The organism is Deinococcus murrayi DSM 11303 (assembly GCF_000482805.1).
In the GTDB taxonomy this organism is placed as follows: domain Bacteria; phylum Deinococcota; class Deinococci; order Deinococcales; family Deinococcaceae; genus Deinococcus; species Deinococcus murrayi.
In genome coordinates this window covers 90,827-148,497 of the sequence record NZ_KI519503.1, presented here as the reverse complement: position 1 = coordinate 148,497, position 57,671 = coordinate 90,827, and the positions used below count along the sequence as shown (strand labels likewise).

The following is a 57,671-nucleotide window of genomic DNA, read 5'->3' as shown; positions in this document are numbered from 1 at the left end:
CCGTCCGACAGACTCCGCCCCGGCGGTGTATGGGCACCGACCCTTGGGCCAGGAAGACCCGGACCCGCTCTCGTGCCCCGACCCTACCCCGCCCCGCGGTCAGGAACCTGAGTGGCCCCTAAAGGCCCAGTGGTCGCTTGTCCCGGCCCTGCCTCCTCACCGCCCACCCGCACGAACCCTTCATAGAGCGCGAGCAGCAGCGCCGCGAGGACCGTGACCGACAGCCCGATAACCTCTAGCCCGCCCCAGCGAGAGAGCACCCCCACGAGCGCGGTGAGGGCCGCGCCCCCCAGCCCGGCAGCGGCGACCTGAAACCCGATGGCGCTGTCGGCGTGCGCCCCCCCGACCCGCCCCGGCGTGAGGCTGACCAGCGAGGCGAAGACGGGCGCGAGCGCCCCCCCGATGAGCATCAGTCCGGCCACCGCCAGGCTCGGCGTCGGCTCCAGCCAAAAGAGCAGGGCCCCCACCACGCTGGTCACCAGGCAGGCCCGCAGGGTCGCGACCAGCGGCACCCGGTGGGCGACCGTCCCAAAAAGAATCCGCCCCGCCATCAGGCTGCCCCAGTAGAGGCTCACGGCCAGCCCCGCCTGGGCGGGTGGTACCCCGCGCTCCAGGGTCATGAGCGAGTAGCTCCACTGTGCGGCGACCACCTCGACCCCGGTGTAGACGAAAAAGGTCAGCATCCCCAGCCACACGACCGGGCGGCGCAGCGTGTCGCGGGTGCGAGCGGGGTCAGGGGCCGGGGCCGCACCTGCCGAGGCGGACCCCGCCCAGCGCCGCCGGGTCAGAAAAAAGGTCAGCGCCAAGCCGAGCTGCGCCGTCCCCACCAGGACGTAACTCCAGCGCCAGCCCTGCCCCGCTCCCAGCACTGCCGTGACGATGAGCGGCCCCAAGGTGGTCCCCACCCCGAAACAGGCGTGCAGCCAGTTGAGGGTGCGGGCGCTAAAGTGCCGCGCCCCGTACGCGTTGAGTCCGGCGTCGACCGCGCCGCCCCCCAGCCCCGCCAGCACCGCAAACCCCAGCAGCACGGGCCAGGCAGAGGCCGCCGCAAACCCCAGCAGTGCCCCCGCCGCCGCCAGCGTCGAGAGCGCGAGCACCGTGCCGATGGGCATGACCCGCAGCAGCCGCCCACTCAGGAAGCTGGCGGTGAGATACCCCGCCGTCTGCGTGGCCGCGAGCAGTCCCAGGGCGTCCAGCGGCACCCCGAAGTCGCCCCGCATGGAGGGCCAGGCCACCCCCAACAGGCCATCGGGCAGCCCCAAGCTGACGAAGGCGAGAAAGGCGAGCAGGGCGAGCACGGAGGCGCGGGCAGGGGCGGCAGGCGGCGCGGTCATCGCCCCGCATTACAGCACCCCCGCCGGGGCCGCCCTTAGGCTGCGGGGAGGGTAAAGAAAAAGGTGCTGCCCTCGCCGGGCGTGCTCTGGACCCACAGCTGCCCCCCGTGCCGCTCCACAATCTTTTTGCACACCGCCAGCCCTATCCCCGTCCCCTCGTACGCCTCCCGACCGTGCAGCCGCTGGAAAATCACAAAAATCCGCTCCCAGTACTGCCGCTCTATCCCAATGCCGTTGTCCCGCACCGCAAAGCGCCACATCCCCCCCTCCCGCTGTGCCCACACGTGCACCGACGGCTCTACCCCTTCCCGGCGGTACTTCAGGCCGTTCGTCAGCAGGTTCTGGAACAACTGGTCGAGCTGATACGGGTCGGCCAGCACGCGGGGCAACGCCCCGCGGGTGACCTGCGCCCCCGCCCCTTGCGCCGCCTGGAGGCGGCGGCGCACCGTGTCAAAGACCTCGCTCGCGTCCACCACTTCTGGCTCGCGCTGCGCAGTGTGCACCCGTGAAAAGGCGAGCAGGTCGTCGACGAGGCGCTTCATGTGCTCGCCGCTGGTGATGATTTGGCCGAGGTACATCCGGCCCCGTTCGTCCAGCTGCTCGCCGTAGCGCCGCCCAATCAGCTCGGCAAAGCTGGTCATCGCCCGTATCGGCGCTTGCAGGTCGTGCGACGCCACATACGCAAACTGCTCTAGCTCCGCGTTGCTGCGCTCCAGCTCGGCATTGGCCTGCTCCAGTTCGGCGGTGCGCTCGGCGAGGAGGGCCACGCTCTCGGCCCGCTCCAGGGCAAGACCCAGATGGCTCACGACCGTCTCCAGGATGATGCGGTCGGTGCGGCTCCAGGGCCGTCCCTCGAACATCGCGGCGACGAGGACCCCCACCACCTCCCCCCGGCGCAACACCGGAAGCGAGGCGACGGTGCTCACGTGCTGCACCAGCTCCTGTGGGGTGTCGCTGCCCCGTGCGTAGGCGTCCTGGTAGTAGGGCTGCTGGGTGGCGGCGGGCAAGTCCACGCTGGGGGTCTGGCCCACCCGTGGCCCGGCATCGATAAAGGCTTGCAGGGCGGCATTCCGCACGTCCCCCACCTGCACCCGGTTGCGCCAGCGCTCACCGTCCTGCTCGTAGTACAGGGCGTAGCCGGGGGGCAGCAGCGAGAGCATCACCTCCTGAGCGCGGCGCACGAACACGCGGGGGTCACTCTGGGCGGCCAGGTCGCCCGTGAGGTGCGCGAAGGCTTCCAGGGCGCGGGTGCGGGCCGCAAGTTCGACATTCTGCCGCTCCAGCAGGGCGGTGGCCTCGGCCCGCTCCAGCGCGAGCTGAAAGCTGCGGCCCACCGCCCGCATCACGGTGCGCTCTTGCTCGGTCCAGCACCGAGCGGCGCGGGTGCCCACCGCCAGCAGCGAGCGGACCTCGCCCCCGATGGCGACGGGCACAAAGGCCCCCGCCCCGTAGTGCCGGGTGCTGGGCAGGGCGTGGGCCTCGCCGTCCCAGCCGTCCACAAAGACCGCCTCCCCCGACGCAAGGGCCTGTGCCAGGGGAGGAAGGTCCGCTGGGAGGCCCGCCCGAATCTGCGCGACGAGTTCCGGAGCCAGGTCGTCCGACCAAACCTGCGCCCGCCACAGCCGCCCTTCCGGTTCGTAGTAGCCCGCGCCGACGTGGCCCAGGGTGGTCCGCAGCACCCGAATGGCCTGCTCCGCGAGGACCGTCACGTCCGTCTGGGTGCCCACGGCCTCGCTAAAGGCGACGAAGGCGTCGAGCGCCGCCGCACGGGTTTGCAGTTCGTGGGTGGCGGCCCCGATGCGGCCTTCGAGTTCCATGGCCCGCACATGCCATTGCAGCTCGGCCTGTTCGCGCCGCTGCACCTCGGCCTGCGCCGCTTCCAGCGAGCGGGCCTGTTCGAGGGTCGCGGCGGCCAGCCGCGCGAACGGCGTAAGGAGCCGCTCATCCTCCGGGCTGAACGCGCCCGCCCCCCGGTCCCGCAGACGCAGCAAGCCGAGGGGGGTGCGCCCGTCCCGCCCCAGCAGCGGCACGGTCAAGTCGCCGCCTGTGGGGGTAAGAAGCTCGGCACCGTGCTCGGCGGCTCCCTCATCACGGGGAGAAAGGACCGTGATGGGCGGCGTCCCGTCCTCGCCCGATGTCAGGATGAGGGCCGCCTGCTGCGCCCCGACCAACGTGTGGGCTTCCTCGGCGATGACCTCCAGCGTGGCCCGCAGCCCCGTAGCCTGCCCCAACCGCAGCGCCGCCCGCGCCAGTCCTTCCAGGGCGTCGCGGCGGCCCCCCCGCGCCAGCTGCCCCAACTGCCACGCCGCCTGCGCCGCGAACTGCCGGGCGAGGCAGCGCTCCTCCTCGCCGGGAGGCTGCGGCCAGGCCACCCCCAGCAGCCCCCGGCCACCCCCCTCCCCGGCCCAGAAGGGCAGCAGCGCGACGCCGCCCGCCGGGGACACCTGCCCCGCGCCGCACGGCCAGACGGCCCGCAGCGCCGCCTCGTCCGGCCACGGCGCTCCCTCCCCTACCTGGGCAGTGGGGTGAGCGGGGTACTCTGCTTGTGTCTCCGGCACCCACCACACCGCGACGGGGACCCGCAGGGCCGCGTGCGCCTGGGCCAACAAGGTCTCCAGCACCTCTGCGGGGTGCCGAGCTTCGGCGAAAGCTTCAGCAGCCGCCAGCAAGCGGTCAGAGGGGACAGAGGTGGGCGGGCGGACCATGCGCGCAGCATAAAGGTGTCGCGGCTAAGGGAGCGGCCATGCACTACCCTGGAGGCCTGATGGTCTCCAGACGCGCTCCGGCTGCCCCGCTCTCCACTTCCCTGCCTCGCCAGGGGGTCTCCCCGTGAGTGGCGGCCTCGTCGCTTTGCTCGATGACGTGGCGGCCATCGCCAAGCTCGCGGCGGCTTCGGTCGACGACATCGGCGCGGCAGCGGGCCGCGCCGGGGCCAAGGCGGTGGGGGTTGTCGTAGACGACACGGCGGTCACACCCCGTTATGTCACCGGGTTCACGCCCGACCGCGAGCTGCCCATCATCTGGCGGATTGCGCGGGGGTCGCTGCGCAACAAGGTCGTCTTTATCCTGCCCGCTGCGCTGCTGCTGAGTCAGTTTTTGCCGGGGGCCATCACCCCCATCCTGATGCTGGGCGGGGCTTATCTCTGTTATGAGGGGGCCGAAAAGGTCTACGAAGCCCTCGGCGGCGGCCACCAGGGTCACGGGGACGACGCTCCCGCCGCGGCCTCCGGGCAGGCCCGCGAGGAACAGATGGTCGCCGGAGCCATCCGCACCGACTTCATCCTCTCGGCAGAAATCATGGCCATCTCGCTCGCCGAGGTCGCCGACCAAACCCTGTGGCTGCGGGCCGCCACGCTGCTGGTGGTGGCGTTCGTCATCACCGCGCTCGTGTACGGGGTCGTGGGCCTGATTGTGAAGATGGACGATTTCGGCTTGCGGCTGGCCCAGGGCGAGTCGGGCGCGGGACGTTCGTTCGGGCGCGGGCTGGTGCGCGGGATGCCCAAGGTGCTCGCGGCCCTCGCCGTGGTCGGCACCGCCGCCATGCTGTGGGTGGGCGGGCACATCATCCTCGCTGGGTTGGAGAAGTTCGGCCTGGAGGCTCCCCTGCACGTGATTCACGACCTCGCCGTCGGAATGGGGCGAACCATGCCCTTTGCCGGGGGGGTCGTCACCTGGCTGGTCGAGACGCTGGGGTCGGGCCTGTTTGGCCTGCTGGTGGGGGCCGTCATCGTGGCCGCGCTGCACCTGCGACCGGGAGCGCGAGCGCACGCACACTGAGCCGACCCAGAGCGCTTACCGCTCGCCCCGGCCCAGCTCGCGCAGCCAAGCTTGCACGCGGGCTTCGGCCGCATCCCGGACTTGCCGGAAGACGGCGAGCCGCGCCGCTTCGTCGCCCTGAGCCGCAGCGGGGTCGGGCAAAGCCCAGGAGACGCGATACGACGCGTGCGGAAAGACCGGGCAGTTGGCCTCGGCCCGGTCACAAACGGTGATGACGTAGGTGAAATGCTCGCCCAGCAGGGGCCGCACGCCCTTGGCGAAGAGATGGGCCGTGGAAAACCCGCGCTCTTCGAGCACGCGCCGAGTGAGGGGATGCACCTCGCCCGGCTCTAGACCCGCCGAACTCACCCGGTAGCGGCCCTCTCCATGGTGCTCTAGCAACACTTGGGCCATCTGCGAGCGGGCCGTGTTGCCCGTACAGACAAACAGAACCGAAGGGGGATTCATCGGAACTCCTTGAGGGAAAGTCCCCTGGCAGGGGCAACCGCAGTGACCCGAAGTGCACTCAGAAATAACGGTTGGGTCGCATGGATGACCCCGGCTCTTCCGGTACCTCTCGCGCCCTCTTTCATCAAATGCAGTTTATCAGTGAAGTGGGCGGCTGGGGCCAGGGCCACTACACCGACGCCTGGGTCACCCCGCGGCTCTTGCCCATTCCGGCGACGACCTGGTTGATGATGCGCAACCAGGCGCGGGCGCTGGCCTCCACGACATCGGTCGCCACGCCCGTCCCGTGCAGGCTGGTCTCGCCGTGCCGAGCGGCGATGCTGACCTCACCCACTGCGTCGCCGCCGCCCGTGACGGCCTGGATGCGGTAGCTCTCCAGCACCGGGTGAATGCCGGTGAGGCGTCCGATGGCCTGAAACGCCGCCTCGACCGGGCCGTCGCCGTGCGCGGTGGCCTCGGCAGAGCCGTGCGGGGTCTTCAGGCGCACGAAGGCGACCGGGGTCATGTTCATGCCGGAGGTAATCTGAAAGCCCTCCAGGGCGAAGGTCTGCGGCACGTCGCTGCGGCTGTCGACGAGCGCCCGCAGGTCGTCGGCAGAGACCTGCCCCTTGCGGTCAGCGAGGTCCTTGAAGCGGGCGAACAGCGCCCCGATGCGGTCTTCCTCCAGCGCGTACCCCAGGTCGGCGAGCGCCTTGCGGAAGGCGGCCCGCCCCGAATGCTTGCCCATCACCAGCACGGCGGCCTCGCGGCCCACCTGCTCGGCCCGCATGATTTCGTAGGTCTCGCGGGCCTTGAGGACCCCGTCTTGGTGAATGCCCGACTCGTGGGCAAAGGCGTTGTCGCCCACGACCGCCTTGTTGGGCTGCACCGGCATCCCGCTCAGGCGGCTGACCAGCCGCGAGGCGCGGTACAGCTCGCGGGTGCGGATGCCCGTAGAAAAGCCGTAGGCGTCCGCCCGCGTCTGGAGGGCCATCACGATTTCTTCCAGACTGGCGTTTCCGGCCCGCTCGCCGATGCCGTTCACCGTGCACTCGATTTGCCGCGCTCCCCCCTCGGCGGCGGCGAGCGAGTTGGCGACCGCCAGCCCCAGGTCGTCGTGGCAGTGGGCCGAGAGGACGACGTGCTCCGGCAGCTCGGCCCGCAAGTACGCGAAGAGCGAGCGAATCTCGGCGGGGGTCGCGTAGCCCACCGTGTCGGGGACATTCAGGGTGGTTGCCCCCGCCTCGGCAGCGGCCAAAAAGACCCGCCGCAGGAACTCTGGCTCCGAGCGGGTGGCGTCCTCTGCGCTGAACTCCACGTCGTCCACAAAGGAGCGCGCCAGCCGCACCGCCTCGACCGCCCGCTCCACCACGGCGTCCGGCGTGAGGTTCAACTTGCGGGTCATGTGGATGGGGCTGGTGGCGATAAAGGTGTGGATGCGGGGTTTGTCGGCGGCCTCCACCGCCCGCGCCGCCGCCTCGATGTCGGCACGGTGGGCACGGGCGAGCGCCGCGATGACCGGGCCGCGCACCTCGCGGGCGATGCGCGATACCCCCTCCAGGTCGCCGGGGCTGGCGATGGGAAAGCCCGCCTCGATGACGTCCACCCCCAGCCGGGCGAGCTGGTGGGCGATTTCCAGCTTCTGCCCGTGCTGGAGGGCCACGCCGGGCGACTGCTCGCCGTCGCGCAGGGTAGTGTCGAAGATGCGGATGCGGGCGGGGTCAACCTGGGTCATGGGGCCTCCTGAACGTGAGCGCCAAGAACAAAGAACAAAGAAAAAGCCCCCGGAGGGCACTTCCTCCGGGGGGTGGGCACTTCCTCGCCGCCGCTCACTCCACCGGAGGAACGGGAAGAAGAAGGGCGCGGGGGGCGAACATGAGCTGAGTGTAGGGGGTACGGGGGCGGGGGGGCGGGGGGCTTGTCTGCACGGGTGGCAGCGCTAGACCTCCAGCTCCCGCTTCTCGATAAAGGGCATCTTCGCCCGCAGCTCGGCCCCCACCTGTTCGAGGAGGTGGCCGCGCATCTTCCGGCGCTGCTCCTGCATGAAGGGGAATCCGGCTTCGGCGTCAGCGACGAAGCGCTCGGCGAAGCGGCCCTGCTGGATGTCCGCGAGCACGTCTTTCATGGTCGCCTTGGTCTCGTCCGTGATGATGCGCGGCCCGGTCACGTAGTCACCGAACTCGGCGGTGTTGGAGATGGAGTGGCGCATCCCGGCAAAGCCCTTCTCGTAGATGAGGTCCACGATCAGCTTGACCTCGTGCAGGGTCTCGAAGTAAGCGATTTCGGGTTGGTACCCGGCTTCGACCAGCGTCTCGAAGCCCGCCTGGATAAGGTGGGTGACCCCGCCGCACAGCACCGACTGCTCGCCGAAGAGGTCGGTTTCGGTTTCCTCCCGGAAGGTGGTCTCCAGCACGCCCGCCCGCGTGCAGCCGATGCCGCGGGCATAGGCCAGGGCGAGCGCCCGCGCCCCCCCGGTCGCGTCCTGGGCGACGGCAAAGATGCCGGGCATCCCGCTGCCATCCGCGTACAGGCGGCGCAGCATGTGGCCCGGTCCCTTGGGGGCAACCAGAAACACGTCTATCCCGGCGGGCGGCGTGATGCGCCCGAAGTGAATGTTGAAGCCGTGTCCGAAGGCGAGGGCCTGGCCGGGACGCAGGTGGGGAGCGATGCTGCGGGCGTACACCTCCGGCTGGGCCTCGTCGGGGATGAGGAGCATGACCACGTCGGCCTCGCGGGTGGCCTCCTCGACGGTGGTCACCCGCAGGCCCGCTTGCTCGGCCTTGGGGCGGCTCGCGGACCCCTCGCGCAGCCCGACGACCACGTTCAGGCCGCTGTCGCGCAGGTTCTGGGCGTGGGCATGGGCCTGAGAGCCGTAGCCGATGATGGCCACCAGCCGCTCCTCGATGGGCGAGAGGTCGACGTCACGGTCGTAGTACAGGGTCGCGGGCATGGGGGGATTCTCCTCCAAAACGTGAGGGAAAGCAGGGTTGCGGGCTAGAGGGGCCGGGGGAGGCGCGGGCGGGTCGCCCCTGTCCCGCGCTTCCCCCAGCCCCTCGTGGAAACGGACTCTTCGGCTTACTCGTCCCGCCCGTGCACCTGGGCGGGCGGGTGGGTGGCTTCCACCGCCGTAAACGTGTCGAGGATGCGGTACCGGTGGCTGGCCCCCCGCGGCACCACCCAGGAGTTGCCGGGTTCGAGCAGCAGCATGGAGCCTTCCAGGTGCAGCTCGGCGCGGCCCGCGATGACGTAGCCCACCGTCTCGTAGGGGCGGGTGTGAACCTCGTCCCCCTCGCCGGGCGGCTCGTCCTCCCACAGCCGCATGGAGAGCGTCTTGCCGCTGGCGAGGTACTTCTGGCCGTCCGGTCCCTTGGGCGAGTGGCGGGCATCGACCTTCTGGGCGCTGGTGTCGCTCATAGGAGGCAGTATCGGGGAGGCGGGGACGGGGACGGAAACAGAAAACGGTCATGAACGTAGGGAAGCCTCGCCCTCCGCGAGCGCGGGCGTCAGCGCCCGGCTCTGGCCGCCGTGATAGACGTGGGCCGGAATGTCGGCGTTCGAGCCGCGGGTGAGGGCCACCCGCCCGGTCCGCATCGTCTCGATGATGCCGAAGGGGCGCATCTGTTCGAGAAAGGCGGTGACCTTGCCCTCATCGCCGGTCACCTCGAAGGTGAGCGCCCGGCGGCCCACATCCACGATGCGGGCGCGGAAGTCCTCGGCAATCTGCCGAACCTCCACCCGGCTTTCGGGGGTAATCGCCACCTTGACGAGCAGCAGCTCGCGGTCCACGAACTTCTCCAGGCTGTGGTCTATGACGTGCAGCACGTCATGCAGCTTTTCGAGCTGGCGCATCGCCTGCACGACGACCGCCCGTTCCCCGGTCACCACGCAGGTCAGGCGGCTGACCCCCGGCTGCTCGGTCGTGCCCACCGACAGGCTGCGGATGTTGTATCCCCGGCGGCCAAACAGCGAGGTGATGCGCGTGAGTACCCGCGGTTCGTCGCGCACCAGGACGCTCAGGAGGTGGTCGGCGCTCATGCGGGGCCTCCCGCCACGGGGGACCGGGGGTCGGTTTCCAGCATCTCGCTCAGGGCGGCTCCGGCGGGCACCATCGGGAAGACGCCGTGCTCGTTCGGCACCACGACCTCCAGCAGGGCACTCCCATCGTGGGCGAGCCAGGCGCTGATGGCCTCCTCCAGGTCGGCGGCATTGTCGGCCCGCCAGCCGGGAAGGCCGTAAGCGTCCGCCAGCTTGAGGAAATCGGGGTTGGAATCCCCCAGGTAGACCTCCGAGTAGCGCCGCTCGTGGAAGAGTTCCTGCCACTGCCGGACCATCCCCAGATAAGAGTTGTTCACCACGCAAATCTTGACGTTGCGAATGCCGTACTTCGTCAGGGTGGCGAGTTCCTGGGCGGTCATCTGAAAGCCGCCGTCCCCGGCCACCACCATGCAGGTGACTTCCGGCTCGGCCAGGGCCGCGCCGATGGCCGCCGGAAAGCCGAAGCCCATGGTGCCCAGGCCCCCCGACGTCAGCCAGCGCCGGGGCTTTTGGAAGCGGGCGAGCTGGGCGGCGAGCATCTGGTGCTGGCCCACATCCGTGCTGAGGATGTCGTTCGGCCCCAACCGCGAGACGACCTGCCGCACCGCCTGCGCCGCCCCCCAGTGGTCGGGGTGCCCGCCGCGGGTGCGCCACTCGGCGAGGCGGGCTTCCCAGTCGGGCCGCCGGGGGGGGTCCCCCGCTCCCGCCCGCCCCGCCAGGAGCCGCGCCACCTGTCCCGCGTCGCCCCGGATGGGCAGGTGCGTGGGCACGATTTTGCCGATTTCGGCAGCGTCGAGGTCCACATGGACGATGCGGGCGTGGGGGGCAAAGCCGCTCACCCGCCCGGTGACCCGGTCGTCAAAGCGCAGGCCGAGGCCGACGATGAGGTCGGCTTCGGAGATGGCGCGGTTGGCCGCAACCGAGCCGTGCATCCCCGGCATCCCCAGCCACAGGGGGTCAGAGGCGGGAAAGGCCCCCAGCCCCATCAGGGTGGTAATCGTCGGCAGGCCCCAGGCCCGCGCCAGGGCCGTCACCTCGGCGGCGGCTCCCTGCGCCCCGCCCCCCAGCATGAGCACGGGCCGCGCGGCTCCGCGCAGCAGCTCGGCGGCGGCCTCCACCCGCGCCGGGTCGGGGGTGGGCGCGGGCGGGAGGGGATGCGGGGGGGTCACTGCCCCGGCAAAGGGGGCGAGCTGCACGTCCTTGGGGATGTCGACGAGCACCGGGCCGGGCCGCCCCGACCGGGCGATGCGAATCGCCTCGGCCAGGATGCCCGGCAGGTCTGCGGCGTCCTGCACGACGTAGTTGTGTTTGGTGACCGGAAGGGTGATGCCCGTGATGTCGGCCTCCTGAAAGGCGTCCGTGCCCATCAGGGAGCGGGGCACATTCCCAGTGATGGCGAGCAGGGGCACCGAGTCCATCAGCGCGTCCGCCAGCCCGGTGACCAGGTTGGTGGCCCCCGGCCCGCTCGTCGCCAAGCAGACCCCCAGGCGGCCCGTCGCCCGCGCCCAGCCCTCCGCCGCGTGGATGGCCCCCTGCTCGTGGCGGGCCAGGATATGCCGGATGTCGGGAAACAGCGTCAAGGCGTCGTACACGGGCATAATCGCCCCGCCGGGATAGCCGAAGACGGTCGTGACCCCGTGCGCGGCGAGGCTGTGCCACAGGGCCTGGGCACCGTTGGCCGGAGCGCCGCTGGGGGACGGGGTGGGGGGGGCGTGGCTCATGGGTGGACCTCCTCTGGAAAGGTGGGGTGGGAAAGCGAAGCCCCCCGCGCCCTGGGGAGGGAAGCGGGGGGAGTGCGGGCGGGTACGCGGCGAAAAGCCTCTAGCGTCCGGACTCCCCGGAGCTAAGAAGAATGACCGGCACGCGGCGGGCGGGCATGGGCCGAGGGTACCGGGCGCGGGGGGCCGGGGGGCAGCGGGCGCTCTAGACGAGTCGCCCAGGCCCCCCACTCGTCTGCCCTACCCGTCTGGGCAAGCCCACCCCTCCCCTTCCCCGCGGCGCGTTAGGGTGGCCCATGGGAGAGACGTCCGCGCCGCCGCGCCGCAGCGACACCATCAAGTCGGGCTTCGAGCGTGCCCCCCACCGCAGCCTGTTGCGGGCGACCGGGGTCATCGAGCGCGAGAGCGATTTCGGCAAGCCCTTTATCGCGGTGTGTAACAGCTACATCGACATCATTCCGGGGCACGTGCACCTTCAGGAGTTTGGGCGGGTGGTCAAGGCAGCCATCCGCGAGGCGGGCGGCATCCCCTTCGAGTTCAACACCATCGGGGTCGACGACGGCATCGCGATGGGGCACGCGGGCATGAAGTACAGCTTGCCCAGCCGCGAGTTGATTGCCGACTCGGTCGAAACGGTCGTGCAGGCGCACCAGTTCGACGCGATGGTCTGCATTCCCAACTGCGACAAGATTGTGCCGGGCATGCTGATGGGTGCGATGCGCTGCGACATCCCCACCATCTTCGTGAGCGGCGGGCCGATGCTGCGCGGCCTGAGCAAAAAAGGCGAGCGGCTTGACCTCACCAAGATGTTCGAGGCAGTCGGAGCGTATCAGGCGGGGCGGCTCGACGAGGACACCCTGCGCGACATGGAGCAGCATGCCTGTCCGACCTGCGGAAGCTGCTCCGGCATGTTCACCGCGAACTCCATGAACTGCCTGTGCGAGGCGCTGGGCCTGAGCTTGCCCGGCAACGGGTCCATCCCGGCGACCGACCCCCGGCGACATGAGCTCGCGCGGGCGGCAGCCCGGCAGGTGCTGGTGCTGCTGGAGCGCGGCCTCACCCCCCGGCAAATCGTCACTGCCGAGGCCATCGACAACGCCTTTGCCCTCGACATGGCGATGGGCGGCTCGACGAACACGGTGCTGCACACCCTCGCCATCGCCCACGAAATCGGGGTGGAGTATCCGCTCTCGCGGCTGAATGAGGTCTCCGACCGGGTCGCCAACCTGTGCAAGCTCGCCCCCATGAGCGACTTTCACATGCAGGACCTCGACGAGGTGGGCGGGGTCAGCGTCATCCTGAGGGAGCTGTTCGCCCAGGAAGGGGTGATGCACCGCGGCTGCCTGACAGTGACCGGGCGCACCCTGGAGGAGAACGTCGCGGACGCCCCCGCCCCCGACGGGGAGGTCGTGCGCTCCTGGGAAGGGGCTTACTCGCGCACCGGGGGCCTGCGGCTGCTGTTCGGCAACCTCGCGCCGGAGGGCGGGGTCGTGAAGTACGCGGGGGTGGTGCCCGCCATGCGCCGCTTTGAGGGCGAGGCCATCGTTTACGACTCCATGGAGGCCGCGAACGCGGGCATCCTGGGGGGCGAGGTGCGGGCCGGGCACGTGGTCGTCATCCGCTACGAGGGGCCGCGGGGTGGGCCGGGGATGCAGGAGATGCTCTCGCCGACCGCCAACATCGCCGGGATGGGCCTGGGCGAGAGCGTGCTGCTGCTCACCGACGGGCGCTTCAGCGGGGCGACGCGGGGCGGCTCGGTGGGCCACATCTCCCCGGAGGCGAGCGCAGGCGGCCCCATCGCCCTGGTCGAGAACGGCGACCGCATCCGGGTGGACATGGACGCGGGCACGCTGGACCTGCTCGTCCCCGACGAGGAACTCGCCCGGCGGCGGGAAGGGTGGCAGCCCGTCGTCAAGCCCATTCCGGGCCGCTGGCTGAAGCGCTATGCCCGGCTGGTCACGAGCGGGAGCCGGGGAGCGGTGCTCGACGAGGGCGAACTGACGCGGGAGACCTCCTTGAGCAGACAGGTCCCCGCCACCCCCGCCCCCGCCCGGCTAGGCTAGGCCCCATGTTCAGCGTGCCCACGAGCCAGAAGCGTGCCCTAAAGGGGCTGCTTCTTCGCTGGGGGCGCTGAGCGCGAGGCCCTACGCGTTCTCCTTCGCCCCCCGGAGTCCTAGTCACTCCGGGGGGCTTCGCCTTTTTTCCCCGCAGGAGGTCTTTCCAGATGGGCATGACGATGGCACAGAAGATTCTGGCGGCCCGCAGCGGCCACGCCGAGGTGGTACCGGGGCAACTGATCGAGTGCGCGACCGACCTCGTGCTCTGCCACGAAATCACCACCCCGGCGGCCCTGCGGATGCTGGAGGAGCGGGGGATGAACCGGGTGTTCGACCCCGCGAAAATCGTGGCGATTCCTGACCACTCGGTGCCCGCCATGAACATCAAGGCCGCCAAGATGTACCAGAAGCTCAAGTCCTGGGTGCAGGAACAGGGCATCCACCACTTCTACGACGTGGGACGCGGCGGCATCGCGCACGTGGTGCTGGAGGGCAGCGGCCTGCTGAGGCCCGGCATGACCCTGGTGAGCGGCGACTCGCACACCTGCAACGGGGGGGCGCTGGGGGCCTTTGCGACGGGCGTGGGCAGCACCGACCTCGCCGGGGCCATCTACGCGGGCCGGGTGTGGTTCAAGGTGCCGGAGACGATGCTGATTCGGGTGACCGGAGAGCTGCAACCGGGCGTGACGCCCAAAGACCTCGTGCTGGAGGTCATCCGGCGCATCGGGGCGGACGGGGCGAACTACCTGGTCATGGAGTGGACCGGAGACACCATCGACCGCATGGACATGGAGGGCCGCTTCACCCTGACGAACATGGCGATTGAAGCGGGCGGCAAGACGGGCATCATCGCGGTGGACGACACCACGCGGGCCTACCTCGCGGCGCGGGGCGTCACCCCGGACCTGTACACCGAGTACACCTCCGACCCCGACGCCGAATACCGGGTGGTCATCGAGCTGGACGCTTCCGCAGTCGAGCCGACGGTCGCCTACCCGCACATCCCCAGCAATGGCCGGGTGGCGGGCACGGACGCCGTGCCGATTACCCACGCCTACGTCGGAAGCTGCACGAACGGGCGCATCTCCGACCTGCGCGAGGTGGCCCACATCCTGAGGGGGCGGCGGGTCGCGGACGGCGTGCAGATGATCGTGGTCCCGGCGACCCAGGCCGTCTACCAGCAGGCGGCGCGAGAAGGGCTGCTGGAGGTCTTCGTGGCGGCGGGGGCCAGCGTGAGCTATCCGAGCTGCGGCGCCTGCTTGGGAATGCATTCGGGCGTGCTGGGGCCGGGGGACGTGTGCATTTCCAGTTCCAACCGCAACTTTGTCGGGCGGATGGGCGACCCCTCCGCGCAGATTTACCTCGCCTCGCCCGCGACGGTGGCGGCGAGCGCGGTGGCGGGCGTCATCGCGGACCCGCGCGAGTACGCCCCCCGGCAGGAGGTGGCCTGAATGCCCCGCGTCCACGTGTTCGCCCGCGACCACATCAACACCGACGAAATCATCCCCGCCCGGCACCTCACCACCGACGTGGAGAGCGAACTCGCCCGCTACGCGATGGAGGACTACGACCGCGAGTTCGTGCGGCGGGTGCGCCCCGGCGACCTCATCATTGCCGGGGCCGACTTCGGCTGCGGCTCCAGCCGCGAGCACGCGGTCTGGGCGCTGCGTGGGGCGGGGGTGGGAGCCGTGATCGCCCCCAACTTCGCCCGCATCTTTTACCGCAACGCGATCAACAACGGCTTCCTCGCGCTGGAGTGCGCGGGCATTGTCGAGGCCTTTCAGGACGGCGACGAGGCGGTCCTCGACCTCGCGGGCGGGACGATCACAAATCTCCGCACCGGGCAGACGCTCCGGTTCGTGCCCGTGCCGCCCTTTGCCCTGGCCGTACAGCGGGCGGGCGGCTGGCTGGAGTACATGCGCGAGCAGGATGCGGGGGCCGCCGGAACCCCCACCCCTCCCAGCCTCAACACCCCCAGCACCGAGGCCGGACACGGCCACCCCGGAACCCCCCAGGAGGATGCCCATGCCTAAGATTGTCACCCTGCCCGGAGACGGCATCGGTCCCGAAGTCATCGCTGCCGCCGTTGCCGTGCTGCGGGAGGTCGCCCCCGACCTCACCCTCGAAGAGCACCTCATCGGCGGGGCCGCCATCGAGGAGACGGGCGAGCCGCTGCCCGCAGAGACCAAGAAGGCCGTGCGCGAAGCCGACGCCGTGCTGCTGGGCACCGTGGGCGGCCCGCCGGACTCGCCCTGGAACCGGCTGCCGCGCCCGCAGCGGCCTGAATCCGGGCTGCTCGCGCTGCGGCGGATGATGGGCTGCTACGCCAACCTGCGCCCGGTGCGGGTGCTGCCGGGCCTGGAGCACCTCTCGCCCCTGAAGCCGGAGCGGGCGCGGGGGGTCGACATCCTCATCGTGCGCGAGCTGCTGGGCGGCCTGTACTTTGACGGGGACCGGCGGCTTGACGGCGACGCGGCGCACAACACCATGCGCTACACGCGGGCCGAAATCGAGCGGGTGGCGCGGGTGGCCTTTTGGGCGGCAGAGCAGCGCCGGGGCCGGGTCACCTCGGTGGACAAGGCCAACGTGCTGGAGGTCTCCGAGCTGTGGCGCGGGGCCGTGCAGGACGTGCACGACCGCCAGTACCGCGCCCTGACCCTCAACCACGAATACGTGGACAGCGTGGCGATGCTCCTCGTCAGTGACCCCAGCCGCTATGACGTGGTGCTCACCGAAAACCTCTTCGGAGACATCCTCTCGGACCTCGCGGCGGTCATTCCCGGCAGCCTGGGGCTGATGCCCTCGGCCAGCCTGGGGGACGGGCCGGGCCTCTTTGAACCCGTGCACGGCTCGGCCCCTGACCTCGCCGGGCGGGGGGTCGCCAACCCGGCGGCGGCCATTCTCAGCGCGGCGATGCTCCTGCGGCACGGCCTGAAGCGTCCGGCCCTCGCCAACCACGTCGAGGGGGCGGTCGCGCGGGCGCTGCGGGCCGAACCCACCGCCGACCTGGGCGGACGGGCGAGCACCGAGGCCTTTACGGAGGCGGTGCTGGAAAATGTACAGGTCATGAGCGGGGCGTAAGGGGCGGGTCGGGGCCTACCCACCGCCCGGCACCGCCGCCTCGGCAAAGGTGCGCATCTCGCGCAGGGTGGCGGCGGCGGCGAGCAGCAGGGGCGCGGCCAGCAAGCCGCCCGTGCCCTCCCCCAGCCGCAGGCCCAGCCGGAACAGCGGCTTGAGGCCGAGGTGCGCGAGTTGTGCCGGGTGCCCGGTCTCGGCGCACTCGCCCGCCGGAAAGAGGAAATCGCGCAGAGCTGGCGCGAGCGCGACCCCGACCAGGGCGGCGGCCCCCTCGACAAAGCCGTCGAGGATGACGGCCCGCCGACTCGCCGCCCCCTGAAGCATCATGCCCAGCATGGCCGCCAGCTCGAAGCCGCCCAGGTCCGCGAGGACGCCCAGCGGGTCGGCGGGGTCACTGCCGCGCCGGGCGAGCGCCGTGCGCACGGCGGCGACCTTGCGCCCCAGCGTCTCGTCGTCCACCCCGGTGCCCCGGCCCGTGACGGCGGCGGGGTCCAGCCCCAGCAGGTGGGCGGTCAGCGCGGCGGCGGGCGTCGTGTTGCCGATGCCCATCTCGCCAGGAACCAGCAGGTCAGCCCCCCCCGCGATGGCCCGGCGGGCCAAGGCTGCCCCCGCCAGAATCAGTTGCTCCGTTTCCTCACGGGTCATCGCTGGGCCGTGGCGCAGGTCGCGGGTGCCCCGGCGCACGGCGGCCCGCGTCAGCGCCGGATGCTGCGGCAGCTCGGCGTTGACTCCCGCGTCCATCACGTACACCTGCGCTCCCAGGGTTCGGGCGATGGCGTTGACCGCTGCGCCACCGGGTCCGGCGGGTGTATCGGCCAGAAAGTTGGCGACCATTGCGGGCGTCACGGTGGGGGGGTAGGCGCTCACTCCTGCCGCCGCAACCCCGTGGTCCCCGGCGGCCACCAGAACGGCCACGCCCCGCGGATGGGGCCGCGGGGTGCCGAACCCCCCTGCCAGCCGCACCCCCAGCTCTTCGAGGTCGCCCAGCGCTCCGGCGGGTTTGGTGAGCTGGGCCTGACGCTCGCGGGCGCTTTGCAGGGCACCCGCGTCGGCGGGCTGGATGGAGGCCAGCAGGGCCGCGAGGTCAGGCGTCATCGCCCCTCCTGAGCGGGCTTGAGCCGCAGCGGGAGGCCACTCACCAGCAGCCACGCCTCATCACTCGCGGCGGCAGCGCTTTGGTTGACCCACCCCAACACGTCGCGGTACCGCCGGGCCAACGCTCCGACCGGCACGATGCCCAAGCCCACCTCGTTGGTCACGAGGATGGTCAGGCCAGGGCGGGCGCGGGCGGCGGCGAGCAGGGTGGCGGCGCGGTCAAGCAGCGCCTCATCGGGAAGGCCCGCCAGCATGAGATTGCTCACCCACAGGCTCAGGCAATCGAGGAGCACCGTCGGCGTAGAAGCGCCGCGCAAGGCTCCGGACGCGTCTAAGGGTTCTTCGACTGTCTCCCAAGCAGCTGGACGGTCCGCGCGGTGGCGGGCGATACGGGCCTGCATCTCCGGGTCGAGGGCCTGGGCGGTGGCGAGGTAGGTCACGGCCTCGCCCGACGCGGCGGCGAGACCTGCTGCAAAGGCGCTTTTGCCGCTGCGGGCACCCCCAGTCACGAGGACGATCACCGCCGTCCTCGCTGGGGCCGCTGAGGGGACCCTCACGGGGAGGGCGTTTTCGGAGAGCATTCGGGCAGGGTACCAAAGAGCCGGGCCGCAGACACGGGGCGAGGCCGCATCAGGCGAGCGGCCCGCCCAAGCGGGTCAGCCACCACCCGCCGCTTGCCCGCTTCAGGATGACCACGCCGCCCGGAGGCACCTCTGCCGCCCGCAGCCCAACCGTCAGGCGCAGGGCCGCCAGGATGACCCCCGCGTGGGTGCAGGCGACGACCTCCCCCCCACTGGGCAGCGCCTCCAGCCACCCCTGCACCCGCCCATGAAACGTCCGGCCCGTCTCCCCTCCCGGCGGTCCGTGGTCGGCGGCGGGGTCGGCCAGGGCCTCAATCCAGCTCCGGGGAAGGTCGCCCAACCGAGCCTCCAACTCGGCCCAGGTCTGGCCTGCCATCACCCCGAAACGGGCCTCGGCGAGGGCCGGGGTGGGCGCGGCGTGGGGAAATCCGGCGAGCGCCGCCGTCTCGCGGGTTCGGCGGCTGGGAGAGGTCAGGGCCAGGGCCTGGGGCGGCAGCCGCAGCGAGGCGGCCAGCGCCCGGCCCTCCCCGGAGAGGCCCGCATCCTCGTCCTCGTGGGGATAGCGGCGCTCGGCGTTGGGCAGGGTGGGGGCGTGCCGCACGAGCCAGAGGGTCAGCATCAGGCCCGGCCCCAAGCGTAGGCCCCCAGCGCGAGCAACTCCCCGGTGACGATGAGGAGGCCATACACGTCCCCACTCAGGCCCCCGCCCAGCCGCCGGGCCGCGAAGTGCGCGGCGAGCAGCGTCCCCCCCAACGCGACCAGCGCGGCGGCCCAGGCCCCCGGCAACAGCAGAGCGGGCAGCGCGAGGAGCAGGGCGGGGAGGAAACGGCCCTCGCGCGAGCGGGCCCCCAGCGACTCTGCCCGCGCCGCCGGGTACAGGTTCATGGGCAGCAGTACGCCCAACCGCGCGAGGACCGCCGCGACCAGGGGTGCGTGCGGGGGCAAGGCGGCCCCCAGCAGGCTCCAGAGGGTGACGAGTGCGAGCACCCCGGTCGCCAGCCCAAAGGCCCCCACGTGTACGTCCCGCAGGATAGCGAGCCGCTGTTCCGGAGTCTTCATCGCGAAGAGGGCGTCCGCGCTGTCGACCAAGCCGTCAAAATGCAGCATTCCGGTCGCCGCCAGCCAGACTCCTACACCAAGCGCTGCGCGAACCCCATCCGGCAGGGGCAGCGGCAACCACAGCACCAGCGCGACCGCCCCCCCCATCGCGTATCCGGCGAGCGGATAAAAGGCGCTCGCCCGCCCAAAGTCCCCCTCGCGCACCTCGCGGACATGCGGCAGGGGGAACGTGGTCAGGAAGGTGAGGGCCAGGTGCGCGGCGTCCAGGTGCCGCCGTAGGAATGAACGGGAGTCAGGTGGGGGCCGGGTCACCGGGGCATGCTGGCACAGGCGGGGAGCGGGGCCAACCTGACCCCTACCCGCCTTACCCAGTCTTCCCCCCCAGCGCGGCGCGGGCCTGTTCTTGCAAGAGCCGCCAAGCCACCTTGCCGGTCGCGCCCCGCGGCAGGCTCTCCACGAACTCGTAGTCGCGCGGCACCTTGTAGGTCGCCATCTGGGTTCTGGCCCAGGCTTCAATCTCCTCGGCGGTGATCTGCTGGCCAGGCCGCAAGACAATCAGGGCGCGAGCACGTTCCCCCGTACGCTCGTCGGGCACCGCAATCACGCAAGCTTCCTGAATGGCGGGGTGGCCGTGCAGGACATTTTCGACCTCGGCGGGCCAGACTTTCATGCCCGACACATTGACCATCCGCTTGAGTCGGTCGGTGAAAAAGAAGTACCCCTCCTCGTCCATGTAGCCCAGGTCGCCGGAGCGGAAAAAGCGCTGGCCATCCAGCTCGGTAAAGGCCTCCGAGGTCGCGTCCGGGCGGTTCCAGTAGCCCCGCATGACCTGGTCGCCGCGCAGCACGATTTCGCCCACCCCGCCGGGGGGCAGCTCGCGCCCACTGTCGAGGTCGAGGATGCGGGCGTCTACCCCGAACAGCGGGATGCCCAGGCATTGCAGTTTCTGGCGACCCTTGGGGTTGGAGTGCGTCTGGGCCATCGTCTCGGTCAGGCCGTAGCCCTCGGTGAAGGTGATGCCGGTCAGGTCGAGGAGCCGCTGTCCCACCGCCGCCGGGAGGCTCGCCCCGCCGCCCGTCACGTTCCTCAGGGTGGCGAGGTCAGCGGGGTCAAAGTTCGGGGACGCCATCAGGTCGATCACCATCGTGGCCGTGTTCGTCCAGAGGGTCACCCCCCGGTCACGGATAAGCTGCCGGGCCGCGTCCCGGTCCCAGCGGGCGAGCGCGACGATCGTGCCGCCTCCGCACAGGGGCGCGAGCAGGCTGTTGACAAAGCCCGTCACGTGGAAAAAGGGCAGCGAGGCCAGGAACACGTCCTCGACCGTGCCGTCCACCCAGGCCCCAGCCCCAAAGACGTTCGCCTGCACGCTGCGGTGGGTGTGCATGCAGCCCTTGGGCAGCCCGGTCGTGCCGCTGGTGTACGGGAGAACGGCCAGGTCCTCAGGGCCGACCTCGGCGGCGGGGGCGGGAGCCGCCTTCAGCGCCGCTTCTAGGGTCACGTCGCCGGGGTGCAGCTCCGGGGTCACGTCCAACTCCTGGGGCAGCGGGACCCCCGCCCGGTCCGCGTCGGTGCCGTGCATCACGTTGGCGACGACCGCGTGGGCGAGGCCCCCCGCCTTCGCCTTCTCGTACAGCTCGGCCCCCACCACCCCGGCGCGAATCCCGGCGTCCTGGAGGAAGAAGCCGAACTCGCGGGCCTGGAGCATGGGGGCCAGGGGCACCACCACCGCGCCGAGGTGCCAGGCGGCGTGCGCGGCCATCGCCCAGGCGGGGCTGTTTTGCAGCCACACCGCCACCCGGTCCCCCTTGCCCACCCCCTGCGCGGCGAGGTGCCCGGCGAGGCGCTCGGCCCCGTCGCGTAGCTCGCGGTAACTCACCTCACGGCCATAGAACCACAGCGCCGCCTTGTCGGGGTAGCGCTCGGCAGACACGCGCAGGTTGTGCATCAGTCCGGTGCGCGGCACGGTCAAGGTGCGCGGCTTGCCGGGGGGCCAGTAGCGGCCCGCGGTGGGCGTGGCCGGGGCCACTGGGCGAGGAGTTTCGGTGGGGAGCTGAAGTTCGGGGTCGTGGGACATAGCGCAAAGACCTCCTGGGAGAAAAAACCGCAGAGACCGCCGCCCGCATCGGAAAAGCGGGACAGCCAGACCGCAACGTTGAAGATGGTCCGAGTGTAAGCCATCCGGCCCCGTTGGGGGAGCTGGCCACCTGCTCGTCACGTGACGAGCAGGTGACGGGATAGGCTGGGCAGCAGGAGGCCCGCTATGTCTATCCCTGCCCCCCACTCTGAGGACCAGACGCCCCGCGAAACGCTCTTTAGCGTCGAGGCTACCCCCTTCAAGTTCGGCCCCGGCGCGGCAGCGGAGGCGGGCTGGGAGGCCGCGCGGCTGGGAATGCGCCGGGCCTTTGCCGTAATCGACGCCGCCCTGGCCGGGGGCGAGGCCGCCGAGCGGGTGCTGGCGAGCCTGCGGGAGGCGGGGGTGGAAACCCTGCTCTACACCGACGTGCGGGTCGAACCCGACCGCGAGAGCCTGGAGCGGGCGGGGGCGGCGGCGCGGGCGGCGGGGGCCGACGGCTTCGTCGCGCTGGGGGGCGGGTCCACCATCGATACGGCGAAGGTCGCCAACCTGCTCGCCACCCACGGCGGCACGGTGATGGACTGGGTCAATCCTCCGCTGGGCGGGGGACGCGCCGTGCCGGGACCACTGCGCCCGCTGCTGGCGATTCCCACGACCGCCGGGTCGGGGTCAGAAGCGACGACGGTCGCCATCCTCGACCTGCCGGAGCTGGGGGTCAAAAGCGGCATCAGCCACCGATACTTACGGCCCACGCAGGCGCTGGTCGACCCCGAACTCAGCCGCACGGCCCCGCCGGGGGTCATCGCGGCGGCGGGGCTGGACGTCGTGTGCCACGCCGCCGAAAGCCTGCTCAGCCGCCCCTATACCTCGCGCCCGCGGCCCAGGTCACCCGCCGAACGCCCCCCCTACCAGGGCAGCAACCCGGTTGCCGACCTGTGGTCAGCGCAGGCCCTGCGCTGGGGCGGCGCGTACCTGCGCCGGGCGGTGGCCGACCCGGAGGACCTGGAGGCCAGGGGCTTCATGATGCTCGCGGCGACGATGGCGGGCGCAGGCTTCGGGTCGGCGGGGGTGCATATTCCACATGCCTGCGCGTACCCGGTCGCGGGGCTGCGGCACAGCTACCGGGCCGCCGGGTACCCGCCGGGCCGCGCTTTTATTCCCCACGGCCTGAGCGTGATCGTGACCGCCCCCGCCGCGTTCCGTTTTACCTTCGCGGCGGACCCAGCGGGGCACGTCCGCGCCGCCTCGCTGCTGACGGGCCGCGAGCACGCCCCGGAGGACGAGGACGCCCTGCCGAATGCGCTGCGGGGCCTGATGCGCGACGTGGGTGCCCCCACCAGCCTGACCGAGCTGGGCTACGGCGAGGCCGACCTGCCCGCGCTGGTCGCGGGTGCCCTGAAGCAGCAGCGGTTGCTGGCGGTCGCCCCCCGCACGCCGGACGCGGCGGACCTGGAGGCGATTTTCCGGGCGTCGCTTTAGCCGGAAGCGGCGCGGCGTACACTGCGGCATGACCCCACAAGAGGAAGCCTGGGCGCAGGCGGTCGCCGCACTGCGCCGCCTGGGAGCCACCGGAGACGAGGTCGCGGCGCGGCTGGAGCGCGAGCTGGACGCTTTCGAGCGGGCCGTCGCGGGGGCGCAGGCCCGCTGGCACGTGCCCCTGCCGGGACGCGAGTGGACGGCTGCGCAGGAAGCCGAGCACGTCCTGCTCGTCAACGAGGGCAGCGCCCGCATCGCCGCGCTCCTGGCCTCAGACCGCCCGCTGCGGCCCGTCCCCCGCACCCCCGGCGAGGAAAGGGACGGCAAGCGCCAGGCCCCGGAGGGCACCCGCCCCGGCCCCGGCCAACCCTGGGAGGCCCTCGCGGAGCGGCACCGGGCGGCGCGGGCACAGCTCCTGGCGCTCGCGGCGCAGGCCGGGGACGACCCAGGGCGTACCTTTTTTCACCCTTTCATGGGCGACCTCACCGCGCTCGACTGGCTGCGGATGGCGGCCTACCACATCGGCCACCACCGTCGGCAACTGGAGGGGGCAGGATAGCCCAACCCGTTCCCACTCAGGCACTTTACAAACGCAAATAGCTTGACATTCTTTCAAGCCACTTGTAAACTTCAGCCCATGAATCTCTTCTCCTTCGCCAGCAAAAAATCCACCTCGCCCCCTGGGTGAGGTGAGAGCTGCTGCCGTCGAGAAAAGACGCGCCCCGCCTGACCCCGAAGCCAGGCGGGGCCTTGTTGTGTTCTGCCGCCCCCCTTCCCCCCCCCTTTCTGCCGGAGGCACCATGACCCCAGCCCCAGCTCGCCGCCCCCTTCTGGTCGACACCACCCTGCGCGAGGGAGAACAGTTTGCTGCCGCGCACTTCAGTTCGGAAGACAAGCGCCGCCTCGCCCTGGCGCTCGACGCTTTCGGGGTGGACTACCTCGAACACACCTCGCCGGTGGCCTCGCCGGGCAGCGAGCGCGACCTGCGGATGCTGACCGGGTTGGGCCTGCGGGCACGTGTGGTCACCCACGTCCGCTGCCAGGAGGACGACGTGCGCCGGGCGCTCGGTTGCGGGGTGGACGGGGTGAACCTGCTGTTCGGGACCTCGGCGCTGCTGCGGGCGGCCAGCCACGGGCGCGGGATAGACGAACTGCTCGCCGAGGCGCAGGCGGCCATCCGGCTCGCGCGGGGGGCGGGGGTGGAGGTGCGCTTCTCCTGCGAGGACGCCTTTCGTACCGAGACCGCCGACCTGCTGCGGATTTACACGGCGGTGGACGCCTGGGGGGTGGACCGGGTGGGCGTGGCCGACACGGTGGGCGTGGCCACCCCGCAGGAGGTCGAGCGCTTGGTGAGTACGGTGCGGGCAGCGGTGCGCTGCGACATCGAGTTTCACGGGCACAACGACGGCGGTTGCGCGGTCGCCAACGCCGCCGCCGCGTTCGGGGCGGGTGCCACCCACCTCAATGTGACCGTGCTGGGCCTCGGCGAGCGCAATGGGATTGCGCCCCTTTCCGGGCTGGTGGCCCGGCTGTACCTCACTGACCCCGCGCTGGTGGCCCGCTACGACCTCGCCGCCCTGCCCGCCCTCGACCGGATGGTCGCGGACATGGTGGGCGTGCCGGTCCCCTTCAACGCCTGCATCACCGGCGAGACCGCCTTTACCCACAAAGCGGGACTGCACACCAACGCGGTGCTGCGCGAGCCGCGCTCGTACGAGGCGCTCGACCCCGCCGTCTTCGGGCGCGAGCGGCAGGTGCTCGCGGGCAGCCGCCTGACCGGACGGCACGCTGTCGCCCACCGCGCCGCTCGGCTGGGCGTGCCGCTTTCGCCCGAACAGGTGCGCCGCCTGACCGCCGAGGTCAAGGCTGCCGCTGACGCGGGGGCGCTCACCGACGACGAACTCGACGCCCGCATCTGCGCCTTTGCCCGCTCGCTCCCCGACGCCCCCCCCTCGCTTCCAACGGCTGAAAGGACCTTCCATGACTCTCCCCCCTCAAACCCTCGCTGAACAGATTCTCTCGCACGCCTGCGGGCGGCCCGTCTATGCCGGGGAGGTCGTCACCTGCGCGGTCGACCTGGCGATGGTGCACGACTCCATCGCGCCCGCCGTCATCCGCATCCTGACGGAGGAACTGGGTGCCTCCGGGGTGTGGGACCGCGAGCGGGTGGCGGTCGCCATCGACCACGTGGCCCCCGCCGCCACCATCCAGACCGCGACTGCCCAAGACGGGGTGCGGCGCTGGGCGCTGGAGCAGGAGCTGCCGCACTTTTTCGAGACGGGCCGGGGCATCTGCCACCAGGTCCTCCTGGAAGAGCGGCTCGCGCGGCCTGGCCTCTTGGTCGTCGGCTCGGATTCGCACTCCACGGCCTACGGGGCGGTGGGGGCCTTTGGCACCGGGATGGGAGCGACCGATATCGCCCTCGCCCTGGCGACCGGGCAGACCTGGCTGCGGGTGCCGAGCACCGTACTCGTCCGCGCCCGCGGCGAGCTGCGCCCCGGCGTCTCGGCCAAGGACGTGGCCCTGTTCATCGCCCGCGAGCTGCGGGCGGACGGGGCGACCTACGAAGCCCTGGAGTACCACGGCTTTGACGCCTTTAGCCTGGGCGAGCGCACCACCCTCACCAGCATGGCGGTCGAGGTCGGGGCCAAAGCGGGCATCGTGGCCCCGACGGGCGCGGCCCTGGCCGACGACGAGGTGCCCGAATGGCTGGGGGTGCAGCCCGGCGCGACCTACCGCCGGGTGCTGGACGTGGACCTCACCGCGCTCGAACCGCAGGTGGCGGCCCCCAACTTCGTGGACAACGTGACCGACCTGGGCGAGGTCGCCCCCAGTGAGCGCGTTCCCGTCAATGTCGTCTATCTGGGCACCTGCACGAATGGCCGCCACGAGGACATGGCGGCGGCGGCCCGCATCCTGCGCGGGCGGCGGGTGGCGCGGGGGGTGCGGCTCATCGTGGTGCCCGCGTCCTCGCAGGCCCTCCAGCAGGCCGCCGAGGACGGCACCCTGAGCACCCTGCTCGCGGCGGGCGCGGCCATCGGCACGCCGGGCTGTGGGGCCTGCATCGGGCGGCATATGGGCGTGCTCGCCCCCGGCGACGTGTGCGTCTTTACCGGCAACCGCAACTTCCGCGGACGAATGGGCAGCCCCGACGCCCGGATTTACCTCGCCTCGCCGGAGGTGGCCGCCGCGACCGCCGTCACCGGGTACCTCACCGACCCGCGCACCCTCGCTTCCCTCCCCGCCTGACCCCCTTCCCGGAGGCCCTGCCATGACCCTGACCCCCCCTCCTCCCCGCTCCGTCCCCACCCGCAGCGCCCGCGTCTGGCGCTTTGGGGCCGACGTGAACACCGACCAAATCGTGCCGGGGCGCTTTGCCCCCTACATGACCTCCGAAGCGGAGCTGCGCAAGGCTCCCTTTATCGAGGCGCGGCCAGAGTTCGCCGCCCAGGTGCAACCGGGCGACCTCATCGTCGCCGGGAACAACTTCGGCTGCGGTTCCTCGCGGGAGTACGCCCCCCAGGCGCTGAAGCTCGTGGGGGTGGGGGCCATCATCGCGCCCAGCTTTGCCCGCATCTTTTTCCGCAATGCACTCAATCTGGGCATCCCCGTCTTCGAGGCCGACCTGACGGACCTCGCGGACGGCGAGCGGGTGCACCTCGACCTAGAAGCGGCGCGCATCCACACGGCGGGGGGCGAGCGGCCCCTGCCCCCGCCCCCCGCCTGGATGCGCGAGGTCTGGCGGGCGGGCGGCATCGTGCCGTACTACCGCGCCCACGGGCGGTTTCCGGGGGTACCGGGAAGGTAAGCCGCCCGCCGCCAGTTGTTTGGTCCGTTTCTCGCCCTTTTTTCCCCAAGGAGTCCCCATGAACTGCCCCGAATGTGACGCCCCCCTGGCCCCCTTTGCGCCCGACACCACCGAAGGCGAGCTGCTGCCCTGCCCCGACTGCGGGGCCGAGCTGGAGGTGGTGTCGGTCTCGCCCCCCGCGGTCGCGCTCGCGCCGTCCGTCGAAGAGGACTGGGGCGAGTGATGGCGAGCGCCCCCCACCCCCGCCTCGCCGTCCTCGTCTCGCGGATTCGCACCGAGGAAAAGCTCCTCTTTGCCGAGCTGGAGCGCCGCCGCGTGCCCTACGCCCGGCTTGGTGACGGCGAGCTGGTGCTGGAGCTGCGGGAGCGCGACTTTCCTTACGAGACGGTGCTGGGGCGCTCGGTGTCGTACGGGCGCACCCTCTACACCCTGCGGGCGCTGGAAGCGCGGGGGGTGCGCTGCGTGAACTCCGCAGCGGTCGTCGAAACCTGCGGGGACAAGGCCCGCACCACGCTCGCGCTGGAGGCGGCGGGGGTGCCCACCCCCCGGACCCTGCTCGCCTTTACCCCCGCCGCGGCGCTGGAGGCCACCGAGCGCCTGGGCTACCCGGTGGTCTTCAAGCCCCTGGTGGGGTCGTGGGGGCGGCTGGTCTCGCGGGTGAACGACCGCGACGCGGCAGAAGCCCTGCTGGAGCACCTGGAGGTGCTGGGGTCCTGGCAGCAGCACGTCTATTACGTGCAGGAACACATTCGCAAGCCGGGGCGCGACCTGCGCGTCTTTGTGGTCGGAGACGAACCGGTCGCGGCGATTTACCGCACCTCTGCCCACTGGGTCACGAACACAGCGCGGGGCGCTCAGGCATCGAACTGCCCGCTGACCCACGGGGTGGGTGACCTCGCCGTGCGGGCGGCGCGGGCGGTGGGGGGCGGGGTCCTCGCGGTGGACCTGCTGGAGACGGAGGAAGGCGAGCTGCTGGTCAACGAGGTCAACCACAGCATGGAGTTTCGCAACTCGGTGGACACGACCGGGGTAGACATCCCCGGCGCGGTGGTGGACTACCTGCTCGCCGCAGCGCGGGCGGGGGCGGCCTCGTTCCGGCAGGAGGTGCTCGCTTGACCCGCGTCGCCATCGCGGGCGGCTCCGGGTACGTGGGCGGCGAGCTGCTGCGGCTGCTGCTGGGGCACCCGCAGGCCGAGGTCGTCGCCGTCAGCTCCGAGCGCCGAGCCGGGGGGTACGTGGCGGCCACACACCCCAACCTGCGCGGCTGGACCGACCTGCGCTTCGTGCCGCTGGCGGAGTTGCCGGAATGCGACGTGCTCATCACGGCCCTGCCGCACGGGTACGCGGCGGAGCACATCGGGGACCTCAGCTGCCTCGCTCCCCGCCTCATCGACTGCTCGGCGGACTTTCGGCTGGCTGACCCGGCGACGTACCGGGAGTGGTACGGGCGAGAGCACCCCGCCCCGGCGTGGCTGGAGCGCTTCGCCTACGGGCTGCCGGAGACGAACCGGGCGGCCATCCGGGAGGCGCGATATGTCTCCGGGGTGGGCTGCAACGCGACCGCTGTGAACCTCGCCCTGTGGCCGCTCGTGCGGGCTGGGCTGCTGGACCTCACCCGGCCCATCGTGGCGGACGTCAAGGTCGGCTCCTCGGAGGGCGGCGACCGGGCGAGCGAGTCGAGCCACCACCCGGAGCGCTCCCACGTCGTGCGCTCCTATGCCCCCACCGGACACCGCCATGCGGCGGAGGTGCGGCAGGTGCTGGGGGTGGACGCCGAGCTGTCGGTCACGTCCGTCGAACTCGTGCGCGGGGCGCTGGCCACGGTGCACGCCTGGCTGCGCGAACCGCCCGAAGAGCGCACGCTCTGGCGGGCGTACCGGGCCGCCTACGCCCAGGAACCCTTTGTCCGCATCGTCCACGAAAAGGGCGGCAACTATCGCCACCCCGAACCCAAGATTCTGTGGGGCACCAACCTCGCCGACGTGGGCTGGAGCGCCGACCCCCGCACGGGCCGCATCGTCGCCCTGTGTGCCCTCGACAACCTGATGAAGGGGGCGGCAGGCACGGCGGTGCAGGCCCTCAACCTCATGTGCGGCTGGCCGGAAGACGCCGGGCTGCGGCTGGCCGGGCTGCACCCGGTCTGACCCCCCAAGGAGACCCCTGCTATGACCCCCTTCCTCGCCACGACCTCTCCCCTCGTCATCAAGATTGGCGGTGCTCAGAACATCGACCCGCGGGCGCTGGGCCACGACCTCGCCGCCGAGTGGCACCGGGGGCGTCCGCTTGTCGCCTTGCATGGCGGCTCTGCCGAGACGGACGCCCTCGCCGCCGCCCTGGGCCACCCCCCCCGCTTCCTGACCTCGCCGTCGGGCCACGTCAGCCGCCACACCGACCGCCGGACCCTGGAAATCTTTGCGATGGCGACCGCCCGCGTCAACCGCCTGCTGGTCGAAACCTTGCAGGGCCTGGGGGTGAATGCGCTGGGCCTGTGCGGGGCCGACGGCCAGCTCCTGCGGGCGCGGCGCAAGGCGGCTCAGCGCCACGTGGAGGAGGGGGGCCGGGTGCGCCTGGTGCGGGACGACTGGACGGGCACGGTGACGGGGGCGAGCGGGGACCTCCTGCGCTTGCTGCTGGAGGCGGGATACCTCCCGGTGGTCGCGCCCCTCGCGCTGGGAGAGGGGGGCGAGCTGCTCAATGTGGACGGGGACCGGGCCGCCGCCGCCGTCGCGGGGGCGCTGGGGGCAGGGGCCTTGCTGCTGCTGAGCAATGTGCCCGGCCTGCTGCGGGCGTATCCCGACGAGGCCAGCCTGGTGGGGCACCTTCCCGCCGAGCGGCTGGACGAAGCGGGGCGGTGGGCCCAGGGCCGCATGAAGCGCAAGGTCCTCGCGGCGGGCGAGGCGCTCGCGGCGGGGGTGCCCCGCGTCGTCATCGGGGACGCCCGGCGCGAGCGGCCCGTGCGGGACGCGCTCGCGGGCCGGGGCACCGTGCTGGGGCAGCCCCTTACCCCCCAGCCCTCGCCGGAGGTGCCCGCATGACCGCGGTGCCCCTCGCCCGCACCCTGGAAGCCCGGCACGGCAGCGGGGTCTATGCCAAGCGGCCCCTGACGCTCGTGCGCGGCCAGGGGGCCACCCTCTGGGACGAGGCGGGCCGGGCTTACCTCGACTGCGCCTCCGGGCAGGGGGTGGCGAATGTGGGACATGCCCACCCCCGCGTGGTCGCGGCGGTGCAGGCGCAGGCGGCCACCCTGCTGACCTGTCAGGAGGCGGTGCACAACGACGTGCGGGCGGCCTACCTCGCCGAACTCGCCGGGGTGTTGCCCGCAGGCCTCTCGCGGCTTTTCCTGTGCAACTCCGGCGCGGAGGCGGTCGAGGCGGCCCTCAAGTTCGCCCGCGCCAGCACCGGGCGGCCAGGCGTGGTGGCCCTGCGGCGCGGCTTTCATGGCCGCACCCTGGGGGCACTCAGCGCGACCTGGGAGGCTCACTACCGCGACCCCTTTTTGCCGCTGGTGCCGGAGTTCGGCCACGTAACCCCCGGCGACCGGGCCGGGCTGGACGCCGCCATCACCGAACGGACCGCCGCCGTCCTGCTGGAAATCGTGCAGGGGGAAGGGGGGGTGCGGCCCCTCGCCGACGACTTCCTGCGGGAGGCCGAGCGGCTGTGCCGCGAGCGGGGAGCGCTTCTCCTCGTGGACGAGGTGCAGACCGGCTTTGGGCGCACCGGACGCCTGTTCGCCTGCGAACACAGCGGCCTGGAGCCGGACCTCCTCATCCTGGGCAAGGCCATCGCGGGGGGCGTGCCGATGGGAGCGGTCGCCCTCGGCCCGCGCGTGGGCCAGTTGGGGGTGGGCACCCATGGCTCGACCTTTGGCGGCAATCCCCTCGCGTGCGCGGCGGGGCGAGCGGTGCTCGCGGTGCTGCGCGAGGAAGGCCTGCCCGCCGAGGCCGCCCGCAAGGGCGAATGGCTGCTGGGGGCGCTGCGTGCCCTGCCGGGGCGGCGGGTGCGCGAGGTGCGCGGGCGGGGGCTGATGGTGGGGCTGGAGCTGCGCGAGCGGGTGGCCCCCCACCTGGCCGCCCTGCAAGAACGCGGCGTCCTCGCCCTCCCCGCCGGGCCGAGTGTGCTGCGGCTGCTGCCGCCGCTGGTGATTTCGGACGCCGAGCTGGAAGCGGTCGTGGGGGCACTCGCAGAGGTGCTCGCTTGACGGCCCTCTTTCCCCCCCTGAGCGCCGAAGAAGCGCTGCTGTGCGGCCTGGTCGCCATTCCCAGCGTGTCGGGAAAAGAACGGGAAGCCGCCACCTGGCTGGTCCGGCAGATGCGGGGGCTGGGCCTCGCCGCCCACGTCGACGCGGCGGGCAACGCGGTGGGCGTGCTGGGGACGGGCCGCCCGCAGACCGTCCTCTTGGGGCACCTCGACACCGTGCCCGGCGAGATTCCGGTGCGGGTGGAAGGCGGGGTGCTGTATGGGCGGGGGGCGGTGGACGCCAAGGGGGCGCTCGCCGCCTTTGTGGGCGCGGCGGCCCGACTCGCCCGGCGGGGGGACTGGCGCGGGCAGGTCGTCGTCGTGGGCTGCGTGGAAGAAGAAGCGCCCTCCAGCCGGGGGGCACACCACGCCGCCGGGGAGTATGCCCCCGACTTCTGCATTGTGGGCGAGCCGAGCGACTGGCGGCGGGTCACCCTGGGCTACAAGGGGTCGCTGCGGCTGCGTGCCCGCCTCACGGTGCCCGGCGGCCACTCGGCCCACCCCCGGCAGACTGCCGCCGAAGCGCTGGTAGCTTACTGGGGGCGGGTGGAGGGCTGGGCGGCGCAGCTCACCGGGCACGAGGCCCGCGTCTTCGACCAGCTCCAGCCTACTTTGCTGCACCTCAACTCACAGAGCGACGGCCTGCGCGAGACCGCCGTCGCCGAGCTGCACCTGCGCCTGCCGCCCGCGCATCCGCCCGGCCCGGTCCTGGCGGGGCTGCGGGCGCTGGGGGCTGACTTTCCCAGCCTGAGCCTGGAGGTCCTCGGCGAGTGCCCCGCCTTTCAGACCGGGCGCACCTCCCCCCTGGTGCGGACCTTTGCCCGTGCCATTCGGGCGCAGGGGGAGCAGCCGGGGCTGGTCCTCAAGACGGGGACCGCCGATCTCAACGTCGTCGGCCCGGTGTGGGGCTGCCCGGCGGTCGCCTACGGACCGGGGGACGCGGCCCTCGATCACACCCCGCACGAACGCCTTTCCCTCGCGGAGTTTGGGCGGGCGATAGACGTGCTGGAAGCGGTGCTGGGCGAGCTGCACCGCCCCGGCGAGTGAGGAACTAGGGCCGCTCCTTGGGCGAGAGCGCCGCCGTCGCAAACCAAAAGTTCCCGAAGGACTTGATGACCTCCACGAACTCGCTGATGGTGACGGGCTTGGGGATATAGGCGTTGGCGTGCAGGTTATAAGAGCGCCAGATGTCCGCCTCGGCGCGGGAGGTTGTCAGGACCACGACCGGGATGTTCCGCAGCTCGCCGTCCACCTTCAGCACGTCGAGGACCTCCAGGCCGCCCATGCGCGGCATGTTGAGGTCGAGCAAAATCACGTCGGGGGTCGCGGCCCCGGCGTACGGCCCCTCGCGCCGCAAGTAGGCCAGGGCGTCCACCCCGTCGCGGGCCACCCGCAGCGCGTGGGGAAAGTGGGCTTCCTCAAACGCCTCTTCGGTCAGGAGGATGTCAGCCGGATTGTCCTCGACGAGCAGGATTTCGATGGGTTTAGAGAGGGTCATGGGGCAGCGAGACTCCTGGGGCGGGCGGGAAGAAGGCGGCGGAGCACGGGCTTCCTCTGAACGCCTGAAAATAAGCCAAAGTATCGGGCACCCCTGGGAGAATGGGTGCCCAGCGTATGAAGGAAACCTTTAGGTGTGGGGGGTCAGTCCCCCCCCACGAACACGGGTGCCCCCAGCGAGCCGTCGGCGTCGCGGTACCCCTGCTCCCGGTGGGCGCACAGGTCCATGCCCAGGACCTCTTGCCGGGGCGAGACCCGCAGCGGGGTGACGAGCGAGACCAGCCTCAGCAGCAGCAGGGTACCCAGCCCGGTCAAGGCGACCGTCGCCCCCACGCTCAGGAGTTGCACCAGCAGTTGCCGCCCGACCGCCTCGCCGCTGCCGGTGGTCCAGGCGAGCGCCCCGGTGAGCAGGGCACCCACGATTCCGGCGACCCCGTGGCAGGCGAACACGTCGAGGGCGTCATCGGCCCCCAGCCGGGCTTTGGCCCCGACGACCGCGAAGCTCGCGGCGGCTCCCAGCCCGCCGATGGTCAGCGCGGCCCAGGGGGTGACGAAGGCGCAGGCGGGCGTGATGGCGACCAGGCCCACGACCAGGCCCGTCGCGGCTCCCACAGCGGTGGGTTTTCCGGCGCGGCCCGACTCCAGGGCCAGCCACACCAGCAGGGCGGCGGCGGGGGCCACCAGGGTATTGAGCAGGGCCAGGCCCGCCGTCTCGTTGGCGGCCAGGGCCGACCCCGCGTTGAAGCCCATCCAGCCGAACCACAGCAGCCCCGCCCCCAGCAGCACGAAGGGGACATTGTGCGGCACGTGCGCTGCGTGGGGGTGCCCCAGGCGCGGCCCCAGCACCCGCGCCGCGACGAGCGCCGAGACCCCCGCCGCGATATGGATGACCGTGCCGCCCGCGAAGTCCAGCGCCCCCAGGCCGAACAGCCAGCCGTCCGCGCTCCAGACCCAGTGGGCGAGAGGCGCGTAAATCAGCAGGCTCCACAGCCCCCCGAAGAGGAGAAAGGCCCCGAAGCGCATCCGCTCGACGACGGCCCCGCTCACCAATGCCAGGGCGATGATGGCGAACATCCCCTGAAAGGCCGCGAACACGGTCGCCGGGATGGTGCCGCTGAGCTGTCCGCTCAGGCCCTCCAGCCCCAGGTTCCCCAGGCCGCCCACCAGGGCATTCCCCCCCTCCCCGAAGGCCAGGGTGTAGCCCGCCAGGGTCCACAGAACGCCCACCAGCCCCAGCGAGGCGATACTCATCATCATGGTGTTCAGGACGCTTTGGGCGCGGGTCAGCCCCCCGTAAAAAAAGGCCAGCCCCGGCGTCATCAGCAGCACCATCGCTGCCGCGACGAGCATCCAGGCGGTGTCGCCGCTGCTGAGGGCGGGGGCGGTGGCCCCGGCGCTGCCCCCGCAGGCGAGGAGGCCGAGAGCGAAGCGCCGCCTCATGGCCGCACCCCCAGGGAGGCGGGCACACGCTGGGTCTCGGTGACGGGCGTGAGGGCCGCCACGTCCTGCTCGCCGGTGCGGATGCGAATCACCCGTTCGAGGGGCTGCACGAAAATCTTGCCGTCCCCGACCTCACCCGTGCGGGCCGCCGCGCAAATCGCCTCAATCGCCACCTCCACGAACGGCTCGGACACCGCCATGCGGAACTCCACCTTGTCGCGGAACTCGACCATCACCCGCGTGCCCCGGTACTGCTCGACGACCGCCCGCTCGCCCCCGTGCCCAGACACCCGCGAGAGCGTCAGCCCGCTGATGCCCGCCGCAAAGAGGGCCTCCTTGACCTGCGCCACCCGCTCCGGGCGCACCACCGCTGTAATCAGCTTCATCCGGTTTTCCCTCCCCCGGCCCCAGGTCCAGAGCCGTGTGGCCCCATCTTGAGGCATCCACTGCCCTGGTGTGCAAAATGTCCAGACTTTTGGTGACAAAGAGCAGGAATGGTTCCAAGTCTTTACGGGAGTGTGGGCCTAACGTGCGAAATGCGCCTAGTTTTGGAGACACATTTTTGTCCGTCCTTCGCGCACCTGGCAGGCCCAGACAAGCGCTCCGCAACTCTATACAAGTCGCTGTATATACAGCGCCGAACGGGGGAGGCCATCACCGCTCTCCAGTCGCGGCCCGTTGTCTAGCCACGGCCCTGCGCCGCAGCACGCATGGACAAGCCCACTGCAAGGTTATGCAGGGACGGCTAGGCTGGGGGTCTAGCCTGGCGAAGCGGGCTGGAAGCATGAGAAGGAGGGCCAGATGGACCAGCACGCGCCGCACAGGGCGGGCCAGCGCCCACAGGAAGACGAACGCCGGGACCTCGCCGCGCGGGGGCTGTATGCCGCCGCCCACGAGCACGACGCCTGCGGGGTGGGCTTCGTGGCGCACCTGCGGGGGGAAGCGTCCCACGGCATCATTCGCCAGGCTCTACAGGTGCTCGAAAACCTCGACCACCGCGGGGCGGTCGGGGCCGACGAGCTGATGGGGGACGGGGCGGGGCTGCTGATGCAGATTCCGGACGCCCTCTACCGGGAGGAGATGGCGGCGCAGGGGGTCACCCTGCCACCCCCCGGCGGGTACGGGGTGGGGATGGTCTTTCTGCCCAAGGAACCCGCCTCCCGCCTCGCCTGCGAGCAGGAGCTGGAGCGGGCGGTGCGGGCCGAGGGGCAGGTCGTGCTGGGCTGGCGCGACGTGCCCGTGCGGGAGGACCTGCCGATGTCCCCGGCGGTGCGGGCGACCGAACCCGTCATTCGGCAGCTCTTTATCGGGCACGGGCCGGACGTGCTCGTGCCCGACGCGCTGGAGCGCAAGCTGTACGTGATTCGCAAGCGGGCGTCGCTCGCCATCTTGCGCCTGCGCCTCACCCACGGGCGCGAGTACTACGTGCCCTCGATGTCGTGCCGCACGGTGATTTACAAGGGCCTGCTGCTCGCGCACCAGGTGGGCGAGTACTACCGCGACCTCGCCGACGAGCGGGCCGTGTCCGCCCTCGCGCTGGTGCACCAGCGGTTTTCGACGAACACCTTTCCGGAGTGGTTCCTCGCCCATCCCTACCGGATGGTTGCCCACAACGGTGAAATCAACACCGTGCAGGGCAACTTCAACTGGATGCGGGCGCGCGAAGGAGCGATGCGCTCGCCCGTGCTCGGCGAGGACCTCGCCAAGCTCTACCCGGTCAGCCTGCGCGGGCAGTCGGACACCGCCACCTTTGACAACGCGCTGGAGCTGCTGGTGATGGCGGGGTATCCCCTCGCGCACGCGGTGGCGCTCCTCATCCCCGAAGCGTGGGAGGGCCAGCCGGACATGGACCCGGCGCGGCGGGCCTTTTACGAGTACCACGCGCCCATGCTTGAACCCTGGGACGGCCCCGCCGCGATGGTCTTTACCGACGGGCGCAGCATCGGGGCCACCCTCGACCGCAACGGGCTGCGGCCCGCCCGCTACCTCGTCACCGACGACGACCTGGTCGTGCTCGCCTCCGAGTCGGGGGTGCTCCCCATTCCGGAAGGCCGAGTGGTCTACAAGGGGCGGCTCCAGCCGGGGCGGATGTTCCTGCTCGACCCGGCGGCGGGCCGCATCCTGGACGACGCGGAAATCAAGGGCCAGCTCGCGGGGGCGCGGCCCTACGCGGAGTGGACCCGCAACGTGCGGGTGCGCCTCGCCGAACTGACGCCCGGTGACCCCCCGCCGCCGCCCGCCGCGCCGCTCACCGCGCGGCAGCGGGCCTTTGGCTACACCGCCGAGGACCTCAAGTTCGTGCTCACGCCGCTGGGGGCGGCGGGCGAGGAGGGCGTTGGCTCGATGGGCAACGACTCGCCCCTCGCGGTGCTCTCTGGGCGCGAAAAGCCCCTCAGCCACTACTTCCGCCAGCGCTTCGCCCAGGTCACCAACCCGCCCATCGACCCCATCCGCGAGGCGGTCGTGATGTCGCTGATGACCTACATCGGGCCGCGCCCCAACCTGCTCGACGTGAACGGGGTGAATCCCCCGCTGCGGCTGGAAGCGGCCACCCCCCTGCTGGACGGCACGGACATGGCGCGGCTGCGGGCCATCGCCGCGCAGACCGGAGAGCGCTTCCGACCCCAGGAGCTGAGTATCTGCTATCCCGCCGCCTGGGGCGCAGAGGGCATCGAGGCCAGCCTCGCCTCGCTGCGGGCGGCGGCGAGCGACGCCGTGCGGGGGGGCGCGAGCATCCTCATCCTGACCGACCGCGGGGTCGACGCCTCGCAGGTGGCCATCCCGGCCCCCCTCGCCCTTTCGGCGGTGCACCAGCACCTCATTCGGGAGGGGCTGCGCACCCAGACCGGGCTGGTCGCAGAGACGGGCGCGGCCCGCAGCGTCCACGACTTCGCGGTGCTGGCGGGCTACGGGGCCGAGGCGGTGCACCCTTACCTCGCGCTGGAGACGGTCGCCGCCCTTTTTCCGGAGGACCCCGCCGGGGCGCAGGCCCGGTATCTGAAGGGCGTGGGCAAGGGCCTGGCCAAAATCCTCTCCAAGATGGGCATCAGCACCTACCGCTCGTACTGCGGGGCGCAGATGTTTGAGGCGGTGGGCCTCAGCGAAGCGCTCGTGCAGGCCTACTTCCGGGGAACCCCCACCCAGGTGGGCGGACTGGGTGTTTTCGAGGTCGCCGAAGAAGCGCTGCGGCTGCACCGCGCCGCCTTTGCCGCCCCCCCGCCCGCGCGGGGGCTGGACGTGGGGGGCGAGTACGCCTGGCGGGCCGGAGGCGAGGAGCACGCCTGGACACCCGACGCGGTCGCCAAGCTGCAGCACGCGGTGCGCTCCGGACGAGCAGAGACCTACCGCGAGTACGCCGCCATCATCAATGACGCTTCCCGGCGGCTGATGACCCTGCGCGGGCTGCTGGAGCTGCGCACCCGCCCGGAGCGGGCCGTCCCGCTGGAGGAGGTTGAACCCGCCGCCGAGATTGTCAAGCGCTTTGCGACGGGCGCGATGAGCCTGGGCAGCATCTCCACCGAAGCGCACGTCACCCTCGCGGTCGCCATGAACCGCATCGGCGGCAAGTCCAACACCGGGGAGGGCGGCGAGGACCCCGCCCGCTACCGCCGGGGAGAAGGGGGCGAACGCCTCCCGGCGGGCACCCGCCTAAGCGAGGTGCTGGGGCCGGGGCGGGTGGTCCCCGCCGCTGACTACCCGCTGGAGGAGGGCGACTCGCTGCGCTCCCGGATTAAGCAGGTCGCGTCGGGGCGCTTCGGGGTGACGACCGGGTACCTCGTCTCTGCCGACCAGATTCAAATCAAGATGGCGCAGGGGGCCAAGCCGGGAGAAGGCGGGCAGCTTCCCGGTGGCAAGGTCACTGACTACATCGGCGAGCTGCGCCACTCGGTGCCGGGGGTGGGGCTGATTAGCCCGCCGCCCCACCACGACATCTACTCCATCGAGGACCTCGCCCAGCTCATTCACGACCTCAAAAACGTCAATCCAGCGGCGGACGTGTCCGTCAAGCTGGTGGCCGAGGTGGGGGTGGGCACCGTCGCGGCGGGGGTCGCCAAGGCGCGGGCCGACCACATCGTCATTGCCGGGCACGACGGCGGCACCGGGGCTTCGCCCTGGTCGTCCATCAAGCACGCGGGGTCTCCCTGGGAACTGGGCTTGGCCGAAACCCAGCAGACGCTGGTCCTCAACCGCCTGCGCGGGCGGGTGCGCCTCCAGGTCGATGGCCAAATCAAAACCGGGCGCGACGTGGTCATCGGGGCGCTACTGGGGGCCGACGAGTTCGGCTTTGCGACCGCCCCCCTCGTCGCCCAGGGCTGCATCATGATGCGCAAGTGTCACCTCAACACCTGCCCGGTGGGGGTCGCGACCCAGGACCCGGTGCTGCGGGCCAAGTTCGCCGGAAAGCCGGAGCACGTCATCAACTACCTCTTCTTTGTGGCCGAGGAGGTCCGCGAGCTGATGGCGGCGCTGGGGGTGCGGCGCTTTGAGGACCTGGTGGGGCGGGTAGACCTGCTGGACACGCGGGCCGCCGCCGGCCACTGGAAGGCGCGGGGGCTGGACCTCTCGCGGGTGCTGCACGCCCCCGCCGCGCCGCCCCAGGTGGCCCGCCGCCACACCGAAACTCAGGAGCACGGCCTGGCGCGGGCGCTCGACCGCTGGCTGCTGGAGCAGTGCCGCCCCGCCCTAGAACGCGGCGAGCGGGTCAAGGTGCTGGGCGACGTGCGCAATGTCCACCGCACCGTGGGGGCAATGTTGTCGGGCGAGCTGGTGCGCCGCTGGCCGGACGGCCTCCCCGACGGGACCATCTTCATTCAACTGGAGGGCACCGCCGGGCAGAGCTTCGGGGCCTTTCTCGCGCCGGGGGTGACCCTCTACCTCATCGGGGACGCCAACGACTACGTGGGCAAGGGGCTGTCGGGCGGGCGGGTCGTCGTGCGGCCCTCCATCGACTTCCGGGGCGACCCGGCCCGCAATGTGATTGCCGGCAATACCGTGCTGTACGGGGCGACCGCGGGCGAGGCCTTCTTGCGCGGGGTGGCGGGCGAGCGCTTCGCGGTGCGGCTCTCCGGGGCGACGGCGGTCGTAGAAGGCGTGGGCGACCACGGCTGCGAATACATGACGGGCGGCACGGTCGTGGTGCTGGGAAAGACCGGGCGCAACTTCGCCGCCGGGATGTCGGGCGGGGTGGCCTACGTCTACGACGAGGACGGCGGCTTTGCCGGGCGCTGCAATCCGGCGATGGTGTCGCTCGACCGGGTGCTCCCGCGAGAAGAGCAGGAAGCCATCACCAACCCCGCCTTCTGGCACCGGGGCGAGCCGGACGAGGTGCAACTGCGCCGCCTCCTCGAAGACCACCACCGCTGGACCGGGTCTACCCGTGCCCGCGACCTGCTTGCGGACTGGGACGCCGCCCGCGCCCGCTTCATCAAGGTCTTCCCGCGCGAGTACGAGCGAGCGCTGGGCGACCTCGCCCGCCGCGCTGGGGAAGAGGGGCCGGGCCACACCGGCTCGCTGGCGGGCGAGACACAAACCCCGGAGACGGGCAGCGGCGTGCTGACCCGCTAGGAGCCACCTTTTTCCACCTTCACCGAGGTCCCCATGGGCAAAGTCACCGGATTTCTGGAGCACCGCCGCATTCCCGATACTTACGAGCCGGTCGACGCCCGGCTGCGCCACCACCGCGAGTTCGTCCGCGAACTGCCCGTCGCGCAGGCGCGGGTGCAAGCGGCCCGCTGTATGGACTGCGGGATTCCCTTTTGCCAAAACGGGTGTCCGGTGAACAACCTGATTCCCGACTGGAACGACCTGGTGTACGGGGACGGTTGGCGAGCGGCGCTGGAGGCCCTGCACGCGACGAACAACTTCCCGGAGTTCACCGGGCGGGTGTGCCCGGCCCCCTGCGAGGCGGCCTGCACGCTCAACCTCGTCGACGAGGCGGTCGGCATCAAGTCTATCGAGCGGACCATCATCGACCGCGGCTGGCAGGAGGGCTGGGTCACCCCGCAGCCCCCCGCCGTGCGCACGGACCGCCGGGTGGCGGTGGTCGGGTCGGGGCCAGCGGGCCTGGCGGCGGCGCAGCAGCTCGCGCGGGCGGGGCACGCGGTCACCGTCTTCGAGAAGCACGAGCGGCCCGGCGGCCTGCTGCGCTACGGCATCCCCGACTTTAAGCTGGACAAGGCCCTCATCGACCGCCGCCTCGCGCAACTGGAGGCCGAGGGCGTCACCTTCCGCACCGGGGTCCTGGTGGGCGAGTGGGGAGCGGACCTGCCCGCGGTGCCCGGCGAGCCGCAGCGGGTGAGCGCCGGGGAGCTGCGGGCCGAGTACGACGCTGTGCTGCTCGCGGGAGGGGCCGAGCACCCCCGCGACCTGCCCGTGCCGGGGCGGGAGCTGGCCGGGGTCCATTTCGCAATGGAGTTCCTGACCGGGCAAAACCGGGTCAACGGCGGGCTATGGGACACCCCGCCCATTCATGCGGAGGGCAAACGGGTGGTCGTCATCGGCGGGGGCGACACGGGGTCGGACTGTATGGGCACCTCGCACCGCCAGGGGGCCGTCAGCGTCACCCAACTGGAGCTGCTGTCCATGCCCCCCGCCCAGGAAGACAAGCCGCTGACCTGGCCCTACTGGCCCCACCGCCTGCGGACCTCCTCCAGCCACGAGGAAGGCGGCGAACGCGAGTTCGCGGTGGCCACCAAAGCCTTCCTGGGCGAGGGGGGCCGGGTCACGGGCGTGCAGACCGTGCGCCTCGACTGGGAGGGCGGCCAGATGCGCGAAGTGCCCGGCAGCGAAGCCGTCATTCCCGCCGACCTCGTGCTGCTGGCAATGGGCTTTGTCAGCCCAGTCGGAAGCGTGCTGCAAGCCTTTGGCGTAGAGCGCGACGCCCGCGGCAACGCGAGCGCAGCCACCGCCGGAGAGCGCCGCTATGCGACCAATGTGCCCGGCGTCTTTGCCGCGGGCGACATGCGCCGGGGCCAATCCCTCGTCGTCTGGGCCATCCGCGAGGGCCGCGACGCCGCCCAGGCCGTCCACGAGTTCCTGATGGGCTAATCTGCGTGGGGAAGCACATTCCGGGCCGCATGAAAATGTAAGCTGATTCCAGCCGAGGGCTAGGGCCTTCGGCGGGGGCAAGCGGGGTTTGAGGCCGTGTTGCCAAAGTGTTTTCCCCACGGGTGTGGGGATGGTCCGACCCAGCCCGACACGCCCGCGACGGTGGCGGCGTTTTCCCCACGGGTGTGGGGATGGTCCGTCATGGTGGCGGATGCTCACGGACGGGTCATCGTTTTCCCCACGGGTGTGGGGATGGTCCGCGGGCGGAACTCTCGCCGCTGTCGGCGGTGTCGTTTTCCCCACGGGTGTGGGGATGGTCCGAATCCGGCGACGGCCTGAACGCTCCCGATTGAGTTTTCCCCACGGGTGTGGGGATGGTCCGGGGGCGCGTGTGGCGCATTCCCGCACCTGTCCGTTTTCCCCACGGGTGTGGGGATGGTCCGGCTCCTGGGCGCAGGGGGGGAAATGTGGAAGTGTTTTCCCCACGGGTGTGGGGATGGTCCGGACGCGCCCGGTCTCGCGTAGCTCGTTCTTGGGTTTTCCCCACGGGTGTGGGGATGGTCCGGCTTGTTTCTTGCGGGCTGCCGTAGCGGATGCGTTTTCCCCACGGGTGTGGGGATGGTCCGCTCGGCGGTTTGGATGTACCGCGCCAACGGTTGTTTTCCCCACGGGTGTGGGGATGGTCCGTCCTCTAGCACGCTTTCGGTCACGCTCACGGCGTTTTCCCCACGGGTGTGGGGATGGTCCGGCGGTGCTGGCTGCCGAAACCGCCGCCTACCGGTTTTCCCCACGGGTGTGGGGATGGTCCGTAATACGGCGCGAGTCCAGTTCGCCTGAGCCAGTTTTCCCCACGGGTGTGGGGATGGTCCGCCGCCCCCGGCCTGGAAGCCGCCACTGTCGACGTTTTCCCCACGGGTGTGGGGATGGTCCGCCGTGCCTACTCATGCCCTCGCCGTACCGGGGGTTTTCCCCACGGGTGTGGGGATGGTCCGAACAACGATCACGCGCACATCATGGCCTACAAGTTTTCCCCACGGGTGTGGGGATGGTCGCTGAACTGCGGTTACATCTGGATGGGCCATCCGCTAAGCTGACAGGCGGTTGTCCTCTCTTACGTCCCCACCCACTCTGCTCGCATTTACGGCGGAACACACTCGCCTGGTCCTGCCCTCACCCGGAGCGGGGGCAACCCTTCTCGTGAATGGGCATCCTGTTTCCCAGGCTGCCCTCACGCCCACCACGCCCTTCATCACCGCTCAAGCCGTGGACTGCACCACGGTCGACGTTCACGATTGGGTGGGACGCCTGCACTTTACGAGCACGGACGGTCGGGTAGACGCGACGACCTACGTATTTCCCGCCAAGCTCGCGCCCGCGCCTTGGGAAGCGTTTATGGCGCTCAGCCGGATAGTGGACAGCCTTCCCAACCTCACGGCTTCTCTAGGGTATCCCACCCACCTGGTTCCCAAAACGGAAGGATTGAGCGTGCAGCCCCTCACGCTCGCAGATGTTGAGGGTATTGCTCTGGGTGCCTGGCGGTTGACAGAAGTTTGGCGGCGACTTCCACGCTGGTCGGCTGGGACGCGGCGGCGGGTCACGCGGGGTGGAAGTGTTCCGGACCGAGTGGATTGGCAACTCACCCTGGACCACTGGGGGCGCGGGGGGTTTCCTGACCACATGGCCCGCTACCTTCCATATCCCGCGCAACCTGCGGGCCTCTCGGCCCTCCGGGACCTCTGGCAAGCGCTGGCTATCACAGCCGCAGCGCTCGCGGGGGGCGAGCACTTGCGGGCGCGGGTGCAGGGAGTCCTCAACAGCCTACCGGAGGCAGGGACGACTGAGAAGTCTGGCCAGGATGTGATTTCCCGTGAGGCCCAGAGGCTTCGCGAACGGCTGAGCAACCTGCGCCGCCAGGCCCGCGACCTGCCGTCGGGCCATGTCCGTATGCCGGACCTCTACGAACTCTGGGTACAGGCCAGCCTGCTCCATGCCCTTGATGCTACAGACGGGACCTTCGTCCAAGACGCCCAAGGGTTATATACCGGGACCTTCCGGGGGCCGGGCGTGACAGTCACCCTCAATCCACGCCTGGGCTTCCGGGGCGTTGGCCAAGGCTACCAACAGATGATGCCTGACCTGCTGGCGGTGTTCGACAACGGCGCTGCTTTGGTGGCCGATGTGAAATACCGTGCCCTCGATCGGCTCTCCACCGAGCAGATTCGCGAGGTCAATCGGCAGTTGCTGGGGTACATGGGGCTGACCCATGCGGCGGCAGGCCTGGTGCTATGGCCAGCGGCCAACGGCGAGGTCGTTCGGGAAACTCCGCTTCCTGGGGGACGCGCCAGACTGTTACGACTGCGCTGCCATCCCCTTGACCCGCCAAACGCATTGCTGCAACGGCTGCGCGCCCTCAACCTTCCTGGAGTCCAGTGATGTTTTCCATCCATGTTTTCGCCCAGTACAAGCTGTCGCATGAAGCTCTCGCTGCCCTCACACCTGACCAGCAGGCCGACGTAGACCGCGCACGCCTGGGCAGCCGTTGGAGCCGTGACGCTAGCGGCAACTTGCTCTCTCCGCTCTTGCCCCTCCCTCTGCCCCGGCCAGAGCAACCTCGGCTTACCCATGATTTGGCCTTTGAGTGGCCCGACTCCGCCACCCGCGCCCTGGCCCTAAGCGCCGCGCAGCCACAACTCCTTGTCTGCGAGGTGTTGGGAATCGCGGACCGGAACGACCTGGCGGTCTACTTGCAAGGGGTCGTGAGCGATGAAGACGGCGAACCCTTGGTGATGTACAGCGCGGTCCCCCAGGCCATCACGGCAGAGGCAAAAAGACAGATGCAGACCGTGATTGGCCGCACGGGAGCGTCCGTCACCGCCTACCGTGCAGTGAGCGTGGGTGAAACTGTGCGGACCCTGGAACTTCAGACGACAGTTCGTAAGCGGGACCGCCGCCTGCAAAAGGTGAAGGCTGCGGACGTTTACGACTTCCAGCTCGAACGCCCAGGCACAGATGGGCGCGTCCTTGTAAGTCGGCGCGCGACCCTGCGCGAGACGGGAAGCTCCGCGCCACCCCAGCCCGTGTTGGCAGGAAGTGCCATGCGGCGCTTGATGCTCCATGCCCTCAGTGGAATTTCCGCCGCACCCTACGCCGTCCTTGATGGACAGACCCCCCCCGCCCCAGCCACATTCGCGTCCTCTTTGCTCCGGTCGTTGACGGAAGCCCCGCCGCCACCCCCAGCGCCCCGTCCCAAACCCGCTCCCGTGCCACCGCCGCCCGCGCCGGAGGACGCGGCTCCTGCTCCTGCTGTCCCAGCCCCGCCACCCCCTCCACCACTTTCTCCAGCTCCCGACCCCTGGCTCACCCTGACAGAGCGCATGGCGGTGGACCCTCAGGTCGTTGAGGTGGCCCGCAAGACCCTGGAGCGCTCCCGACCTCTCCTGCTCAGAGGTGCACCGGGGGTGGGCAAAACGCTGCTCGCCACCTTGCTTGCCGAAGCGCTGTGCGGCGAGGGGAACTACACCCTCGTCACTGCCGATGCCCGCTGGACGAGCAGTGAGGTGGTGGGGGGGCTGCGCGTTGCGCCGGGTGACACCTTGCGTTACGCCTTTATGCCGGGGGTGGTGACCCGCGCGGCGCAGCGACACCTCCAGAGCCTCCAGAGCACGGGACGCCCGCACGCCCTGATTATCGATGAATTCAACCGTGCCCACCAGGACGAGGCTTTCGGACGGCTTCTGACCCTGCTTGACCCCCGGTACCGCTCGCAGCTCCCGTTGGTCGGCCCCGATGACGGAGCCGCTGAGGAGGTCTTTCTTCCCCCGGATTTCCTGCTCATCGGCACCCTCAACGACGCGGACACTGCGCGGCTGCACGACTTGAGTGCCGCCCTCCAGCGGCGCTTCACGAGTGTTCAGGTCAGTGTTCCGGTGTCCGAACGAGCGTACCTCCAGCGGAAGTATTCGGGCATTCCGCAGAAGACGTTTGACGCCCTCTACGGCGTGGTGGGAACCGGGGGGCTACAGGACCGCCCGCAGGGACGGTTGCGCGGTGCCGTGATGGTGGGCACCCACTTTATGAGCGAAGTCCTGGAATACGTGCAGACTGGCATGACGCTCGATGCGGCCCTCTCCACCTTGATAAGGGGCTATCTCGCCCATTTGACCCAAGCTGACCTGGAGCAGCTTGCGGCGCATGCGGGGCAGCACGGACTGCGGGAGCTGCAGCTCCAGGTGGAGCAAGCCAGGACTACCGTTGCCTTCTGAGCCGTGACGGGTGCATGCAGCCTGTAAGGGCCGCGGAGAGGCACCAGGAACCCGGTACTCACATGAAGTTAAGGAAGCATGAAGGACGGCCAGCCCGTCTGGCCCCATTTGCGCCCCATGGGCAAGGAAAGGGCCTTACCATTGCTTCATCTTGAAGGGCTGTCAACAATCCCTCGATGAGGTGAGGCTTGTCGATTGAGGACAGGGTCGTAGCGGCCCTCCGTACCCGTGGTCCCAGCACCCCCGAAGAGCTGATACGACTCGGCGTGGCGCGAACGGTGGGTGCCCTGACCAAAGTGGTGCAAACCAGTGAGGGGCGCATCCTGGAGGAGGGAGGGCGACTCATCCTGCCCGAACAGGTGGACGCAGCCGTGTCCGCCGATGACGCCACGCGCCAGTTGTCTGAGTACGTCATCTTCGATCTTGAGGCCACGTCCGCCGACCCCGACGAAGCGCAGATTCTGGAGTTGGCTGCTGTGCGAGTCCGGAACGGCCAGGAGATTGACCATTTCCACCGTTTGATTCGGGGGGTGCTGCTGCCAAAGGAGGTGGCGCAGCTCACCGGCTTGACAGCAGAGGAGTTGCAAGAGGCGGGTGTTCCAGTACAGCAGGCGCTCACCGAGTTTAGGACCTGGTTGGACGACTCGGCTCTGCTGGCCCACAACGGCCAGCGCTATGACGTACCGGTGTTGCGCCGCGCTCTGGAGGCGGCGAAGATCGACTTGGGAGCACGCCCCCTGCTCGATTCTCTCCTTCTCGCGCCGCTTGCCTTTGCCCGCGACCCGGAGCCGCCCGAAGTCTATCAACTGGAATCATTGCACGCCTGGGTCGCGGGCCAGACCCACGCTTCGGCCCACCGCGCTCTGGAAGACTGCCGCGCCACCCTGCGGGTGGTAAATGCCTGCGTCACCCGCTTGCGAGCTTTTCCGGCTCTAGACAGGGAGCTTCTCCAACTTCTGCCTGTCCCAGAGTTTCGCCTCGCGTGGTCGCGTCCGGCAGCGACAGCTTCCGAGGTGCAGCGGCTCGCAGCGACCGCGCTGCGGCGAGAAGCGGAGCGTACTTGGGTATGCCATGAGGCAGGGCAGACCCCCCGCAACTGGCGCGAGATGCTGAGTTCACCGCGTCCGGGACAGGAACGGATGCTGGACGAGGTGACGCGGACCCTCCAGAGGGGCGGGTTCAGTGTGATTGAGGCCCCCACGGGCACCGGGAAGACGCGTGGTTACCTGCTGCCCGCCCTGTTGCAGGGCCGCGCACGCGAACCCATTCTGGTGAGCACGCACACGCGGCAGCTGCAAAACCAAGTGTTGGCCGAGGCCGAGGCCCTGCGGGAGGCAGGGTTCAACCTCAACGTGCTGGCCCTCAAGGGCCAAGCCAACTATCTCTGCCCCGACCGGCTCGCCCACTGGCTCCTGAGCAAGCATGACCCGGACACCGGCCTGCTGTTCATGCCCCCCGGAGAGGCGCGCGCCGCCGCACTTTTCCTCCTGCACGCCGCGCTTGGAGAGTTTGACCACCTTCCTCCCACCCCGCTGCGGTATTCCGCCGATTACCAGCGGTTACGCCAGACGGTGGCGACGGTGCGCGCCCGGTGTTCGGAGGCGTGCACGTTTCATCAGACCTGCGCCTACTCTCCGCTCTTCAGAGCGCGGGAGCAGGCGCAAGTCATCGTGATTAACCACGCCCTGCTCTTCCAAACCTTGATTCAAGGCCAGGACGAGTTAGGGGGACTTCCGCTCACGCGCCTGGTGATTGACGAGGCACACGACCTCAGCGAGGCCGCGCAGAATGCCCTGCGGCGGGAAGTCAGTGTGCAGGGGCTGCGGGCGCTGCTCAATGAGCTGCTGGAGCAGCGGCCACGCCGTCTGGGAGCCGAGGCAGAGCAAGTCGGACGCGACCTGCTCACTCTGCTGGGCACCTCCCCCAACCGCCACAGCAGTGGCCGGGAGTTACTCTCTCAGTTGCAAAGTCTCATCAGCGACGCGCCGCAGTCGCCTGACCGCTTGCTGGACCCCACCCAAGATTGGCTTTCGCGCCAAAGTGACCTGCCAGGCGAGTTGTTGCGGGCCTTTGGCGCGTGGAAGCGCCGGGTGGTCAACGAGCAGGGCTTCCTGAGCGGAGCCGAGCGGCAGGCCACCGAGCACAAAGCCTATGAGGTCGTGGCCCTCGTGCGCCGACTGGTGCCGAAGCTGGACGATGTTCGGGAGGACTTGAGCCTCTGGCACCGGGCACTGCGCACTTTTGCCATGCAGTACGGTCAGGGCAGCACGGGCTTCGGGTTCACGGCGGCCATCACGCCCGCCCAGGCCGACTCGCCGGAGTTCCGGGCCGTTCGGGAAACTGGCCAGCGACTCCTGAGGCGCCTGCCTCTGCTGGCCGGATACCTGCGCGAACTGTCGCAACTGCCCGCTCTACGGGAGGAGGTCGAGATTCTGGCTGGCCGTCTGGACGCGGTCCACGAGGCGCTGAAGGGTTTGTTGGGCCGCGACCCCGGCCACGACGTGTATGCCGTGAGCGCCAATGATGAAGATGGCAGTTTGTGGAGCGTGCCGCTGTGGATCCATGAACGGCTCTCGCCCCTCTGGAAAAGCCTCAAGTCTGTGGTCTTCACGAGCGCCACCCTGCGCATTCCCGGAAGCGAAGCGGCTCAGGGCGAGGGGGAAACCGCAGACTTTGGCCTCTTTCAGGGCGAACTGGGGCTGCCAGCGGCCCGGTTTCTGACTCTTCCCCCTACGCTGCCCTATGCCCTCGGACAAGTCCTGCTCGCCGGGCACCTTCCCCTAACCCGGCAGCCCACCTTTGCCGCCCTGGCCGGGCAAGAACTCTCCTCCCTCGCGCCGCAACTGCCGCACCGTTCCCTCCACATCTTGACAGCCAACGAGCGTCAGCGGGGCGTTTCCAAAGTCCTGCGCGAGGCAGGCGTTCCGCACCTCTCTAGCGTTCATGACGGCTCAGACCGTGTGGTGCGCGAGCTGAGCCGCCAGGAGACGGGAACGGCGCTGGGGTCCGCCGGATTTATGCAGGGCGTAGATATTCGCGACCTCAGCATGGTGAGCCTAGACCGCCTTCCGTTTCCCATCCCTGACGTGGTGCTCAGCCAGCAGCGGGTGGCCCTAGGCAACTTCGAGAAGTTCTGGAACACCATCTACCTACCGCGAGCGGTCCTCAAGTTCGTGCAGGCCTTTGGCCGCCTTGTGCGCGACGACCGGAAGCGCAGTGGGTCAGGTGCTTTTGTGCTGTGGGACAAGCGCCTCCCGGTCAGCCACTATCAGGGCCGCTTCCTGGGTGCGTTGCCCGTGCCACCCGGCAATATTAAACGCCTGGATAGCCGCGAGGCGCTGTACGACGCCCTGGGCAAGCTGTACGGGAAGACGCTGGCCATGCCTCCTCTCCTGTCCGCCAAGGGTCGCTTGCTGGCGGAGCTGCGGGACTTGCTCGCCTCGCATCCCCGCGAGGTCTGGCCCGACATTCTGGAGCGGGGCTTGCGGGAGGCCTTTGAGCTACCCGGCGCGCAGCTCCGCCCAGGGCAGCTCCGCGGGATGTTGGCGGCGCTCAGCGGGCGCGACCTGCTCACCGTGCTGCCCACCGGCTCCGGCAAAAGCGTCATCTTTCAGCTCCCCGCGCTGCTGTCAGAGGGGTACACGCTGGTGGTTTCGCCGTTGGTCGCCCTGATGCAAGACCAAGTGCTGCGGCTGCAGCAGCTCGGCCTTCCTGCGGCGGGGCTGTGGGGGGGAATGTCACGCGGCGAGCAGCTCGCGCAACTGCGGGAAGCAGAACAGGGCGAGGTGAAGCTGCTGTATGCCGCGCCCGAACGGGTCAGCCGCAGCAAAGACCTCCAAGAACTCTTGCGGACCCGTCCTCCGGCACGGGTGGTGTATGACGAGGCGCACTGCCTCACCGAATGGGGCCACGACTTCCGCCCGGACTACCTCAAGGTGCATGAGACGCTGAAGGACTGGGGCCTGCGCCCGCCGATTTCCGCTTTCACCGCGACGGCCACCCCTCAAGTGCAGCACCAACTGATGCAGTTGCTCGGCATGCAGTCCCCCGTTCACGAGACGCGGCCCGTAGAGCGCCCCAACCTGCATTACCGGGTGATTTCTACCACCAAGGGAAACCGAGACCAAATCCTGGTGGATTTGATTCAGGGCCTGCGCCGCACCGACGAGGGCCGAGATGGGCGGGTCATCGTCTATGTCGGCAGCCGCGACGGAACCGAACGGGTCGCGGCCCTGCTGGGCGAGGTGGGCATCCGCGCCGAGGCTTATCACGCGGGCCTCTCCCCCGCCATCCGCGCCGAACTCGTTGAACTCTTCCAGGACCGTGAGCTTCAGGTGATGGTCGCCACGAACGCCTTTGGGATGGGCGTCGATGCGCCAGACATTCGGTTGGTCGTGCACTACGACGCGCCCCTCTCGCTCGAAGCGTATGTCCAGGAGGCGGGCCGTGCGGGGCGGGACGGAAACCCCGCTTATGCCGTGCTGCTGAAGTCCGGCAACCTGCGCCGACGCGCCGCGAACCTGATTGGGAAAACTTATCCCAGCGAAAAGGACGTGGAAGCGCTGCTGACACGCATCAGTGCAGCGACCTATCCCACCGAGCGGGAGCTGGCCGACGAAGACGTGGACATCTCGCGCCTCTCGACCGTGCTGCATCTTCTCCAGGAGGCCGGCGTGGTGGAGGCCAACTTCGTGCCCGGTCCGTACCGGGTCTTTCCGCTCTACGGCGTTGATGTCCCCGATGACCCTCAGGTCAGAGAGCTGCTCAGCGAGAGCGGCGCGGTGCACCTTAGCCGCCGATTCGGCGTCCCCCAGGCGGAGGCTTTGCAGGAAAAACTGCACGCCTATGCCCAGGAGGGACACTTGGGCGTGAATCCTCTGGCTCCGGCCCTGGATGTCCGCATCCGCCGCTGGGACCTCAAAGCGTACGCGGCGAAATGCAGGGAGCTGCGCGAGCAGAAGCTACGGCGCTTCGAGGAGTTTGAGCAGTTCCTCACGGCCCAGGGGTGCCGCGAATACCAGCTTCATGCCTATTTTGACGCCGAGAGGCGCAGTTACCAGCAGTGCGGACGCTGCGACGTCTGCGCCCCTGACCTCAGCCTGCCGTGGAGCGGTCAGCCCTCGCAAAACCTCGCAGACATCTGGAACCCGGAACGCGAGGTGCTGCGCATGATGCACTACTTCCACCAAGCGTCTGGGGGCACGGGCAGGGCGCGGGGTCGCGGCACGCTGATTCAGTTGTTGCGCGGCGAGGAAGGGCAGCAACGCGGGGCCACCTTTAAGCCGTTTTCGATGTTTGAACGCTCCGCTCCCGGTTACCGCCTGCTGCGCTTTGTGGACGACCAAAAGATTGGGGCGGCCATCGACCGCCTCATCCAGGAGGGCAAGGTCATTCCCCGCACCGAGGGCGGTTACGCCGTGCTGGCCCTGACAGAAGCCGGACTCAAGGAGGCACAAAAGTGGACGCGATCCTAGTCGCACGTGAACTGGAAATGGCCCTGCTGGCCAAGCTGCTGGAGAGCAGATTTGTGAACGCCAGCAGCAATCTGACCCTGCCTGCTGCCGCCCTGCTGCAGCTGCTGCGCGGCTATCTGGGACCGCACCTCACGCTGAGCGACCTGCAACGGGCGGTAACCCTCAGTCCCGTGCTGACTTGGACGCCCTATGCCAGGGAAATGCTCGTCGGGGACATCCGCAGCGCGGACGGCGTGCGGCTCAACGTGCGCCGCTGGAATCCCTACGCAGCGGACCGCCGGCCCTTCGAAGCCAAACTCCGTGCTCACGCCGAGCGTCCCCGTCCACCCCTTGCCGCCACCAGCTATCAGGGCGGGGCGCTCGGGACGCGCGAGGTGCACTTTGAGGTGCGGAACGAGGGGTACGGTACGGCAGCCGACGTGCAGGTCACCGGCGTGTCGACCCCCGATTGGGTGGAGGCCCGCCACGAGGCCAACCACATCTTTCTGGCTGCCCGGCCCCAGCAGGCCGGTGTGTACAGAGGTCAGGTCACGGTTTGGACGACCGCCAACCCTTTGGTCTTCGAGGTGTCTGCGCGAAGCGCCGACTTCGTGGTGCCCACAGGGGCTGAGGTGGTGCTCAATGACCTCCTCGGCGACCATCCAGACCTCGATCGGCCCGCTAGTGAGGCGCTGCTTGAGCAGCAGCTCCTGCGGTTGCAGTTCGAACGCCTCCCCGGTGGCCTGTTCATTCGCCGTGGCTTGCACAGTGTCCCAAGCCGCACACAGGAGTGGTGGATAACCGAAACGGATTTGGCGGCGGGCAGTGTTCCCGCCAGCGGCTACCCTGAGCACTTCCTGCTGTACCTCGATGTGGACGGTCAGGTAGACAGGTTTCCCCCGCTCCGGGTCACGGCGCAGCACGGCCAACTTGGAGGAGAGTTCGCCGAACTGTTTGACCTGCTGGACGTTCAAGCAGGACAGAAACTGAGCCTGCTTCCTTTTCGGGGCGGGTTTAAGACGGCACTCAGCCCCACCGAGCCATGGCGAGCGGCCACCGGGCATACCTACTGGTTGCAAGGCCCGCGCCAGGACGTCCTCGCGCAACCGGAGGTGCTGGAGTTCCTGCTACGCCGCTGCGACGACAGGAACATCACGGTGAACCTGCTCCTGTGCGGCGAGGGCGAACTGCCGCCGGACCTGGTCCGGCAACACCGCGCAGGACGGCTCAGCATCCGCTGGACAAGCGCGGCTCTCCCCTACCGGCTCCTGGTGTGCGGGGAACATAGCGCCGGGTACGTTCCCCCCTACGGCCCACGGCAAGGCCCCGTGACGGTACCGCAGACGTTGTGGGAGGCCGCCACACCGCTCCAGGGCCGAGACTACCGCGAGCAAGCCTGGCAGCGGGGCCGAAATGGTGAGGGAACCAGCGAGGGCGGCCTGCTCGACCTCGACCTGAGTGTGGCCATGATGCGGCTGGCCCGCGCCATTGCCGCGGCGCCTGCTCCCACGTCCTCCGTCACGTTTACGCCCCGGCAGCGGCAGACCCTTCTGGAAGAGTTGCCGCGCCGAGCACGAGAATACGGCGTCGACCGGCGACCCGTCGTGGCTGCCCCGCATCTTGGGGCCCTCGGCCTGAGTGCCGAGCAGGTCAACGCCGGGGCCAACGGCTACCGTGTCACGGCGGGCGGCTACCTGGTTCGGCGACCCCAGGACGTCGGAGGACTCCGGGAGTGCGCCCGGTACCTGGGAGGCCTCTATGGGGGCGTCATCCATCACTCTCAGCTGCGGAAGCTGGTCGAGGCATTCACGGGCTACCGCATCGAGCCAGCTTCTTTCGTCATCGCTTCTCTGGACGTGATGGGCTGGGCCGGCAATGGCTATCGGCGACCTCGGCAGGCCTGGGAACCGCAGAGGCGAGAACTCACCCTTTTCGTGGCCGAGGCCTTGCAGCATTTCGGAACCCGTGACACTGCCCTAGATTGGTTGCGACGCAACGTCGCCGCCACCGACGAACAGTTGGCCCGCGCCCTAGGAAAAGCGGAGGTACTTTCGCTGCGATGGCAAAGCCTGCTCGCTGCGCCGCCACCTGCGTCCACGTCATCCACCGCCGTCCAGTCCCGCAAGGAGCAGCAGGCCGCGCCGCCACCCGTTCGCAGCCCCAGGCCACCCCTTCAGTTCGCGCCCCTGACGAGCCTGCAAGACAGTCTTCCAGACCCTCGTCTGGCACCGATGGCCTCTGTTCGCGACGCGGTGACGCGGCTGGTCCGGGCCGAGGGTCCCATCACAGAAAGCTGGCTGGTACGCCGTTACGCGCAGCAGGCCAAGCTCAACCCTGCCCAGGTCAGGCGAGCGGTCCTGGAGGGAGCGAGTCTGGCGGTCCAGGCTGGAGACCTCCACAGGACGGTGCACCCCTGTGGCGCGACCGATTTCGTCGCTCCGGACCAACGTCCGAGTCTGCGGGAGCGGGGCACGCGCCAGCCGGAGGACATTCCCCTGAGTGAGTGGTGCCTGCTGCTGGAGTCGCTGGGCCTCCAGGCTGCGCAGTGTGACGAGGACAAAGCCTTTGCGGAGGCCGCCCGCGCCTACCGCTTTGGCACCGCCGCGCGGTCGGCGAGGTCCGTGATTTCGCTGGCCTGGCAAGCCGTGCAGCGTGGGGGCCTGCCCCAAGCCCTTACCCCTGAAGTTGGGTGAGGCGTCAGGGAAAAACGTCGCAGGTCAGAGGCCTTTTGTCTGCCAGGGCGTCCTCAGCCGACACTGCCGCTGGAAGGAGCTTGAGATGGCAAGCGCTAAAACCACGCTTCTTGCATCTCCAGCGCCGTGGGGTCCGCGCTCGCCAGCAGCTCGGCGTGGACCCCCACCTTGGGCAGCTCGTAGAGGGCAAAGAAGCGGGCGGCGTGCAGCTTGCCCCGGTAGAAGTCGGGGTCGTCGCCCCGCGCCTGAGGCAACTGGCGGGCCGCCGCCGCCGCCTGGCGCAGCCACATCCAGCCCACGACCGTGTGGCCCAGCATCTCCAGGGCGCTGTGGGCGCTAGCAAGAAAGCGTTCGGGGCCGAGTTCGGCGGCGCGGCCCAGGTGAGTCCGCAGGGCCGCCGTGCTCTGCGAGACGGCGGTGGTGAGGGCCGTGCGAATCTCGGCGATGCCCTCCAGCGCCTCAGAAGCGGCGAGGTCGGCTTCCAAGCGCTCTAGCAGTACGCTCAGGCCGCGCCCTCCCGCCTGGGTCACCTTGCGCCCCAGCAGGTCGAGGGCCTGAATCCCCTCGGTGCCCTCGTGGATGGGATTGAGGCGGTTGTCGCGGTAGTACAGCTCGACCGGAAAGTCACGGGTGTAGCCCGCCCCGCCCATGACCTGAATCGCGTCGCTCAGGGCCTCCTGGCTGTATTTGCTGGGCCAGGATTTGACAATGGGGGTCAGCAGGTCGAGGAGCAGCCCGGTGTCCTTCCGCCCTTCTTCCGGCCCGGTATGCAGGTCGTCCACCAGCGAGGAGGCATAAAGGCCCAGCGCGAGGCCACCCTCCACGAAGCTCTTTTGCCGCAGCAGCATTCGGCGCACGTCGGGGTGCGCGATGATGGGCACAGGGGGGCTGTGGGGGTCTTTGTTGCCGGGCAGCCGTCCCTGCCGCCGCTCGCGGGCGTATTCCAGGCTGGCGAGGTAGCCCGCGTACCCCAGCATCACCGCGCCCATGCCGACGCCGATGCGGGCCTCGTTCATCATGTGGAACATCTGCGCAAGGCCCTGCCCCGGCTCGCCCACGAGTTCACCCACCGTCTCGCCGCCCTCGCCAAAGTTCAGAAGGGTGTTCGTGGTGCCCCGATAGCCCATCTTGTGATTCAGGCCCGCCAGGACGACGTGGTTGGACTCGCCCGGCTTGCCGTCCGGCCCCACCCGGTAACGCGGCACGAGAAAGAGCGAGATGCCCTTTACCCCCGCCGGAGCGCCCGCAATCCGCGCCAGCACAAGATGAATGATGTTCTCGGAGAGTTCGTGCTCGCCGCCCGAAATCCACATCTTGGTGCCGGTGAGGCTATAGGTGCCGTCTCCCTTGGGCGTGGCGGTCGTCGTGATGTCGGCCAGCCCGGACCCCGCGTGCGGCTCGGAAAGGGCCATCGTGCCAAACCAGCGGCCTTCCAGCAGCGGGGGAAGGTATTTGGCCTGCTGCTCTGCGGACGCGAACTCGCGCAGCAGGTTGGCATTGCCGATGGTCAGGAAGGGGTAGCCGCTGGTCGAGATGTTCGCCGCCTGAAAGTGCGCCTGCACCGCCTGGGTGACCACCCAGGGGAGTTGCAGGCCGCCCAGCTCCTCGTCGTGGTGGGCGCTGAAAAAGCCCGCGTCCCGAAAGGCCCGCATCGCGTCCGCCACCTGCGGGGGCAGCTTAACCTTGCCGCCTTCGACATGCGGCTCGTGGGTGTCCGCCTCGCGCAGGTGGTTGGCAAAGTAGCGCTCGGCCACGCTGTAGGCGAGGTTCAGCACGTCGTCGTAGACCTCGCGCGAGTGCTCGGCAAAGCGGGGACGCTGGGGCAGCGCGGCGGTGCCCAGCACCTCGTAGAGCTGAAACTGGAGGTCACGGCGGGACAGGAAGGGGGCCATCGGGAGTGCTCCTTTCAGGGCGCAGGCGTCGGTGGACAGAGTGTCCGTGAACGTCAACTGTGAACGCTGGCGTTTACTATAGGGCGGGACTCAGAAAGGTGGGGTGACCCTTCTGAGTCGAACGGAGGGAGTCCCCGTAAAGAGGGCGGCGCGAAATGGAGTTGCCGCCCGACGTATGCGGCAACGGAATGAAGCGCCGCCCCAGGGGACGTTCAGCCCCCCCATTTCCCGTCCCACCGGAGGTTTTCCATGCGTGCCGTGACCTGCACCGCCTTTGATCAGCCCGAAGCCCTCAGCGTCCAGACCGTCCCCGACCCTGCCCCCGGCCCCGGCGAGGTGGTGCTGCGGGTGGAGGCGGCGGGCGTGAACTATCCCGACGCCCTGATGGTGATGGGCCAGTATCAGGTGAGGCCCCCCCTCCCCTTCACGCCGGGGGCGGAGGCCGCCGGGACGGTCGCGGCGGTGGGTGAGGGCGTCACGCACCTGCGGCCAGGGCAACGGGTCGCCGCCTTCACCGGGACCGGGGCCTTTGCGGAGCAGCTTCTCGCCCCGGCGAATGCGGTGATGCCGCTGCCCGACGGGGTGAGCACCGAGGTCGCCGCCGGGTTGCCGCTCGCCTTCGGGACCTCCATGCACGCGCTGGTCGACCGGGCCAACCTCAGGAAAGGCGAGACGCTGCTCGTGCTGGGGGCGGCGGGGGGCGTGGGGCTGGCCGCCGTCGCCATCGGCAAGGCGCTCGGCGCACGGGTGATTGCGGCGGCGAGCACGGACGAGAAGCTGGCCCTTTGCCGCGAGCACGGGGCGGACGAGACGCTGAACTACAGCTCGGAGGACCTACGGGGGCGGGTGGGAGCGCTCACGGATGGCAAGGGGCCGGACGTCATCTTCGACCCGGTGGGCGGCGACCTCGCGGAGGCGGCGTTCCGGTCGGTCGGCTGGGGCGGGCGCTCTCTGGTGGTGGGCTTCGCGGGGGGCGGCATTCCAAAACTGCCACTCAACCTGCCGCTGCTCAAGGGCGCGTCGGTCGTCGGCGTCTTCTGGGGCGAGTTCGCCCGGCGTGACCCCCGCGCCAATGCCCGCAACCTCACCCGGCTGCTGGGGTGGGTGCAGGAGGGCACGGTGCGGCCCCTGGTGAGCGCACGCTACCCGCTGGAGCGCACCCCAGAAGCGCTGCGGGCGCTGCTGGAGCGGCGGGTGACCGGGAAGGTGGTCGTCACCCCTTGACCCCGCTGACCTTTTACACGACCGCCGAACTCGCGCGGGAGGCGGGCGTGACCCGGCGCACGGTGATGCACTACGCCGAGTTGGGGCTGCTGACCCCCGATCAGGTGACGGCTTCCGGGCGGGCGCTCTATGGCCCCTACGCGCTGCGGCTCTTGCGCGACGTGCTGGACCTGCGGGCGCTGGGCGTGCCGCTCGACGAGGTCCGCGACATGGTGACCCTGCGCCGCGCCACCCACACCGTAGGCGGCACCTACCGCCGCGACTGGACCCGCGCCGATATCCCCCTCACAGATGAGCGGCTGCGGGTGCTGCACGCCCGGCTGCGCCTCCTCCAAGAGGCCTATGCCCGGCAGGCCGAAGGCCTCGCCCGCTTTGACCGCTGGCTCACCAAGCGGTTTACCGGGGGCGAGGTGGAAGCCCTGGACCCAGAGACCTTGGACCGGGAAGCGCTCGACGGGCCGGAGGACCGCTAGACGCGGCGGGTTGCCCTACACTCTCCCGGTGACCTCTGACCCGGCCCTCCCCGCCAGCTCTCGCACGGGCGAACTCGGCCCGCTCGTGCGGCTGGCGGGGCCGGTCATCATGTCGCAGTTTGCGGCCAATGCCCTCACCCTGATTTCGACGGCGGTCATTGGGCGGCTGGGCACCGCCGAACTCGCGGCGGCGGCCTATGCGAACGCGGTCTATTACCTCCTCTTCCTGATTCTGAGCGGCGTGATGCTCGCGGTGGGGCCGCGGGCGGCGCAGGCGCACGGGCGCGGGGACCCGGCGGGGGTGGCCCTCGCCCTCCGCGGGGGCTTGCGGCTGGCGCTGGGGCTGACGGCCCTCGCCCTGCCGCTGATGTGGAGCATTGCGGCGCTGCTGCCGGCCTTCGCGCCGCCGGGCGTACGCGCAGACCTCGCGGCGAGCTACTTGCGGCTCTACGCGCTGGGAATGCTCCCGGTCCTCACCTTTGTGGCGCTGCGGGGGGCGCTGGAGGGGACTGGGCAGCCCCGCGTGGTCACCGTCACGGCGCTGGGGGGCGTGGGACTGGTCGCCTTGCTGAGTCCCGCCCTCGCCTTTGGCTGGGGGCCGCTCCCCGCGCTGGGGCTGCCAGGGGCCGCCGCCGCGAGTGCCATGACCGCCTGGGCGACCGCGCTGGCGCTGCTGCCCGTTGCGCTGCGGCGCTTTCCCGCCCCGCCGGGGGGGAAGGTGGGGAACGAGGTCGGGGCACTCCTGCGCCTGGGCTGGCCCATCGGCCTGACGCTGGGGGCCGAGGGGGGCATGTTCGGCGTCACCTCGCTCCTGATGGCCCGCTTTGGCGAGGAAGCGCTCGCGGCGCACAACGTGGCCCTCCAGGTCATCACGGCGGTCTTTATGGTGCCGCTGGGACTGGCGACGGCCACCGGCATCCGGGTCGCGCAAGCGGC

Annotated in this window: 42 protein-coding genes and 1 CRISPR repeat array (1 of these 43 cut by a window edge); of the genes, 25 read left to right on the top strand and 17 right to left on the bottom strand. The window is 70.2% G+C overall.

Annotation, left to right across the window (positions count from 1 at the left end):
- Positions 1-83: 83 nt before the first annotated feature.
- The gene (locus tag H565_RS15355; protein WP_084542985.1) at positions 84-1,334 is read right to left on the bottom strand and encodes an MFS transporter; all 1,251 of its coding nucleotides are present in this window, start codon (positions 1,332-1,334) and stop codon (positions 84-86) included.
- A 35-nt stretch (positions 1,335-1,369) separates the two neighbouring features.
- On the bottom strand, positions 1,370-4,039 hold the full coding sequence (locus H565_RS16155; protein WP_281170901.1) for an ATP-binding protein: 2,670 nt from the start codon (positions 4,037-4,039) through the stop codon (positions 1,370-1,372).
- 124 nt (positions 4,040-4,163) lie between these two features.
- On the opposite strand from H565_RS16155, the gene H565_RS0112160 reads away from it, so the two are divergent.
- A complete protein-coding gene (locus tag H565_RS0112160; protein WP_027461273.1) occupies positions 4,164-5,111 on the top strand; it encodes a DUF808 domain-containing protein in 948 nt (315 codons plus the stop codon).
- 15 nt (positions 5,112-5,126) lie between these two features.
- Here H565_RS0112160 and H565_RS0112155 read toward each other — a convergent pair whose 3' ends face one another.
- The 6 genes from H565_RS0112155 to ilvB form a co-directional block, all read right to left on the bottom strand.
- Positions 5,127-5,558 carry an arsenate reductase ArsC gene (locus H565_RS0112155; protein WP_027461272.1) on the bottom strand — a complete coding sequence of 144 codons (432 nt, stop codon included), beginning with the start codon at positions 5,556-5,558 and terminating at the stop codon, positions 5,127-5,129.
- A gap of 169 nt (positions 5,559-5,727) precedes the next feature.
- Complete coding sequence (locus H565_RS0112150) at positions 5,728-7,272, bottom strand: 2-isopropylmalate synthase (protein ID WP_027461271.1); 1,545 nt, start codon at positions 7,270-7,272, stop codon at positions 5,728-5,730.
- A gap of 204 nt (positions 7,273-7,476) precedes the next feature.
- On the bottom strand, positions 7,477-8,487 hold the full coding sequence (gene ilvC / locus H565_RS0112145; RefSeq protein WP_027461270.1) for a ketol-acid reductoisomerase: 1,011 nt from the start codon (positions 8,485-8,487) through the stop codon (positions 7,477-7,479).
- Between the two features lie 125 nt (positions 8,488-8,612).
- Positions 8,613-8,951 (bottom strand): cupin domain-containing protein, encoded by a 339-nt coding sequence (locus H565_RS0112140; protein WP_027461269.1) that lies wholly within the window; start codon positions 8,949-8,951, stop codon positions 8,613-8,615.
- Positions 8,952-8,999: 48 nt separating this feature from the next.
- On the bottom strand, positions 9,000-9,572 hold the full coding sequence (gene ilvN, locus H565_RS0112135) for an acetolactate synthase small subunit (RefSeq protein WP_027461268.1): 573 nt from the start codon (positions 9,570-9,572) through the stop codon (positions 9,000-9,002).
- A complete protein-coding gene (ilvB, locus tag H565_RS0112130; RefSeq protein ID WP_051363599.1) occupies positions 9,569-11,293 on the bottom strand; it encodes a biosynthetic-type acetolactate synthase large subunit in 1,725 nt (574 codons plus the stop codon). The genes ilvN and ilvB overlap by 4 nt, the downstream gene beginning before the upstream one ends.
- 293 nt (positions 11,294-11,586) lie before the next feature.
- Between ilvB and ilvD the strand changes: the two genes are divergently transcribed.
- The 4 genes from ilvD (at position 11,587) to leuB (ending at position 16,428) form a co-directional block, all read left to right on the top strand.
- Positions 11,587-13,353, top strand: a complete 1,767-nt coding sequence (gene ilvD / locus H565_RS15345; RefSeq protein ID WP_084542984.1) for a dihydroxy-acid dehydratase — start codon at positions 11,587-11,589, stop codon at positions 13,351-13,353.
- 161 nt (positions 13,354-13,514) lie between these two features.
- Positions 13,515-14,798: a 3-isopropylmalate dehydratase large subunit gene (locus tag H565_RS0112120; protein ID WP_027461266.1), complete on the top strand. Its 1,284-nt coding sequence runs from the start codon at positions 13,515-13,517 to the stop codon at positions 14,796-14,798.
- A complete protein-coding gene (locus H565_RS0112115; RefSeq protein WP_027461265.1) occupies positions 14,799-15,380 on the top strand; it encodes a 3-isopropylmalate dehydratase small subunit in 582 nt (193 codons plus the stop codon).
- On the top strand, positions 15,373-16,428 hold the full coding sequence (leuB, locus tag H565_RS0112110) for a 3-isopropylmalate dehydrogenase (RefSeq protein WP_027461264.1): 1,056 nt from the start codon (positions 15,373-15,375) through the stop codon (positions 16,426-16,428). Before H565_RS0112115 ends, leuB begins: the two co-directional genes overlap by 8 nt.
- 15 nt (positions 16,429-16,443) lie before the next feature.
- Here the strand turns inward: leuB and cobT are convergent, their stop codons facing one another.
- The 5 genes from cobT to H565_RS0112085 are packed head-to-tail and all read right to left on the bottom strand — an operon-like array spanning position 16,444 to position 21,234.
- A complete protein-coding gene (cobT, locus tag H565_RS0112105; RefSeq protein ID WP_027461263.1) occupies positions 16,444-17,520 on the bottom strand; it encodes a nicotinate-nucleotide--dimethylbenzimidazole phosphoribosyltransferase in 1,077 nt (358 codons plus the stop codon).
- Positions 17,517-18,101: a bifunctional adenosylcobinamide kinase/adenosylcobinamide-phosphate guanylyltransferase gene (cobU, locus tag H565_RS0112100; RefSeq protein WP_081851675.1), complete on the bottom strand. Its 585-nt coding sequence runs from the start codon at positions 18,099-18,101 to the stop codon at positions 17,517-17,519. Before cobU ends, cobT begins: the two co-directional genes overlap by 4 nt.
- Positions 18,102-18,150: 49 nt before the next feature.
- Positions 18,151-18,720: a histidine phosphatase family protein gene (locus H565_RS0112095; protein WP_034409443.1), complete on the bottom strand. Its 570-nt coding sequence runs from the start codon at positions 18,718-18,720 to the stop codon at positions 18,151-18,153.
- Positions 18,720-19,472: an adenosylcobinamide-GDP ribazoletransferase gene (locus H565_RS0112090; RefSeq protein ID WP_051363598.1), complete on the bottom strand. Its 753-nt coding sequence runs from the start codon at positions 19,470-19,472 to the stop codon at positions 18,720-18,722. The genes H565_RS0112095 and H565_RS0112090 overlap by 1 nt, the downstream gene beginning before the upstream one ends.
- Positions 19,473-19,524: 52 nt before the next feature.
- Positions 19,525-21,234 (bottom strand): long-chain-fatty-acid--CoA ligase, encoded by a 1,710-nt coding sequence (locus tag H565_RS0112085; RefSeq protein WP_084542983.1) that lies wholly within the window; start codon positions 21,232-21,234, stop codon positions 19,525-19,527.
- Between the two features lie 186 nt (positions 21,235-21,420).
- Between H565_RS0112085 and H565_RS0112080 the strand changes: the two genes are divergently transcribed.
- The 11 genes from H565_RS0112080 to H565_RS0112030 all read left to right on the top strand — a co-directional run bounded on the left by H565_RS0112080 (position 21,421) and on the right by H565_RS0112030 (position 31,801).
- Entirely contained in the window at positions 21,421-22,713 is a 1,293-nt protein-coding gene (locus tag H565_RS0112080; RefSeq protein WP_027461258.1) for a hydroxyacid-oxoacid transhydrogenase, read from the top strand.
- Between the two features lie 28 nt (positions 22,714-22,741).
- A complete protein-coding gene (locus tag H565_RS0112075; RefSeq protein ID WP_027461257.1) occupies positions 22,742-23,269 on the top strand; it encodes a DinB family protein in 528 nt (175 codons plus the stop codon).
- A gap of 241 nt (positions 23,270-23,510) precedes the next feature.
- Positions 23,511-24,719, top strand: coding sequence for a homocitrate synthase (gene lysS, locus H565_RS15340; RefSeq protein WP_084542982.1), 1,209 nt, complete (start codon positions 23,511-23,513; stop codon positions 24,717-24,719).
- Positions 24,691-25,959: a 3-isopropylmalate dehydratase large subunit gene (locus tag H565_RS0112065; protein ID WP_034403848.1), complete on the top strand. Its 1,269-nt coding sequence runs from the start codon at positions 24,691-24,693 to the stop codon at positions 25,957-25,959. The genes lysS and H565_RS0112065 overlap by 29 nt, the downstream gene beginning before the upstream one ends.
- Before the next feature lie 22 nt (positions 25,960-25,981).
- On the top strand, positions 25,982-26,518 hold the full coding sequence (locus H565_RS0112060) for a LeuD/DmdB family oxidoreductase small subunit (RefSeq protein WP_051363597.1): 537 nt from the start codon (positions 25,982-25,984) through the stop codon (positions 26,516-26,518).
- Between the two features lie 58 nt (positions 26,519-26,576).
- Positions 26,577-26,741, top strand: a complete 165-nt coding sequence (locus H565_RS16150; protein ID WP_084542981.1) for a lysine biosynthesis protein LysW — start codon at positions 26,577-26,579, stop codon at positions 26,739-26,741.
- Complete coding sequence (lysX, locus tag H565_RS0112050; protein WP_034409500.1) at positions 26,741-27,634, top strand: lysine biosynthesis protein LysX; 894 nt, start codon at positions 26,741-26,743, stop codon at positions 27,632-27,634. The genes H565_RS16150 and lysX overlap by 1 nt, the downstream gene beginning before the upstream one ends.
- Entirely contained in the window at positions 27,631-28,662 is a 1,032-nt protein-coding gene (gene argC, locus H565_RS0112045; RefSeq protein WP_027461253.1) for an N-acetyl-gamma-glutamyl-phosphate reductase, read from the top strand. The genes lysX and argC overlap by 4 nt, the downstream gene beginning before the upstream one ends.
- A gap of 21 nt (positions 28,663-28,683) precedes the next feature.
- Complete coding sequence (locus H565_RS15335; RefSeq protein WP_051363596.1) at positions 28,684-29,553, top strand: [LysW]-aminoadipate kinase; 870 nt, start codon at positions 28,684-28,686, stop codon at positions 29,551-29,553.
- A complete protein-coding gene (locus H565_RS0112035) occupies positions 29,550-30,716 on the top strand; it encodes an aspartate aminotransferase family protein (RefSeq protein WP_027461252.1) in 1,167 nt (388 codons plus the stop codon). Before H565_RS15335 ends, H565_RS0112035 begins: the two co-directional genes overlap by 4 nt.
- Positions 30,713-31,801 (top strand): [LysW]-lysine hydrolase, encoded by a 1,089-nt coding sequence (locus H565_RS0112030; RefSeq protein WP_211232132.1) that lies wholly within the window; start codon positions 30,713-30,715, stop codon positions 31,799-31,801. Before H565_RS0112035 ends, H565_RS0112030 begins: the two co-directional genes overlap by 4 nt.
- A gap of 4 nt (positions 31,802-31,805) precedes the next feature.
- On the opposite strand, the gene H565_RS0112025 is transcribed toward H565_RS0112030, so the two are convergent.
- The 3 genes from H565_RS0112025 to H565_RS15330 form a co-directional block, all read right to left on the bottom strand.
- Complete coding sequence (locus H565_RS0112025) at positions 31,806-32,252, bottom strand: response regulator (RefSeq protein WP_027461250.1); 447 nt, start codon at positions 32,250-32,252, stop codon at positions 31,806-31,808.
- Between the two features lie 143 nt (positions 32,253-32,395).
- Positions 32,396-33,691, bottom strand: a complete 1,296-nt coding sequence (locus H565_RS0112020; protein ID WP_027461249.1) for an ammonium transporter — start codon at positions 33,689-33,691, stop codon at positions 32,396-32,398.
- Entirely contained in the window at positions 33,688-34,077 is a 390-nt protein-coding gene (locus H565_RS15330; RefSeq protein WP_051363595.1) for a P-II family nitrogen regulator, read from the bottom strand. The genes H565_RS0112020 and H565_RS15330 overlap by 4 nt, the downstream gene beginning before the upstream one ends.
- Positions 34,078-34,492: 415 nt before the next feature.
- Here H565_RS15330 and H565_RS15325 point away from each other — a divergent pair, with 415 nt between their 5' ends.
- From H565_RS15325 to H565_RS0111985, 6 genes are all read left to right on the top strand, one after another.
- Entirely contained in the window at positions 34,493-39,256 is a 4,764-nt protein-coding gene (locus H565_RS15325) for a glutamate synthase-related protein (protein ID WP_084542980.1), read from the top strand.
- 33 nt (positions 39,257-39,289) lie between these two features.
- A complete protein-coding gene (locus H565_RS0112005; protein WP_027461248.1) occupies positions 39,290-40,738 on the top strand; it encodes a glutamate synthase subunit beta in 1,449 nt (482 codons plus the stop codon).
- 109 nt (positions 40,739-40,847) lie between these two features.
- A CRISPR array of direct repeats spans positions 40,848-41,791; the repeat unit is 29 nt; unit sequence GTTTTCCCCACGGGTGTGGGGATGGTCCG.
- Positions 41,792-41,935: 144 nt separating this feature from the next.
- Positions 41,936-43,171: a hypothetical protein gene (locus tag H565_RS16490; RefSeq protein WP_157469044.1), complete on the top strand. Its 1,236-nt coding sequence runs from the start codon at positions 41,936-41,938 to the stop codon at positions 43,169-43,171.
- A 941-nt stretch (positions 43,172-44,112) separates the two neighbouring features.
- Positions 44,113-45,000, top strand: coding sequence for an AAA family ATPase (locus tag H565_RS16910; protein WP_051363593.1), 888 nt, complete (start codon positions 44,113-44,115; stop codon positions 44,998-45,000).
- A 188-nt stretch (positions 45,001-45,188) separates the two neighbouring features.
- Complete coding sequence (locus H565_RS15840) at positions 45,189-50,474, top strand: RecQ family ATP-dependent DNA helicase (RefSeq protein ID WP_084542979.1); 5,286 nt, start codon at positions 45,189-45,191, stop codon at positions 50,472-50,474.
- Entirely contained in the window at positions 50,459-53,146 is a 2,688-nt protein-coding gene (locus H565_RS0111985; RefSeq protein ID WP_027461246.1) for a hypothetical protein, read from the top strand. The genes H565_RS15840 and H565_RS0111985 overlap by 16 nt, the downstream gene beginning before the upstream one ends.
- A 95-nt stretch (positions 53,147-53,241) precedes the next feature.
- Here the strand turns inward: H565_RS0111985 and H565_RS0111980 are convergent, their stop codons facing one another.
- Positions 53,242-55,038, bottom strand: a complete 1,797-nt coding sequence (locus tag H565_RS0111980) for an acyl-CoA dehydrogenase (protein ID WP_027461245.1) — start codon at positions 55,036-55,038, stop codon at positions 53,242-53,244.
- A gap of 249 nt (positions 55,039-55,287) precedes the next feature.
- On the opposite strand from H565_RS0111980, the gene H565_RS0111975 reads away from it, so the two are divergent.
- The 3 genes in view from H565_RS0111975 to H565_RS0111965 are tightly spaced (at most 28 nt apart) and all read left to right on the top strand, a layout consistent with a single transcriptional unit that may run on beyond the window.
- A complete protein-coding gene (locus H565_RS0111975; RefSeq protein ID WP_027461244.1) occupies positions 55,288-56,262 on the top strand; it encodes an NADPH:quinone oxidoreductase family protein in 975 nt (324 codons plus the stop codon).
- Positions 56,263-56,267: 5 nt separating this feature from the next.
- Positions 56,268-56,735, top strand: coding sequence for a MerR family transcriptional regulator (locus H565_RS0111970; protein WP_425387408.1), 468 nt, complete (start codon positions 56,268-56,270; stop codon positions 56,733-56,735).
- Between the two features lie 28 nt (positions 56,736-56,763).
- On the top strand, positions 56,764-57,671 hold the 5' portion of the coding sequence (locus H565_RS0111965; protein ID WP_027461242.1) for an MATE family efflux transporter. The gene runs 454 nt beyond the window's last position; only the first 908 of its 1,362 coding nucleotides appear in the window; its start codon is at positions 56,764-56,766; the stop codon falls past the right edge of the window.

Excerpts from the sequence above, each read along its gene's own strand:
- H565_RS15355 (WP_084542985.1), bottom strand. The coding sequence starts at position 1,334 with ATGACCGCGCCGCCTGCCGCCCCTGCCCGCGCCTCCGTGCTCGCCCTG.
- H565_RS0112095 (WP_034409443.1), bottom strand. The coding sequence starts at position 18,720 with ATGCTGACCCTCTGGCTCGTGCGGCACGCCCCCACCCTGCCCAACGCC.
- H565_RS0112035 (WP_027461252.1), top strand. The coding sequence starts at position 29,550 with ATGACCGCGGTGCCCCTCGCCCGCACCCTGGAAGCCCGGCACGGCAGC.
- cobT (WP_027461263.1), bottom strand. The coding sequence starts at position 17,520 with ATGACGCCTGACCTCGCGGCCCTGCTGGCCTCCATCCAGCCCGCCGAC.
- H565_RS15330 (WP_051363595.1), bottom strand. The coding sequence starts at position 34,077 with ATGAAGCTGATTACAGCGGTGGTGCGCCCGGAGCGGGTGGCGCAGGTC.
- H565_RS0112005 (WP_027461248.1), top strand. The coding sequence starts at position 39,290 with ATGGGCAAAGTCACCGGATTTCTGGAGCACCGCCGCATTCCCGATACT.
- H565_RS0112060 (WP_051363597.1), top strand. The coding sequence starts at position 25,982 with ATGACCCTGACCCCCCCTCCTCCCCGCTCCGTCCCCACCCGCAGCGCC.
- H565_RS0112085 (WP_084542983.1), bottom strand. The coding sequence starts at position 21,234 with ATGTCCCACGACCCCGAACTTCAGCTCCCCACCGAAACTCCTCGCCCA.
- H565_RS0112075 (WP_027461257.1), top strand. The coding sequence starts at position 22,742 with ATGACCCCACAAGAGGAAGCCTGGGCGCAGGCGGTCGCCGCACTGCGC.
- lysX (WP_034409500.1), top strand. The coding sequence starts at position 26,741 with ATGGCGAGCGCCCCCCACCCCCGCCTCGCCGTCCTCGTCTCGCGGATT.
- H565_RS16910 (WP_051363593.1), top strand. The coding sequence starts at position 44,113 with ATGGCGGTGGACCCTCAGGTCGTTGAGGTGGCCCGCAAGACCCTGGAG.
- ilvB (WP_051363599.1), bottom strand. The coding sequence starts at position 11,293 with ATGAGCCACGCCCCCCCCACCCCGTCCCCCAGCGGCGCTCCGGCCAAC.
- H565_RS0112155 (WP_027461272.1), bottom strand. The coding sequence starts at position 5,558 with ATGAATCCCCCTTCGGTTCTGTTTGTCTGTACGGGCAACACGGCCCGC.
- H565_RS15335 (WP_051363596.1), top strand. The coding sequence starts at position 28,684 with ATGACCCCCTTCCTCGCCACGACCTCTCCCCTCGTCATCAAGATTGGC.
- H565_RS0112025 (WP_027461250.1), bottom strand. The coding sequence starts at position 32,252 with ATGACCCTCTCTAAACCCATCGAAATCCTGCTCGTCGAGGACAATCCG.
- H565_RS16155 (WP_281170901.1), bottom strand. The coding sequence starts at position 4,039 with ATGGTCCGCCCGCCCACCTCTGTCCCCTCTGACCGCTTGCTGGCGGCT.
- H565_RS0112065 (WP_034403848.1), top strand. The coding sequence starts at position 24,691 with ATGACTCTCCCCCCTCAAACCCTCGCTGAACAGATTCTCTCGCACGCC.
- H565_RS0112140 (WP_027461269.1), bottom strand. The coding sequence starts at position 8,951 with ATGAGCGACACCAGCGCCCAGAAGGTCGATGCCCGCCACTCGCCCAAG.
- leuB (WP_027461264.1), top strand. The coding sequence starts at position 15,373 with ATGCCTAAGATTGTCACCCTGCCCGGAGACGGCATCGGTCCCGAAGTC.
- H565_RS0112115 (WP_027461265.1), top strand. The coding sequence starts at position 14,799 with ATGCCCCGCGTCCACGTGTTCGCCCGCGACCACATCAACACCGACGAA.
- ilvD (WP_084542984.1), top strand. The coding sequence starts at position 11,587 with ATGGGAGAGACGTCCGCGCCGCCGCGCCGCAGCGACACCATCAAGTCG.
- H565_RS0111975 (WP_027461244.1), top strand. The coding sequence starts at position 55,288 with ATGCGTGCCGTGACCTGCACCGCCTTTGATCAGCCCGAAGCCCTCAGC.
- cobU (WP_081851675.1), bottom strand. The coding sequence starts at position 18,101 with ATGCTCTCCGAAAACGCCCTCCCCGTGAGGGTCCCCTCAGCGGCCCCA.
- H565_RS0112120 (WP_027461266.1), top strand. The coding sequence starts at position 13,515 with ATGGGCATGACGATGGCACAGAAGATTCTGGCGGCCCGCAGCGGCCAC.
- ilvC (WP_027461270.1), bottom strand. The coding sequence starts at position 8,487 with ATGCCCGCGACCCTGTACTACGACCGTGACGTCGACCTCTCGCCCATC.
- H565_RS15325 (WP_084542980.1), top strand. The coding sequence starts at position 34,493 with ATGGACCAGCACGCGCCGCACAGGGCGGGCCAGCGCCCACAGGAAGAC.
- H565_RS0112150 (WP_027461271.1), bottom strand. The coding sequence starts at position 7,272 with ATGACCCAGGTTGACCCCGCCCGCATCCGCATCTTCGACACTACCCTG.
- ilvN (WP_027461268.1), bottom strand. The coding sequence starts at position 9,572 with ATGAGCGCCGACCACCTCCTGAGCGTCCTGGTGCGCGACGAACCGCGG.
- H565_RS0112080 (WP_027461258.1), top strand. The coding sequence starts at position 21,421 with ATGTCTATCCCTGCCCCCCACTCTGAGGACCAGACGCCCCGCGAAACG.
- lysS (WP_084542982.1), top strand. The coding sequence starts at position 23,511 with ATGACCCCAGCCCCAGCTCGCCGCCCCCTTCTGGTCGACACCACCCTG.
- H565_RS16150 (WP_084542981.1), top strand. The coding sequence starts at position 26,577 with ATGAACTGCCCCGAATGTGACGCCCCCCTGGCCCCCTTTGCGCCCGAC.
- H565_RS0111980 (WP_027461245.1), bottom strand. The coding sequence starts at position 55,038 with ATGGCCCCCTTCCTGTCCCGCCGTGACCTCCAGTTTCAGCTCTACGAG.
- H565_RS0112020 (WP_027461249.1), bottom strand. The coding sequence starts at position 33,691 with ATGAGGCGGCGCTTCGCTCTCGGCCTCCTCGCCTGCGGGGGCAGCGCC.